Below are 57,671 nucleotides of genomic sequence, written 5' to 3' on the forward strand. Positions count from 1 at the left end.
GACGCTCCGCGTCGCCTCCCTCCTCCGCCTTGCGATCGCACGCACCAGGCCCCGCTCCCTGATCCGGCCTGATCCAAACGACAAGCCCTAGCGGCATCCCTGTGGGGCCGCCCGGAGCGTTTCTGAAGGAGACGACGGCGAACGACGTCAGGAGCGCCACCAGGATGCCGCCACCCACCGCGAGGGACATGGAGACGGCACTGTCGAACGTGGTCTCCATGTCGAGGTGCGACGGCACCTTGCGCCACGCCTGAAGCGTGATGCCGGCGACCTCCAGGACACAGTCCGCGGCGAACACCACGAGCAGGGTGGTGCGCAGCCGGGCACCCACCTTGAGGTACGAGGTCACCCAGGTGACGGCCATGAGTGTCAGGCCGAAGGAGAGCCCGAAGGTGATGGGCTTGCGCCAGGAGACCGGCCCGTTCCAGGGGCCGCCGTCGACTCCGAGGACGACGAGGTGCATGAGACCGGACGCGACCAGGGCCGCGCCGGTCGCGTGGCAAAGGCGCTCGGCGGGGCGGCGGATCGGGGCTCGGTACGTGTGGGTGGCCATGGGGACAAGGCTCGTCACATCGGCCCCTGTGGTCGTCGTCCGGCCGAAGACACCCGCCGTACGACGCGGGGAGTACGCCCGTGTCAGCCCGCGGCCGACGCGACGAGGCGGCGCAGCGAGGCGTGTCCGGGCGGTCCCCAGGAGGGCTTGCCGCCCGGGCGGCCCTGGTCTCCGGCGTGCCCGATGAGGATGCAGGCCAGGGCCTTCAGCACGGCCCAGCCGCGGGCGCGGCGCAGGGTGGCGGCGTCGGCGGCCGGCCGGTAGGCGCGGTGGAAGCGCTCGGTGGCGCCGTCCGGCAGCAGCAGCCACGCGGCGGCGAGGTCGCAGGCCGGATCGCCCGCGCAGAGGTCACCGAAGTCGATCACACCGCAGAACGTGCCGTCCGCGGTGAGGACGTTGGCCGGATGCAGGTCGGCGTGGAGCCACAGCGGCGGGCCCGACCACCGCGGCGCCCTGGCGGCGTCGTCCCAGACCGCGTGGACCGCGTCAGGATCGGGGATCAGGCCGTGCCCTGTGGCCTCCGTGAGCTGCTGGGCGAAGCCCTCGGCGTGCTCGGCCAGTGGGCCCCCGCGGTCGCGTCCGCTCGGTGCCCTCTCGGGGGCGGGCCGGTGGAGAGCGGTCAGGAAGGCGGCCAAGGTGTCGGCCGATTCGGCGGAGGTGACGGGGGCCCGGTCGGCGGGCGTGCCCGGCACCCAGGTGGTGACGATCCAGGGGCGGGGAAACCGCTCGGAGGGCGCACCGAGGCGCTGGGGCACGGGGACGGGCAGGGGGAGCCCTTGGGCGAGAGAAGGCAGCCAGGCGTGCTCCTTGCGCAGCAGGGCGTCCGCCGACTCCGTGGCCCAGGGCAGCCGGACGGCGAGGTCCTCGCCGAGCCGCCACAGCTGGTTGTCCCAGCCACGGGCGCCGAGTCTCACGGGACGGTCGGCCAGGTCGGCGTGCTGTTCGTGGAGCAGCTCCTGGACCAGTTCTGCGGTGATCTCGGTCGTGGTGTGGGTCATGCGGAGGCACGGTAGCCGAGGCGCGCCGACCCGCGTGGCGCGCTTGACACCAAAATCGAACATCCATTCTTATGGAATGTCCAGAGCCACTTTTCCCAGTGTTTTCAAGGGATTCGGGGAGGGTGGCCGGGCGAAGGGCCTCGAGTTATCCACAGGCGAGACAGGCGTCGAGGCCGATTGTCAGTGGCAGGCGTTAGCGTCTTTGGCGTGAAGCGATCGACTCAAGCAAACCGGGTGGAACCCATGGCAGGAACCGACCGCGAGAAGGCGCTCGACGCCGCGCTCGCGCAGATTGAACGGCAATTCGGCAAGGGCGCAGTGATGCGCATGGGCGAGCGGCCGAATGAGCCCATCGAGGTCATCCCCACCGGGTCGACCGCGCTCGACGTCGCGCTCGGCGTCGGCGGCATTCCGCGTGGCCGTGTGGTGGAGGTGTACGGGCCGGAGTCCTCCGGTAAGACGACCCTGACGCTGCACGCCGTGGCCAACGCGCAGAAGGCCGGCGGGCAGGTGGCCTTCGTGGACGCCGAGCACGCGCTCGACCCCGAGTACGCCAAGAAGCTCGGCGTCGACATCGACAACCTGATCCTGTCCCAGCCGGACAACGGCGAGCAGGCTCTCGAGATCGTCGACATGCTGGTCCGTTCCGGCGCCCTCGACCTGATCGTCATCGACTCCGTCGCCGCGCTCGTGCCGCGCGCGGAGATCGAGGGCGAGATGGGTGACTCGCACGTGGGTCTGCAGGCCCGCCTGATGAGCCAGGCGCTCCGGAAGATCACCAGCGCGCTCAACCAGTCCAAGACCACCGCGATCTTCATCAACCAGCTGCGCGAGAAGATCGGCGTCATGTTCGGCTCGCCCGAGACCACGACCGGTGGCCGCGCGCTGAAGTTCTACGCCTCGGTGCGTATCGACATCCGCCGTATCGAGACCCTGAAGGACGGCACGGACGCGGTCGGCAACCGCACCCGCTGCAAGGTCGTCAAGAACAAGGTCGCGCCGCCCTTCAAGCAGGCCGAGTTCGACATCCTCTACGGGCAGGGCATCTCCCGCGAGGGCGGCCTGATCGACATGGGCGTGGATCACGGCTTCGTCCGCAAGGCCGGCGCCTGGTACACGTACGAGGGCGACCAGCTGGGTCAGGGCAAGGAGAACGCGCGCAACTTCCTGAAGGACAACCCCGACCTGGCCAACGAGATCGAGAAGAAGATCAAGGAAAAGCTGGGCGTCGGTGTCCGCCCGGAGGAGCCGGCCGGCGAGCCGGGCGCGGACGCGGCGGCGGAGGCAGCCCCTGCCGAGGACGCGGCCAAGACGGTGCCCGCGCCCAAGGCCGCCAAGTCCAAGGCCGCGGCGGCCAAGAGCTAGTCCGCCGTGACACGACGAACCGACTGGGCCGATGGCGACGTGCGCTTCGCCGTTCCCGAGGGCCGGGGGAGCGAGGGCGGCGGGGCGTACGACGACGCGGCGTACGGCGAGGCCGGGGACGACGTCGAAGCGGGGAGCGGCGCGGCGGACGGGCCGCGCCGTGGTGGGCGCAAGCGGGGCGGGGCCGGACCCCGTGGGCGCCGGCGCCGGGGCGGATTCGGGGATCCGTCCGGCGCCGAAGAGGACGACGGCCCCCCTGACTCGTCGAGGGCCGAGCGGGGGGCGCCGTCAGGAGACCCGGCTGAGCGGGCGCGGAACATCTGTCTGCGTCTGCTCACCGGGACTCCGCGCACTCGCAAGCAGCTGGCCGACGCGCTGCACAAGCGCGAGATCCCCGACGACGTGGCGGACGAGGTGCTCACCCGGTTCGAAGAGGTGGGGCTGATCAACGACAGCGCCTTCGCGGACGCGTGGGTGGAGTCGCGGCACCACGGCCGGGGGCTTGCCCGCCGGGCGCTCGCCCGTGAGTTGCGGACCAAGGGCGTGGACTCAACGGTGATCGACGAGGCGGTCGGCCAGCTCGACTCCGAGCAGGAGGAGGAGACCGCGCGCGAACTCGTCGCGCGCAAGCTCCGTTCCACGCGAGGTCTTGAGCGGGACAAGAGGCTGCGCCGCCTCGCGGGGATGCTCGCCCGCAAGGGCTATCCGGAGGGCATGGCGCTGCGAGTGGTGCGGCAGGCGTTGGAGGAAGAGGGGGAGGAAACCGAGGACTTGGGGTTCGAGTAACGACTCGGCGGGTGCCGGGTGCCGGGTGCCGGGTGCCGGGGCGCCGCGCCCTCGCGCCCCGGACCGTCGCAGCCCGTCCGTTCTACGCCTCCGTGACCGGCAGCCCCGCCGCTCGCCACGCCTGGAAGCCGCCGACCAGGTCGGTCGCGCGGTGCAGGCCCAGTTGGTGCAGGGAGGCGGCCGCGAGGCTCGACGCGTAGCCCTCATTGCAGACGACCACGACGCGCAGATCGTGACCGGTGGCCTCCGGGGCGTGGTGGCTGCCCTGGGGATCGAGGCGCCACTCCAGTTCGTTGCGCTCGATCACCAGCGCGCCGGGGATCAGCCCGTCGCGCTCCCGCAGCGCCGCGTACCGGATGTCGACCAGGAGCGCCTCGCCATGGGACGCCGCGTCGAACGCGTCCCGTGCCCCGACCCGGTCGAGCCCGGACCGCACCCGTTCCAGGTGTTCGTCGATGCCCACAGGGCCCGGATCGCTCACTGCCAGTCCTCCGGCTGCTCGACCGACTCCAGCCGCAGCACCGGTCCGGTGCGGCTGTAGCGCCGGATCCGGGGGAGCGGCGGGTAGTAGGCATGGACCGAGACGGCGTGCTCGGTGAGGGACTCGTTCAGGACCTCGTGCACGTGATGGCGGCCGAAGGCGCGTCCCTCGCCCGCCGTCAACTTCCGTTCCCTGTCGACGTCTTCGGAGAGTTCCAGGGTCTTCCACCCGTCAGTGGGAAGGCGCGCGGCGAGCGAGTTCTCGGTGAGGGCGCCGCCCGCGGTCAGGAAGGCGCCGACGGACTCGGCGTGGTCGTGCCAGCCCGTGCCGGTGCCCGGAGGCCAGCCGATGAGCCAGGCCTCACTGCCGTCGGGGCCTTCGAGCCGCACCCAGGTGCGGCCCTCCGGATCGAGCGGAAGCGAGGCGATCAGGTCGCGGTCCTCGGCGACGCGCCGGACGAAAGCGAGGAGGTCGGCCTGCGTGGGCGCGGCCGACGCTGCCCGGGAAGTGGCCGTAGGGGAAGGCGCAGCGGAGTGCGCGGGAGCGGATTGCGTGAAACTGGACACCAGTACCGTCCTGGGAGTTCGCGAACAGCACGCGCCGCAGAACTGCCGGACGGCGGGCGCGGGGAAGGAAGGGATGCGAATTCAGCAGGAGGGGTGACACACGCAGCCCGCGTAGCGGATGAGGTCCATATGGACCCTCCGCCACAGGCGTACATCGGTGTCGACCGTCACGCTCCGGAGTACACCATGGGGGCAGGAGACGGTCAACTCACCGACGGATACGGCGGGCGGCTCAGCGGCCGGCGCCGCTCTTGACCGGGCCTTTCTCCTCCGCGGGCCTGCCGAGGGCCGTGCGCGCGGCCTCGTAGAGCTCCGCGGGGCGGACGCCGCTCAGTGCCGTGACCAGATGGCCGTCGGGCCGGATCAGCAGCACCGTGTGCGCGGCCGCTTGCGGGTAACGCTCCGCGACGAGCAGCTCGGCCTCGTGGGGGAGCGCCGCGACGGCCGCCGCGAGCCGTGGCATCAGGCCCGCCGACATCCAGTGCTTGCGCTCCCACACCCCGGTCCCCGGGGCGACGAGGACGACGAGCAGCGGCCCGCGGCCGAGCCGGTCCCGCAGCCGTACGAACGAGCCGTCGGGCGCGGTAACTTCGACGTCGGTGATCGGTGCGCCGGGCGCCGTGCCCACCTCCACCTGCGACTCGGAGCGTGCGGGCGCGAGCGGCGAGTCGGCGTACGCCCCCGGCGCGCCGAGCGGACCGTGCCCCAAGTGACCGTCCGTGAGCAGTGCGTCGTGCCCACGCGCGGTACCGGGCACGTACGCCCGCAGCCCGCCGCCACCGCGCAGTATCGGCAGCGCCTGGTCCGCGGCGCGCAGCCGCCCGGCCACCACGGCCCGGCGCTCGGCCTGATAACTGTCGAGCAGCGCGTCGGTGGCGGAGTGCGCCCCGTCGTGCCAGGCCAGAGCGAGCTTCCAGGCGAGGTTGTCGGCGTCGCGCAGCCCCTCGTCCAGGCCCTGGGTGCCGAGCGCGCCCAGCAGGTGCGCCGCGTCCCCGGCGAGGAAGACGCGGCCCACGCGCCAACGGCGGGCGAGCCGGTGGTGGACCGTATGGACTCCGGTATCGAGCAGTTCGTACGGCGGGGTGGAGCCTCCGCACCAGCCCGCGAGGGTCTCCCGGATGCGAGTGACCAGGACATCCGGGGTGACCAGGTCGCTGCGGGGCGGCAGCAGCCAGTCCAGGCGCCAGACGCCGTCGGCGAGGGGGCGGCCGACGACCTCCGAGCCCGAGCGGCCCGAGGCCCGCCACGGAGGGCTCCGATGGAGCAACGCTTCACCGGGCCACGGAAGTTCCGCGCGCAACGCGGCGACCGCGTGCCGTTCGACAGCGGTGCGGCCCGGGAAGCGGATGTCGAGGAGCTTGCGGACCGTGGAGCGCGGGCCGTCGCAGCCCACGAGATAACTGCCGCGCCACCACGTGCCCTTGGGCCCGCGCGTGTGTGCGGTCAGCCCGGTCTTCTCCTCCTCGATCGAGTCGAGGCGGCTGTCGACGGCGACCTTGATGAGCCGCTCGGCGGCGACGGCCCTGCGCAGGGCATCGGTCAGCTCGTGCTGGGCGATGTGCAGCGGAGCGGGCAGCGACTCGCCGGGCGGCACCGGCCCACCGGGTGACCCCGGTCCACCGGATGTTCCCCGCTCACTCTCCGCATTTTGCTCACCGAAGGTGAGCACACCCATCACTTGCTTGCGGCGCATGGAGCGCCAACCCGTCCAGCGGGCGCCGATCCCCTCGAACGACGTACCCGCGAGCCGCTCGACCAGCGCCGCGGTGTCCTCGCGCAGCACCACGGTGCGCGCGGGCCGCTGTTCGTCCTTGCCGGGGCCCTCGTCGAGGAGTACGCAGGGCACACCGTGCCGGGCGAGGGCGAGGGACAGCGCGAGCCCGACCGGACCCGCGCCGACGACGATCACCGGGTCCACGGCGTGGCCCCTCCCGCCCCGAGAGGCCCGCCGGGAAGTGTCCCGTGCCAGGGCACGGGCGGCGTACTGGACGTACAAGGACGGGCAGTTGGAGCGGGGTGCGCGTTCACAGAGCGTATGCAACCCATTGCCGGTGCTTGCGTCAAGTGACGGCGGCAGTGGCGATCACGCCACTGCCGCCGCCCAGCTCAAGCCCCGCGCCCGGGGCCGGGTCAACTCCTTGGCGAACCGGGTCCTTCGGATCGGTCATCGGTCCCCGGCTGCTCGCCGGTCGCCTCGGAGGCGGCGGCGCCGTGGCCGGCCCCGCCCGGCAGGTCCGCGGCGTCCATCAGACCGCCCTCGCCGACGGGTTCGGCGGCCGCGGCCACCTTGATGCCGGTCTTGGCGCGGCGGCCGCGGCGCTCGATCCAGTTGGCGAGCCCGGACAGCGCCAGACACATCAGGACGTAGATCGTGCCGGTCACGATGAGCACGGGAACGTACGGGTATTCGCCTTCGACCAGCGTGTTGTTGGCCAGCTTGCGGGCCGCGTACAGAAGTTCCGCGTACGTGATGATGTAGCCGAGCGAGGTGTCCTTGAGGGTGACCACGAGCTGGCTGATAATCGTCGGCAGCATCGAGCGGATGGCCTGCGGCAGCAGCAGCATGGTCATCACTTGATACTTGCGCAGGCCCAGGGCGTACGCGGCCTCGACCTGGCCGCGCGGCACGGCCTGGAAGCCCGCCCGCAGTACCTCCGCCTGAACCGAGCTGTTGTAGACCGTCAGGCCGATCACCAGCGACCAGAAGGCGTTGTTCTGGCCGACGACACCCAGGTCGCTCTTGTAGGTGAGGAAAAGAACCCACAGGGCGTAAATGGTGATCAGCAGCGGGATGGCGCGGAACAGCTCGATGAAGCCCGTGGCGAACCAGCGGATCGGCCGGTGGTCCGAGTAACGGGCCACAGCCAGGACGACGCCGAACACCAGGGAGAGCGCGCCCGCGGCGGCGAAGACCTTCAGGGTGGTCAGGATGCCGTCACGGATCGCCGCACGCACGTTGGCGTAGTTGAAGATGTCCCACTTGGCGGCGGCGAACTGGTCCTTGGACGCGAGCTGCGCGATCACGAAGACGATGAGGCCGACGACCGCGAGCGTACCGACGACGGTGTAGATCCGGTTGCGCGTGCGGGCCTTGGGACCCGGGGCGTCGTAGAGAACGCTGGCACTCATCGGGCGACCTCCAGGGTCCTCTCGAGCACCCGGAACAAGATGCTGATGGCGAAGGTGATGACCAGGTAGCCGAGCGCCACCCACAGGAAGACCCAGGCGATCGGGTAGCCCTTGTCGCTCAACAGCTTCTGCCAGCCGAACAGTTCGGTGACGCTGAAGGCGCCCGCGATGGCCGAGTTCTTGGTCAGCGCGATGAAGATGGAGCTCAGCGGCGGCAGTACGGTGCGCACCGCCTGCGGCAGGATGATCAGGCCGAGCGTCTGGAAGAACGACATGCCGATCGAGCGCGCCGCCTCGGCCTGCCCGAGCGGCACGGTGCTGATGCCGGAGCGCACCGCCTCACAGACGAACGACGAGGTGTAGCAGCTCAGCACGATCAGGGCCTTGACCCATGGGCTGAACCCGAAGTCGAGGACCTGGGGCACCGCGAACCAGATGACGAGGAACAGCAGCGTCAGCGGGGTGTTGCGGAACAGCGTGACCCAGGCGGTGCCGAAGTACCGCAGGGGCGGTACGGGCGAGACCCGGAAACCGGCGAGGATCGTGCCGAGCAGCATCGCGAGGAGGCCACTGGCCAGGGTCAGGCCGATGGTGCCGAGGAATCCCTCGCGGAATTCCGAAAGGTGGTCGAGCAGTACATTCACGGGGAGTTCCTCGTGGGGCGGCAGCGGTCGGGCAGGGGAGCCGCGCCCTGTACGCCGAGACGGCGTACAGGGACACGGTCAACTCACTGCCTGCGAGAGACAGGCGGCTGGACGCTCAGGAGTGCCGAACGCTCAGCAGCGCTCAGTAGCGCTCCAGGGCCGGCGGCTCGGTGTACTCGGCGCCGGAGAGGCCGAGCGTCGCGTCGTAGGCCTTCTTGTAGTCGCCGTTCTTCTCGTGCGCCTCGATGGCGTCGGAGACCGCGTCGCGCAGGGCCTTGTCGTTCTTGGCCATGCCGACGCCGTACGGCTCCTCGGTGAAGGGCTTGCCGACGACCTTGAGCTTCTTCGGGTTCTGCGCCGCGTAGCCCTTGAGGATTGCGTCGTCCGTGGTGACGGCGTCGACCTCGTTGTTGAGCAGCTGCTGCACGCACTCCGAGTACTTGGCCAGCTCGACGGTCTCGGCGCCGTACTTGGGCTTCTTGATCTCCTGAAGCGGGGTCGAGCCCTTGATGGAGCAGACCTTCTTGCCCTTCAGGGAGGTCGGGCCCGTGATGCCCTTCTCGTCCTGGCGGACCAGGAGGTCGGCGCCGGCCTGCATGTACGGGCCCGCGAAGCCGACCTGCTTCTTGCGCTCGTCGTTGATCGTGTACGTGCCTACGTAGAGGTCGACATCGCCCTTGGAGATGGTGGTCTCACGGACGCCGGAGTCGATCGTCTTGAAGGTGATCTGGTTCGGCTTGAAGCCGAGGTCGGCGGCGACCATCTTGGCGATCTCGATGTCGAAGCCGGAGCGCTTGCCGCTGGAGTCCTGGAAGCCGAGGTACGGCTGGTCGTCCTTGGAGCCAATGACGATCTTGCCGGCCTTCTGGGCCTTCGTCAGGGTCGCGGAGTCGATCTTCACATCGCTCTTCACCGCGTACGTGGGCAGCTTCGGCTGGTTCTTGCCACCCGAGGCCCCGGCGGGCTTGTCACCGGCGTTGCCGGACTCGCCGCCACAGGCGGTGGCGGTCAGCGCGAGCGCGGCGACGGCGGCGGCCGCGGCGGCGGACTTACGGAGCTTCATGGTGAACATCCTTCGTGTCGGCAGATTCGGCAGTAGGAATAAGGCAACACGCGCGCGTGGGCGGCCCATTGGGTGCCCGCGCGGGGCGCGCGTCTAGTGGTGCAGGATCTTCGACAGGAAGTCCTTGGCCCGATCGCTGCGCGGATTGCTGAAGAACTGGTCGGGGACGGCCTCTTCGACGATCCGGCCGTCCGCCATGAAGACGACGCGGTTGGCCGCGGAGCGGGCGAAGCCCATCTCGTGCGTGACCACCACCATCGTCATGCCGTCCCGGGCGAGCTGCTGCATCACTTCCAGGACCTCGTTGATCATCTCCGGGTCGAGCGCCGACGTCGGCTCGTCGAAGAGCATCACCTTCGGGTCCATCGCCAACGCGCGTGCGATGGCGACACGTTGCTGCTGGCCGCCGGAGAGCTGCGCGGGGTACTTGTCGGCCTGCGCGGCGACACCGACGCGGTCGAGAAGCGCACGCGCCTTGTCCTCGGCCGCCTTCTTGTCCGTCTTGCGGACCTTGACCTGCCCCAGCGTCACGTTCTCCAGCACCGTCTTGTGCGCGAAGAGGTTGAACGACTGGAAGACCATTCCCACGTCGGCGCGCAGGCGGGCCAGTTCCTTGCCCTCCTGGGGCAGCGGCTTGCCGTCGATCGTGATGTCGCCGGAATCGACGGTCTCCAGGCGGTTGATCGTGCGGCACAGCGTCGACTTGCCGGAGCCCGACGGGCCGATGACGACGACGACCTCGCCTCGCGCGATGGTCAGGTCGATGTCCTGGAGCACGTGCAACGCGCCGAAGTGCTTGTTGACTCGGCTCAGTGCGACCAGCGCGTCGCCCGCAGGGGGAGTGGCGTCCTTGGTCACCGAAACTTCGGTCATCGGGGTCTTGCTCCGTCCTCCTCGGTTGGGAGGACAGTAGTAACCCCGTACGACCAGCGTCATTACATCTGAGGGGAAATTGAGCATAACGATCCGGCCGCAACCGGACACTATGCGTGAAGGGGGCGCGGGCCGCTCATACCGGCTGCGTAACGGAACACGGCCGTAACCGGAAGGCTCTTGACGTCGTCCTTACTTTTCGGAGTGGATGCCTTGGTGAACCGCGCGGGAGAGGTGAGGGGGCGCAATGAGACTGCTTCTCGTCGAGGACGACGACCACGTGGCCGGTGCCCTTTCGGCGGTCCTGTCCCGGCACGGCTTCGAGGTGCGGCACGCCCGCAGCGGTGAGGAGGCCCTGCAGGCGCTGGTGCCCGAGGCGGACGCCTTCGGCGTCGTACTGCTCGACCTGGGCCTGCCCGACCTGGACGGTTACGAGGTGTGCGGCAGGATCCGCAAGCGCACCACGACGCCGGTGATCATGGTGACCGCGCGTGCGGACGTGCGTTCGCGCATCCATGGGCTCAATCTCGGTGCGGACGACTACGTAGTGAAGCCGTACGACATAGGGGAGCTGCTCGCCCGCATCCACGCGGTGAGCCGCCGCACGGTGCAGGAGGAACCCGCCGCCGTCGTCGACCACGAGGTGCAGTTCGGGGACGTCAGCATCGATCTGCCCACCCGTAAGGTCGCGGTCGCGGGCGAGGCGGTGCAGCTCACCCGCAAGGAGTTCGACCTGCTCGCCCTCCTTGCGCAGCGCCCGGGTGTCGTCTTCCGCAGGGAGCAGATCATCAGCGAGGTGTGGCGGACCAGTTGGCAGGGCACGGGGCGCACCCTGGAGGTGCATGTCGCCTCGCTGCGCTCCAAGTTGCGCATGCCGACCCTCATCGAGACCGTGCGAGGAGTCGGTTACCGGCTCGTCGCCCCGGCCGCGTAACAGAAGCCGTAGAGTCCTGGCGTGCGCGCCCGCCTGCTTCCGCTGCTCATCGTCCTCATGGCGGGTGTGCTGCTCGCGCTCGGCTTTCCGCTCGCCGTGAGCGTGGCCTCCGCCCAGCAGCAGAAGGTGGTCGTCGACCGCATCGACGACACCGCGCGGTTCGCCTCCCTCGCGCAGTTCGTGACCACGCGCCCGGACAAGGCCGGCAGGGGCGAGAAGCTGGTGAGCGACGAGCGGCAGCAGACGCTGCGCACCGAACTCGCCCGCTACCACGACGTGTACGGAATCAAGGCGGGCGTCTTCTACCGCGACCGGGAGCCAATGGGCCGCGCGCCCGACGACTTCCGGGTCCCGTCCGCCACCGTGGGCGGCGCCGTGCGCGCCGCGTTCGACGAGGCGCTGTACTCGCGCGGCAGCCACGATCCGCCGCAGGTGTGGCCGTGGCAGCGGGGCATGCTCGTGGTCGCCTCGCCCGTCATCAGGGACGGTGACGTCGTCGCCGTCGTGGTCACCGAGTCGCCGACCGGCGCGATGCGCAGCAAGACGCTGCGCGGCTGGCTGGTCATCGGCGCCGGTGAGGTGGCCGCGATGCTGCTCGCCGTGGGCGCCGCGCTGCGGCTGACCGGCTGGGTGCTCCGGCCCGTACGGGTCCTGGACGCGACGACCCACGACATCGCCACGGGGCGCCTGAAGTCGCGGGTCGCGGCGGCCGGCGGGCCGCCGGAACTGCGGCGCCTGTCCCAGGCGTTCAACGAGATGGCGGACAACGTCGAGGACGTCCTGGAGCAGCAGCGTGCCTTCGTCGCCGACGCCTCGCACCAGCTGCGCAACCCGCTCGCCGCTCTGCTGCTGCGCATCGACGTACTGGCGCTCGAACTGCCGGAGGGGAACGAGGAGATCGCGTCTGTGAAGGCCGAGGGCAAGCGCCTCGGCCGGGTTCTCGACGACCTGCTCGACCTGGCCCTGGCCGAGCACGCCGCCGCCGACCTCCAGCTCACCGACATCGGTGAGCTGGCCGCCGAGCGGGTGGAGGCCTGGCGCCCGCTGGCGGACGAGAAGGGCGTACGGCTCGTGGCGGACTGCCCGGCCGTGACGGGCTGGGCCGATCCGGTCGCGCTGTCCAGCGCCCTGGACGCCGTGGTCGACAACGCCCTGAAGTTCACGCCCGAGGGCGAGCGGGTGACCGTCACGGCGAGGGCCACCGGAGACGCGACGGTGATCGAGGTCGCCGACGGCGGGCCGGGCCTGGGCGAAGAGGAACTCGCCCGGATCGGCGACCGGTTCTGGCGCAGCGGACAGCACCAGAACATCAAGGGATCCGGGCTCGGCCTGTCCATCTCGCGGGCCCTGCTGGCGGCGGGCGGCGGCTCCCTCGGGTACGCGCGGCGGGAACCGCACGGCCTGGAGGTGACGCTACGGGTGCCCAGGACGGCGCCGGTGCCCGCCCAGGGGGCTGTGGAGCAGGCGCGCGAGGCGAGGAGCGCGGAGAAAGGTTCGGGCCGGGAGACGGCCGCTCAGGGCTTGACCGAGCGGTAGTAGCGGCGCGCGCCCTCGTGGAGGGTGAGCGGGTCCGTGTAGACGGCCGTTCTGAGGTCGACGAGCTGGGCCGCGTGCACCTTCGCCCCGATGTGGTCGCGGCTGTCGATGACCGTACGGGTGACCGCCTCGGTCAGTTCCGGGTCCACGCGGTCGGTCGTCACCAGCAGGTTCGCCACTGCCAACGTGCTGACGGGTTGGCCCTGTTGGGCCGCCGGGTAGGCGTCGGCGGGCATCACGGCGGCCCGGTAGTAGCGCGAGTAGCCGCCCATGGCGTGCAACTTGTCGACCAGTGAGCCGAGTTCGACGAGCCGGATCGGGGCGTCCTCGGACAGCTTCCGTACGTGGTTGGTGGGCAGGCCCCCCGACCAGAAGAACGCGTCGATCTCGCTGGACTCCAGGGCGCGCGGCATGGCGTCTATGCCGATGCCCACCTCGGTGACGTCCTTGCGGACGTCGAGGCCCGCCGCTTTCAGGATCCGCTCGGCGATCAGCCGCACCCCGGAGCTCTGGCCGCCCACCGCCACCTTCATGCCGCGCAGGTCGGCGACCTTCTTCACGGAGGAGGACCGCTTCACGACGAGCTGCATGTAGTCGTCGTAGAGGCGGGCACAGCCACGCAGACGCTCCGCGCCGGGCCGGCGCTCGGACTGGTATTTGGCGACCGCGTCCGCCGCGGCGATGGTGAAGTCGGCCTCGCCGGTGGCCACGCGCACCACGTTCTCCCAGGAGCCCTCGCTGCCCTTGAGCGTGACCCCCAGGTCGGGCAGGTCGCGGTCCACGGCCCGCTCGAGGAGCTTGCCGTACCGCTCGTAGACACCCGTGCGCGCGCCGGTGCTGAAGGTCACCTGGCCGCTGGGCGACTTCTCGCCGAGCGGCAGCAGCCACCACAACAGCAGGCCGAACACCACGAGTCCGGCCGCGGAGCCCATGAGGGCGCTGCGGCGGGTGACGCGGAGGGGCGGCTGCGGCATGGCGTGATCCTGCCAGCTGGGGGCGCGCGGTGACCAGGTTCGGAACGTCCCCTTGCGGTCACGTTCGGTGACGCGCGTGCCACGGCATTCGCGGGACGAGGAAGGCGCCGCAGAAGCACTCCCAGAACCCCATACCCTTGTTGTTATGAGCAGCAGCGACCCGCGTCCGGCCGTGGACGACCGTTCACCGAAGACATACGAAGTACGCACCTACGGGTGTCAGATGAACGTCCACGACTCCGAGCGCTTGTCGGGTCTCCTGGAGGGCGCCGGTTATGTGCGCGCTCCCGAGGGCTCCGACGGCGACGCCGACGTCGTGGTCTTCAACACGTGCGCGGTGCGGGAGAACGCTGACAACAAGCTCTACGGCAACCTCGGACACCTCGCCCCCAAGAAGGCGGAGCGTCCGGGCATGCAGATCGCGGTGGGCGGTTGCCTCGCCCAGAAGGACCGCGACACCATCGTGAAGAAGGCGCCCTGGGTGGACGTCGTCTTCGGCACGCACAACATCGGCAAGCTGCCCGTCCTCCTGGAGCGCGCCCGCGTGCAGGAGGACGCTCAGGTCGAGATCGCCGAGTCCCTGGAGGCCTTCCCCTCCACGCTGCCCACCCGCCGCGAGAGCGCGTACGCGGCCTGGGTGTCGATCTCGGTCGGCTGCAACAACACCTGCACCTTCTGCATCGTCCCGGCGCTGCGCGGCAAGGAGAAGGACCGCAGGACGGGCGACATCCTCGCCGAGATCGAGGCGCTGGTCGGCGAGGGCGTCTCCGAGATCACGCTGCTCGGCCAGAACGTCAACGCCTACGGGAGCGACATCGGCGACCGCGAGGCCTTCAGCAAGCTGCTGCGCGCCTGCGGCTCCATCGAGGGCCTGGAGCGCGTGCGCTTCACGTCCCCGCACCCGCGTGACTTCACGGACGACGTGATCGCCGCGATGGCCGAGACCCCGAACGTGATGCCGCAGCTGCACATGCCACTGCAGTCCGGCTCGGACACGGTCCTGAAGGCGATGCGCCGTTCGTACCGACAGGAACGGTTCCTGAACATCATCGAGAAGGTCCGCGCGGCGATGCCGCACGCGGCCATCACGACCGACATCATCGTGGGCTTTCCCGGCGAGACCGAGGAGGACTTCGAGCAGACGATGCACGTCGTGCGCGAGGCCCGCTTCGCGCAGGCCTTCACCTTCCAGTACTCCAAGCGCCCCGGAACGCCTGCCGCGACCATGGAGGGCCAGATCCCCAAGGAGGTCGTGCAGGCCCGCTACGAGCGCCTCGTCGCCCTCCAGGAGGAGATCTCCTGGGAGGAGAACAAGAAGCAGATCGGCCGCACCGTGGAGCTCATGGTCGCCGAGGGCGAGGGCCGCAAGAACGGCGCCACCCACCGCCTCTCCGGCCGCGCCCCTGACAACCGCCTGGTGCACTTCACCAAGCCCGAGGCCGAGGTGCGACCCGGCGACGTCGTGACCGTCGAGATCACGTACGCGGCCCCGCACCACCTGCTCGCCGAGGGCGAGGTCCTGAACGTGCGCCGCACGCGCGCGGGCGACGCGTGGGAAAAGCGCAACCAGGAGGAGCAGGTCAAGAAGCAGGGCGTGCTGCTCGGCCTGCCGCAGATCGGCGTTCCCGAGCCGCTGCCCGCGGCGACCGGGGGCTGCGCCGTCGACTGACCGGCCTCGTCTCCTGTGGGAAGGCGGCTGCTGCGGAGGCGGCCGCCTTTCTCGTGCGCGGAGGGCGCGCAGTAGGCTGCCGATCATGCTTGTCGCCGCTGCCGCCTGCCCGTGTCCGCCCCTGCTCGTGCCCGAGGTCGCCGCCGGCGCGGCCCCGGAACTGGACGCCGCGCGCGCGGCCTGCGACGAGGCGATCGAGGCGCTGCTCGCTGCCGAGCCGGACCTGGTGTGGATCATCGGCGAGGGCCCGAACACGAGGGTCCACGAGCCGGGGGCCCGCGGCTCCTTCCGCCCCTTCGGCGTCGACCTCGACGTGCGCCTGGGCGCGGCCGGCTCCGAGGCCGTCGAGGAGACGCTGCCGCCCTCCCTCTCCGTAGGCGCGTGGCTGCTCGCGCGCGCGGGGTGGGCCGGTGAGGTGCGCGGCTACGAGGTGGCGGGCGATGGAGCGGCGTTCACCGGCGCCGCCGACGCCGAGCGGGTCGGCTTCCTCGTCATGGGCGACGGCACGGCCTGCCGCACGCTCAAGGCGCCCGGCTACCTGGACGCGCGCGCCGAGGGCGTGGACGCGGCCGTCGCCGCGGCGCTGCGCGATCTCGACGTCGACGGCACGCTCGCGAACCTCGACGCCGATCTCGCCCGGGAGCTGAAGATCTCCGGACGCGCCCCGTGGCAGCTCCTCAGCGCCGCCTGGGGCGGGCGCGACGGCACGGGCCGCCTTCTGTACGAGGACGCGCCCTACGGAGTGGGCTACTTCGTGGCGTCCTGGACGTGACGCGACCCGCGTAAGGCGCAGCAGAACACCGCGACGGCCGCGGAGCCCAGAGCTCCGCGGCCGTCGCGGTGTTGTGGGGGAGGGGCAGGCCTCACGACGCCGGTGGTGGGGGCGGCGACGGCGGATCGCCCCCGTCCCTGTCGTTCCCGTCGCCCCTGTCGCCCTTCGTGTCCGGCGCGGACATCCGGCCGACGGCGTCCTTCGCCTTGTCCGTGCCCGTCCGGATCTTGTCGCTGTACTTGCCCTTGGTCTTCTCGTCGACCAGCTTGCCGGCCTTGTCCAGGCCCTGGTCGATCTTGTCCCCGTGCTGCTGCGCGAGGTCCGAGACCTTGTCCTTGGCGGGGCCGAACTTGGCCTTCAACGAGTCCAGGAAGCCCATGGCTGCACCTTCCGTCGCACCGAACTCTCGGGAGCTACTTCCGGGCGCCCTCGCCTGCCTCGTTGTCCGCGGCCTGCTCCGCGGACTGCTGCTTCGGGATCTCCACGCCCTCCACCGCGGTGGCCTCGGTGCTCTCGCCCTCGGCCGCGGCCTCCGGGGCCTCCTGCTCCCCGGTGGGAGCCGCGGCGGCCTCGGTGGGCTCCTCGGCATCCGCCGCCTCCGGAGCGGCCGTCAGAGTGGCGGCCTGGGTCTCGGCGGTTGACGCCTCGTCCGCAGCGCTGGCCTTCCGGCGAAACCTGGCAAAAACGCCCATTTCAACTCCATACGTTACTCGTGTGGGCGAAATCCCGCCCTGACCCGGTGCGTCCCATTGCGACGGCCGGGGCGCCGGCTCTCGAAACCGGCGGCTGGAACCTCGCAACAGGCAACGAACCCGGACCTGTGGCGTCACGTAGCTCATTCGTGAACAGCTGCCCGGGTTTGCGAGACTGGGGCGGTGAGTAGCGCAGCTCCCGCCCCGCGGGTCATCGCCGTCGTCGGGCCGACCGCGGCAGGAAAGTCAGATCTAGGCGTGTTCCTGGCCAAGGAACTCGGCGGCGAGGTGGTCAACGCCGACTCGATGCAGCTGTACCGAGGGATGGACATCGGTACCGCCAAGCTGACGCCCGAGGAGCGCGACGGGGTGCCGCACCACCTCCTGGACATCTGGGACGTCACCGAGGCCGCCAGTGTCGCGGAGTACCAGCGCCTCGCCCGCGCGGAGATCGACCGGCTGCTCGCGGCGGGCCGCTGGCCCGTCCTCGTCGGCGGATCGGGACTCTACGTAAGGGGTGCCGTCGACAAGATGGAGTTCCCCGGCACCGACCCCGAGGTCCGCGCCCGCCTGGAGGACGAGCTCCGGCTGCGCGGCTCCGGCGCCCTGCACGCGCGCCTCGCCGCCGCCGACCCGGAGGCCGCCACGGCGATCCTGCCGAGCAACGGGCGGCGCATCGTCCGCGCCCTCGAGGTCATCGAGATCACGGGCAAGCCGTTCACCGCCAATCTGCCGGGACACGACTCCGTCTACGACACCGTCCAGATCGGCGTGGACGTGGCTCGGCCCGAACTCGACGAACGCATCGCCACGCGCGTGGACCGCATGTGGGAGGCGGGCCTCGTCGACGAGGTGCGCGCGCTGGAGGCCCAGGGGCTGCGCGAGGGCCGTACGGCATCGCGCGCGCTCGGCTACCAGCAGGTGCTCGCGGCGCTCGCGGGCGAGTGCACGCTGGACGAGGCGCGCGCGGAGACCGTCCGCGCCACCAAGCGCTTCGCGCGCCGTCAGGACTCGTGGTTCCGACGCGACCCGCGGGTGCATTGGCTCAGTGGGGCCGAGACGGAACGCGGGGAACTCCCGGCTCGCGCAATGTCGTTGGTCGAACGACCGGTTACAGCCTGATCACGTGATGGCATCGGGACGCTCCGGCCGTCATCCCGGCCTCTGTGGGCGTGCCATCATCGACCATCGATCGACCAGTGGAGTCCGGAGTGGGAGGGCGCGTGGCGATGGAGGCCGGCCCTCGTGACACCGCACCAGGCGGAGAGCAGCTCAGTACCGACGGTCCTGAGGCGGGCGCCGACGGCGTGATCGCCGACGGCCCCACCCCGGAGGAACTCGCCGCGCAGGACGAGGGCCAAGAGGTCGAGGTCGAGCTGCGCCCGCAGCGCAGGCTTCGCATCTGGCAGCTGGCACCCATCGTGATGCTGGCCGCGATCGGCTCACTGATGTTCGCGTTCCCGCTGTTCTTCGAGTTCGGCGACGGCGGCGCGGTCGTCGCCATGCTCGGCCTCCTGATCAGTTCCTGCGCCGCGGGCTGGGGCATGATGGCCGCCCGCCGGGTCGGCTACACGCTGCCGGGACTGCCGCCGCGGGGCTCGGGCAGCTGGCCGGACTGGCGGGTCGTGGGGGCGTACGTGGTCGTCGTCGCGGCGGTGGCCGTGCTCGCCGTGTGGCGCGTCGCACGCCTGCGCTGACCGCGCTCCGCGCCTCGTGCGGCACTCCGCCGACCAGGTTGTCGGTCCGATCTCGTACGATCGAGAAATGAGCACCTTCCTCAAGGGTCACGGGACCGAGAACGACTTCGTGATCATCCCGGACCCGGAGAACGCCGTCGCGCTCTCGCCGACCGCCGTCGCCGCCCTGTGCGACCGCCGGGCCGGCATCGGGGGCGACGGTGTGCTCCACGTCGTGCGCAGCGCCGCGCACCCTGAGGCGCGGCACATGGCCGACGAGGCGGAGTGGTTCATGGACTACCGCAACGGCGACGGCTCGGTGGCCGAGATGTGCGGCAACGGAGTGCGGGTCTTCGCCCGCTACCTCCAGCACGCCGGGCACGTCGGCGAGGGCGACCTCGCCGTGGCCACCCGGGGCGGCGTCAAGGTGGTCCACATCGACAAGGAAGGCCTGATCACGGTCGGCATGGGCAAGGCGGCGCTCCCCGAGGGCGGCGTCACGGTCAGCGTCGACGAGCGGACCTGGCCCGCGACGAACGTGAACATGGGGAACCCGCACGCGGTCGCCTTCGTGGCCGACCTCGCGCACGCGGGCTCGCTGTACGAGGCACCCCCCTTCGCTCCGGCGAACGCATACCCGGAGGGTGTGAACGTCGAGTTCGTCGTCGACCGCGGCCCGCGGCACGTCGCCATGCGCGTGCACGAGCGGGGCTCCGGCGAGACCCGCTCCTGCGGCACCGGCGCCTGCGCCGTGGCCGTCGCTGCCGCCCGCAGGGACGGCCTGGACCCGGCGGTGACCGGGGCTCCTGTCACATACGAGATCGATCTGCCCGGAGGCAGGCTGACGATCACCGAGCGTGCGGACGGCGAGATCGAGATGACCGGTCCCGCCGTGATCGTCGCGGAGGGTCGGCTCGACACCGACTGGTTCGCGGCGATCGAAACCGTAAACCAGTGAACCTTCGCTCGAATGGGTGATCCGTTTCACGCTCGGCGAGAGCGGGACTGCGCCACGTGATGGGCTCGGTAGCATCAAGCACCGGTCCGGACGGGTGCCGCCGCCAGCCCGCCGCCGGTCGACAAAGCCGGAGGTGCTCATGAGTGCGGAGGCGACCAACCCCGCGAACCCGGGACCGATCACGCCCGGATCGCAGCGCCGGCGCGGCCGCCCTCGGATCGACCTGCGACGTCTCGGCCGCGCCGCACTCCTCGGCCCCACCGCGCGCGGCCGCCTCCCCGACGCGATCGGCCACGTGGCGGAGGCCCACCGGGCCCACTACCCCGAGGCCGCCCTGGAGCCGCTGCACCGCGCCTACGTGCTGGCCGAGTCCTCGCACCGCGGTCAGATGCGCAAGAGCGGCGAGCCGTACATCACACACCCGCTCGCGGTGACGCTGATCCTCGCCGAGCTGGGCGCGGAGACCACGACGCTGACGGCCTCCCTGCTCCACGACACGGTCGAGGACACCGAGGTCACGCTCGACCAGGTGCGCAAGGAGTTCGGCGAGGAGGTCGCCTATCTCGTCGACGGCGTGACCAAGCTGGAGAAGGTCGACTACGGAGCGGCGGCCGAACCCGAGACCTTCCGCAAAATGTTGGTCGCGACCGGCAGCGACGTGCGCGTCATGTCGATCAAACTCGCCGACCGCCTGCACAACATGCGCACGCTCGGCGTCATGCGCCAGGAGAAGCAGGAACGGATCGCCAAAGTCACCCGTGACGTTCTGATCCCGCTCGCGGAGCGCCTGGGCGTGCAGGCGCTGAAGACCGAGCTCGAGGACCTCGTGTTCGCGATCCTGCGCCCCGAGGAGTACGGGCAGACGCGCGAGCTCATGACGTCCTACGCCCAGTGCACCGAGGGCTCCCTCGCGGGCTTCGCGACCGAGCTGCGCTCAGTGCTGCGCGAAGCGGGCCTGAGCGCCGAAGTCCTCATCAGGCCGCGGCACTTCGTCTCCGTCCACCGGGTGCGCCGCAAGCGCGGCGAGCTGCGCGGGGCCGACTTCGGGCGCCTTCTCGTGCTCGTGAACGAGGACGCGGACTGTTACGGCGTCCTCGGCGAACTGCACACGTGTTTCACGCCGGTGGTCTCGGAGTTCAAGGACTTCATCGCGGTACCGAAGTTCAACCTGTACCAGTCGCTGCACACCGCGGTCGCACGCAAGGACGGCGAGGTCGCCGAAGTCCTCATCCGTACGCACCAGATGCACAAGGTGGCGGAGGCGGGCGTCGTGGCGCTCGGCAATCCGTACGCGCCCTCCGGCGAGGAGCATCTGGACACCGTGGGCGAGCGCTCCGACCCCACGCGCCCCGGCTGGCTGAACAGGCTCCTCGACTGGCAGCAGTCCGCGCCGGACACCGACACCTTCTGGTCGACCCTGCGCGAGGACCTCGCCCAGGACCGCGAGATCGCCGTCTTCCGGCCCGACGGCGGCACCATCGGCCTCCCCGCCGGCGCCAGTTGTGTCGACGCCGCGTACGCGCAGTACGGCGAGGACGCCCACGCCGTCATCGGCGCGCGGGTCAACGGCCGCCTGGCGACGCTCAGTACGGTCCTCGGCGACGGCGACACGGTCCAGCTGCTCATGGCGGGAGTGGAGGGTAGCGCCGCCTCCGAGCCGTCGGTCGCCTGGCTCGACCACGCGCGTACGCCCGCCGCGCGCATCGCCATCCGCCGATGGCTTGCCGCCCATCCCGAGGGGCCGAGCGCGCCCCAGTCGCCGCCCAGAGCCCCGTACAGCGGCCCCTCGGCGCGGCCCTCCGCGGCGAACGCCGTGGTCGACCAGCCGGGCGCCACGGTGCGCCTCGCGGGCTGCTGCACGCCCGTGCCGCCCGACGAGGTGACCGGGTTCTCCGTGCGCGGCGGTGTCGTGACCGTGCACCGGGTCGCCTGCTCGGGAGTGGCGCGCATGAAGGACGCGGGGCGCGCGGAGGTCGGGGTGCGCTGGGCGGATGCCGACGCGGAGCCCGCCGAGTACCGGGTGACGCTGATCGCCGAGTCGTTCAGCCGCCCCCACCTGCTCGCCGACCTGACCGAGGCCATAGCGCTGGAGGGCGTCGCCATCATCTCGGCGACCGTCGACCCGCCGGACCAGGGCCGCGTCCGGCACACGTACACGCTCCAACTCCCGGACGCCGGGCACCTCCAGGGCCTCATGCGGGCGATGCGCAACGTTCCGGGGGTGTACGACGTGGGGCGCACGCGGCACGCGGCGGCGGGCGCGCTGTAGGACCACCCGGAACCCTCGTTCGGGTGGTGCGGCGCGTGCTGTACCGTGCACAGGGGCGCGCGCTGATAGCCGTAGGTCATGCTGCTCAGCTCCCGAACGCCCCGCGTCGCCGCTCTCCTCGCCGCCGGCGCCTCACTCGCCCTTGTCGCCGCGGCCGCGCCCGCCGAGCCGCTCGGCATCGGCGACCGGCTCTTCCCGCACCTGGGCAACCCCGGCTACGACGTCACCGACTACGACATCTCGTTCACGTACCACGGTGACAACAACAAGCCGCTGGACGCCGTCACCAGGATCAACGCCCGGGCGACCGCGGCGCTCGAGCGGATCAACCTCGACTTCTCGCACGGCACCGTCCGTTCGGTGACGGTCAACGGGGCGCCGGCGCGGTACGCCACCAAGGGCGAGGACCTGGTCGTCACGCCCGCCACGGCGGTGATGCCGGGCCAACCGCTGAAGATCGACGTACGGCACACCAGCGACCCCAGGCCCGGCAAGAAGGAAATCGGCTGGCTGCGCACCAAGGACGGCCTCGCGATGGCCAACCAGGCCGACGCGGCGCACCGGGTGTTCCCGTCCAACGACCATCCCTCCGACAAGGCGTACTTCACCTTCCGGGTCACCGCCCCCAAGGAGTACACGGCGGTCGCCAACGGTCTCCCCGTCGCGAAGAACGGCCTGCCTGCCGCGAACACGCGACAAGGAGGAGCCACGCAGTGGGTCTACCGCACCGCCCACCCCATGGCCACGGAGCTGGCCCAGGTCTCCATCGGCCGCTCCGCCGTGCTGCACCAGAAGGGCCCGGACGGACTTCCCGTGCGCGATGTCGTGCCGGCCAAGGACGTCAAGGCGCTGAAACCCTGGCTCAAGAAGACGCCGGGCCAGATCGCCTGGATGGAGGGGAAGGTCGGCAACTACCCCTTCGAGAACTACGGGCTGCTGATCGCCCACGCCTCCACCGGCTTCGAACTCGAGACGCAAACGCTCTCTCTCTTCGAGAGAGACCTGTTCACGCGCTCCGCGTACCCGAAGTGGTACGTCGAGTCGATCATGGTCCATGAGCTGGCGCACCAGTGGTTCGGCGACAGCGTCAGCCCCCGCACCTGGTCCGACCTGTGGCTCAACGAGGGCCACGCCACCTGGTACGAGTCCCTGTACGCCCAGGAGAAGGGCGAGCGACCCATGGTGAAGCGGATGCGCGCCGCCTACCGCGCGTCCGACGCCATGCGCGCCGACGGCGGCCCGCCCGCCGCGCCCAAGAAGCCCACGAGCGACGGCAAGATCAGCATCTTCCGGCCGGTCGTCTACGACGGCAGCGCCCTGGTCCTCTACGCCCTGCGCCAGGAGATCGGCGCGGACGCCTTCCAGCGCCTGGAGCGCACCTGGCTGGCCACGCACCGTGACTCCACCGCCACGACCGCGGACTTCGTGAAGCTGGCCTCGCAGCTGGCCGGACGGGACCTGAGCGGCTTCTTCGACGCCTGGCTCTACGGGAAGAAGACGCCTCCCATGCCGGGCCACCCGGACTGGAAGTCCGACCCGGTGTCGAAGCACTGACACGGGGAAACAATCCAGATGACGAGACGGCCCGTACCGTGCGAATATCGACGTCGTCGACGGCGCGGGCCACCGGATCGGCGCTCGCGGGAATCCCCGGAGCAGGTCGGGCGTTGTCACACATGACGGGTGGGACACCCGTCGCGTATCCCGAATCCCACAGACGTAAGGACCCAATGACCTCCTCTTCTTCCCCTTCCCAGGACGCGCAGAACATGGTGCAGAACCACACCGAGAGCCTTCGGGCCGATGCCCTGATGGAAGAGGACGTCGCCTGGAGCCACGAGATCGACGGAGAGCGGGACGGCCACCAGTTCGACCGCTCCGAGCGCGCGGCTCTGCGCCGTGTCGCCGGCCTCTCCACCGAGCTCGAGGACGTCACCGAGGTCGAATACCGACAGCTCCGCCTGGAGCGCGTGGTCCTCGTCGGCGTGTGGACGTCGGGAACGGTTCATGACGCGGAGAACTCCCTCGCGGAGCTCGCCGCCCTCGCCGAGACGGCCGGTGCGCTGGTGCTCGACGGCGTGATCCAGCGCCGCGACAAGCCGGACGCTGCGACGTACATCGGCTCCGGCAAGGCCATGGAACTGCGCGACATCGTGCTCGAGACCGGAGCGGACACCGTCGTGTGCGACGGTGAGCTCAGCCCCGGCCAGCTCATCCACCTGGAAGACGTCGTCAAGGTCAAGGTGGTCGACAGGACCGCCCTGATCCTCGACATCTTCGCCCAGCATGCCAAGTCCCGAGAGGGCAAGGCACAGGTCGCGCTCGCGCAGATGCAGTACATGCTGCCGCGCCTGCGTGGTTGGGGTCAGTCGCTGTCCCGGCAGATGGGTGGCGGCGGCTCCGGCTCCTCGGGCGGCGGCATGGCCACCCGTGGTCCCGGTGAGACCAAGATCGAGACGGACCGGCGCCGGATCCGCGAGAAGATGGCGAAGATGCGCCGTGAGATCGCGGAGATGAAGACCGGCCGCGACATCAAGCGCCAGGAGCGCCGCAGGCACAAGGTGCCCTCGGTGGCCATTGCCGGGTACACCAACGCCGGCAAGTCCTCGCTCCTCAACCGCCTTACGGGCGCGGGCGTCCTGGTGGAGAACTCGCTGTTCGCCACCCTCGACCCGACCGTGCGCCGGGCCGAGACCCCGAGCGGCCGCCTGTACACGCTGGCCGACACGGTCGGTTTCGTACGGCATCTGCCGCACCACCTCGTGGAGGCGTTCCGCTCGACCATGGAAGAGGTCGGAGACTCCGACCTGATCCTGCACGTCGTCGACGGTTCGCACCCGGTGCCGGAGGAGCAGCTCGCCTCCGTGCGCGAGGTCATCCGCGACGTCGGGGCGACGAATGTGCCCGAGATCGTGGTGATCAACAAGGCGGACGCGGCCGACCCGTTGGTGCTGCAGCGGCTGCTGCGCGTCGAGAAGCGCGCGATCGCCGTCTCGGCCCGCTCGGGCCAGGGCATCGAGGAGCTCCTGGAGCTCATCGACGCCGAACTGCCGCGCCCCGCGGTCGAGATCGAGGCCCTCGTGCCGTACACGCACGGCCAGCTGGTCGCGCGGGCGCACGCCGACGGCGAGGTGATCTCCGAGGAGCACACCCCGGAGGGCACGCTCCTGAAGGCGCGCGTCCACGAGGAACTCGCGGCGGAACTCACGCCGTACGCTCCGGCGGCCGTCGCTGGCTGACCGCTCGTACGAGGTACCGACGTACCGAACATGGCTGAGCCCCTCTCCGGTCGACCGGAGAGGGGCTCAGCCATGAGAACGGCCGCTCGCGCGGCGCGTGCCTACTGCCCGGCGAACTTCTTGCTCACCGAGTCGTAGATCCCCTTGGCCTCCTTGCCGAGCCGCGGGCCCGCGAGCCAGCCCGCAGTCACCGGGCCGATCGAGGTGTTGGACACCAGGGCCGGCTTGCCGTCGGCGCCCTGGCCGACCCAGCCGCCACCGGACGAACCGCCCGTCATGGTGCAGCCGATGCGGTACATCGTCGGGTCCGCGTCGTTCAGCGAGAGCCGGCCCGGCCGGTCCGCGCACTGGTACAGCCGCTGCCCGTCGAACGGCGGCGCCGCCGGGTAGCCCTTCGCGGTCAGCTGCGCGACCTTGGGCACTGCCGGCGCGTTGAAGTTCACCGGGAGCGCCGCACCCACCGTCTCCTCGAGGGACCGGGTGGTGCCGCCCTTCTCCGGCGTCACATGGATCACCGCGAAGTCGTACGATGCGCCCGCCCCGCCGCTCGGGCCGCCCTGCGCGATCCACTGGTCGGACGTCAGCGCCGCGTCACCCCACCACACGCCGTACGGCGCGACCTCGTTCTTGGGCGCGTTCTGCAGCTCCTGCGCGGACTTGCCGCTGTCGTTGTACGAGGGCACGAAGGCGATGTTGCGGTACCAGCCGCCGTTCTTGCCCGCGTGCACGCAGTGGCCCGCCGTCCAGAGCATGTTGGACTCGCCGGGGTGCGCGGGGTCGGTGACCACGGTCGCCGAGCAGACCATCGAACCCTTGGGGCCGTCGAAGAACAGCTTGCCCGCGTACGGGGCGTTCGCGTGGTACGGAGTGGACACGCCCGCGGCCGCCACCGGCTTCGGCTCCGGGTCCGTCACACCCTGGTCGCCGGATAGGTCGTTCTCGTCGACCTCGCCGCCGGTGTGCTTGTCGGCGTCCCGCATCCGGTTGGAGTCCCACAGACCGGCGATGATCGGGTTGACGAAGTCCTGCGCCTCACGCAGCCACTTGTCCTTGTCCCAGTTCTTCCACTCGCCGTCCTTCCACTTGTCCGGATCGATCCCGTGCTCCTTGAGCCGGTCCCCGATGTCGTCCGGGATCTTGAACTTGCCATCGCCCGCGGATGCCGAGGCGGTCGGCTTGTCGTTCGCGTTGTTCTCGCTCGGGCCGCAGGCCGTGGCGGTCAGAGCGACCACGGCACCGAGCGCGACCGCCGCCGCCACGGGGGACGTTCTGCTGCGCGCGCCTCGAGCGCGGCGCGCGGCGAACTGCGGGCGTATGGGTCGCATGTCGTGAATCCCCCTGGGCTTCGAAAGCTTGAACTGCCGTACGCGTGCGGTGGGGACGAGGCGAACCTCGCCGTCTCCGAACGGCACACCACCCTATGCCGGTGCCGTCGGGGACGGCCGACGGAACAGCAACGGTTCCGTCACGGAGGGATCTTGGAGCCGGTACGGATCGTTACGGGGCGGCGCGGTTCGGACTCATGGTGCGGGAGCGGCGGTTGCGGTGGCCCGTCGGCGCGGCAGGCCGCGAGCCGCGGCGGCGACGGGCCACTGGCAAAGGTCTGCTCATGAGTCCCGTACGAGCCGTGTTCCTCCGCCCGCCCCGTCGTTGGTACGTACGGGGGAACCGCGGTCGGCGTTCAGCGCACGCCGACCGGCCCCGCCGATCGGTGAGTCGAGGGGCCTTTTCGGCCGTATATCCAGCGGGAGGACCAACAGCCGTGGCGGTGACCGATCCTGTGCCTGTGACCGACCCTGAGATCATTGCGGCGCCCGCCGTGCCCGCCGCATCCGGCGGGGGAACACCGGGGGCCCCTGCCCGCGACACCGTCGCGCACGAGGGCATCCTGCGCCGTCAGTGCGCGCGGGAGTCCGCGGCGCGCACCTATGCGCGCGCCCTGCCGATCGTGCCGGTGCGGGCCCGCGGGCTCACCATCGAGGGCGCCAACGGCCGTCGCTATCTGGACTGCCTGTCCGGGGCGGGGACCCTCGCGCTCGGCCACAACCATCCCGTGGTGCTGGAGGCCATCCGCAAGGTGCTCGACTCGGGCGCGCCGCTGCACGTCCTGGACCTGGCCACGCCGGTGAAGGACGCGTTCACCACCGAGCTGTTCCGCACGCTGCCGCCCGGCCTGGCCGACCGGGCCCGCATCCAGTTCTGCGGACCCGCGGGCACCGACGCCGTCGAGGCCGCCCTGAAACTGGTCCGCACCGCCACCGGCCGCTCGGGCCTGCTCTCCTTCGCCGGCGCCTATCACGGGATGACCGCTGGAGCGCTCGAAGCGTCCGGCGGGGCGCAAGACGTCCGCGTCACGCGCCTGCCGTACCCGCAGGACTACCGCTGCCCCTTCGGTATCGGAGGCCCGCGCGGCGCCGAACTCGCCGCTCGCTGGACCGAGTCGCTCCTCGACGACACCAAGTCCGGGGTGCCGCAGCCCGCGGGCATGATCCTCGAACCGGTGCAGGGGGAGGGCGGCGTCATCCCCGCCCCCGATGCCTGGCTGCGCCGGATGCGAGCCGTCACCGAGCACCGCTCGATCCCGCTCGTCGTCGACGAGGTGCAGACCGGTGTCGGCCGCACCGGCGCCTTCTGGGCCGTGGAGCACAGCGGCGTCGTGCCCGACGTCATGGTCCTGTCCAAGGCCATCGGAGGCAGCCTGCCGCTTGCCGTGTTCGTCTACCGGGACGACCTCGACGTCTGGCCTCCGGGGGCGCACGCGGGCACCTTCCGCGGCAACCAACTCGCGATGGCCGCGGGCGCCGCCACCCTCTCGTACGTCCGCGAGAACGCCCTCGCCGAGCGTGCCGCCGACCTCGGCACCCGGATGCTCGAGCAACTCCGCAAGCTCTCCACCGAGTTCGACTGCGTCGGCGAGGTCCGCGGGCGCGGCCTCATGATCGGCGTCGAACTCGTCGACCCGGACGGCGCCGCCCCCACGCCCGCCGCCGCGGAACTCGCCGACGACCTGCTGTTGGCCGGGGCTGCCCCACTCCCGGCCGCGCCCCGACTCGCCGCCGCCGTCCGCGATGCCTGTCTGCACCGCGGCCTGATCGTCGAACTGGGCGGCCGCCACTCCAGCGTTGTCCGCCTGCTGCCTCCCCTGACCATCACTGACGAGCAGGCCGCGGCCATCGTGGACCGGCTCGCCGACGCCTTGGCGGCCGTCTCCCGCACCCGCCGTCACGAGCAGTAGGAGCGCCCGACGACACACCGCCACCAGCGACGGCAGTGACACGCCGGACCGGCCGGCCCACCGCCTCACGGAGCCCACCACCCCACGCTAGGAAGCCAGTTGAACGCCACCCCCGCATCCGACGGCCGTTCCCGTCCCACCGCCGGCGGATCCTGTGACACGCGAGCCCCGCGCGGCCAGGAGCCCGACTCGATCCCTCGGCAGCAGGGCGGCGACCAGGAGACCGATCGCCCCCGCACCCCCGTCGTCGATCTCCTGGAGCACCCGGACCCCGCGACGGCCGCCCAACTGGCAGCGGTCGAGAACCTGCTGCGCTGCTGGGTGCGTGAGAACAACATCGCTCCTCCTCCCTTCGGCGCGCTCCGCATCCCGCTGCCCGCGAGCGGCACCGTCCTCCTCGTCCCGGTCCATTACTGGTCACCCTCCGGCTGGCACCGCTTCGGCCTGCCGCACCTGGAGAACGCGCCGTCGCACGCCCCCGGCGTGGACGCCGTCGCGCTCGCCGCCCTCTTGAGCAGGGAGTCGGGCCACGGCGAAGCCGACGCCCCCGCCGCCGTCGGCGACTCTGCCCAGGACGCCCCCGCACCCGCCCCGGCCACCCGCGCACCCGACGGCGACAGCGGTGACCTGGTGGATCGCGTCGCCGATTCGCTGCGCCGCACCACCGACTTCATCGCGGACCGCCGCCACCGCCCCGAGGACCAGGCCGACCCCTTCCTCGCCGCGGAGCAGGCGCTGCTCCTCGGACACCCGCTGCACCCGACCCCGAAGAGCCGCGAAGGGCTCTCCGACGCCGAAGCGGGCCGCTACTCACCGGAGTTGCGTGGCTCCTTCCCCCTGCACTGGATCGCCGTCTCCCCGGACGTCCTCGCCCACGACTCGGCCTGGACCGAAGACGGCCGCGCCCGCACCGCCGCCGAGCTCACCGCACACCTGGCAGGCACCGGGCTCCCATTGCCCGCAGGGCACGCCGCGCTGCCCGTGCACCCATGGCAACTGCGGGAACTGCGTGACCGCCCCGCCACCGCCGCCCTCCTGGACGCCGGACTGCTGCGCGACCTGGGCCCGCACGGCGAACCCTGGTTCCCCACCTCCTCCGTCCGCACGCTGTACCGGCCGGGCGCGCCGGCCATGCTCAAGCTCTCCCTCGGCCTGCGCATCACCAACTCCCGCCGGGAGAACCTCCGCAAAGAACTTCACCGGGGCGTCGAGGTCCACCGGCTCCTCGGCACGGGCCTCGCCGAGCAGTGGCAGGCCGCGCACCCCGGCTTCGACGTCCTCCGCGACCCGGCCTGGCTCGCCGTCGACGGCCCGGACGGCGAGCCCGTGCCGGGTCTTGACGTGATGATCCGCACCAACCCCTTCCGCTCCCACGACGACGCGGTGTGCGTCGCCGGCCTCGTCTCGCCCCGGCCGACCGCCCACCCCGCCGCCGACTCGACCGCCGCCCCGGCCGACCGCACCGGCCACCCGGCCATGAGCTCCCGCCTCGCCGACACCGTGACCCGACTCGCGGCCCGCACCGGACGGACCCGCGAAGCCGTGTCCACCGAGTGGTTCGTGCGGTATCTGGAACACGTCGTACGCCCCGTGCTCTGGCTCGACGGCGAAGCCGGCGTCGCCCTGGAGGCCCACCAGCAGAACACCGTGCTGCTCCTGGACGCCGACGGCTGGCCCGTCGGCGGACGCTCCCGGGACAACCAGGGTTACTACTTCCGCGAGTCCCGCCGCGCCGAGCTCGAACAACGGCTGCCGGGCATCGGCGTGCACAGCGACACCTTCGTCGACGACGACGTCACCGATGAGCGATTCGCCTACTACCTCGCCATCAACAACATCCTCGGCCTGATCGGAGCCTTCGGTTCCCAACGCCTCGCCGACGAACAGCTGTTGATCGCCACGTTCCGCCGCTTCCTCGGCGAGGCAGCCCGCGGACCGAACCGGCAGCGCAGCACACTGCCGAGCCTGCTGCTCGACTCGCCCACGCTGCGCTGCAAGGCCAACATGCTCACCCGGCTGCACGGCCTCGACGAACTCGTCGGTCCTGTCGACACCCAGTCCGTCTACGTCACCATCGCCAACCCCTTTCATTCCCGTCGTACCTGAGAGGAGCGTCGCCGTGCCTCCCACCGATGCGAGCACCGACGCCGACACCACTCCCACCACCGACCGCCACGCGCCCGCCCCACCTGCCGCGAACGCGAACGCCGACGACGCCAGCCACGTCGACAACGCCGACAACGCAGGCCATGTCGACAGCGCAGGCGACGCGGACAATGCAGCCGACGCGGCCAACGCGGCGGGTGCGCAGGGCGCTCGGAGCGCGGAGCACACGTGGAGCGCGGACGGTGCGGACGGCGCGGACTGTGCCGACTTCCAGGACACCCTGGACCTGCGGCTCCCCGACGAACTGCTCGCGCTCCTCGCGGAGCAGGCCGGCGGCCGCCGAGACACTCCCGAGCCCACGGCCGTGACCGAGCACGACCTGCTGGACGACGTGGGGGAGTGGGGACCGGTCACCACTCCCTCAGGCGTGTTCCAGCTCGTCCCGGTGCGTGTCGAGCGAGACCTGGCGGTCATCAGCCGCTGGATGAACGATCCCGCCGTGGCCGCCTTTTGGGAACTCGCGGGACCCGCCACCGTCACCGCGGAGCACCTGGCGCCCCAACTCGACGGCGACGGACGCAGCGTGCCCTGCCTCGGCGTCCTCGACGGCGTGCCCATGAGCTACTGGGAGATCTACCGCGCCGACCTCGACCCGCTGGCCCGCCACTACCCCGCCCGCCCGCACGACACCGGAATCCACCTCCTCATCGGTGGCGTCGCCGACCGCGGACGAGGACTCGGCACCACGCTGCTCAAAGCCGTCGCCGACCTCGTACTCGATCATCGCCCGCGCTGTGCGCGCGTCATCGCGGAACCCGACCTTCGCAACACCCCCTCCATCTCCGCCTTCTTGGGCGCGGGATTCCGCTTCTTCGCCGAGGTGGACCTCCCCGACAAACGGGCCGCGCTCATGGTCCGTGACCGCGCCCTGCGCAACGTGCTCCAGGCCAGTCACTCTCAGTAACGAACCTCGACCCGATCCGGTTCCCGTCCGAGGAGTCCCCGTGCCGAATCCGTCCGTCGCCCCGAGTTCCGAAGAGCCGACCGAGCTGTACGACCCGCCCGAGCTCACATCCGGGAACTGGGACAGGGCGGGCGCCCGGCTACTGGCCAAGCTGATCGGCGAATGCGCCTACGAGGACATCCTGCGACCGACGGCCCTGGCTCCGGACGGCCCCGGCGCCCGCCGCTACACCCTGTCCCTCCCCGCGGGCCGGCCCGACGGAGTCGGCGCGGCCGAGGCCGGTACGGTCGAAGGCGAAGAGAAGAAGGCGGGCACGGGGGAGACGGGCGGCACCTTCCACTTCCGCGCTCGCCGCGGCGCGTACGGCAGCTGGCAGGTCGACCCGGCGAGCATGGAGTGGGAACCCGAGCCGCCGCGCAAGGACGGGCCGACCGAACAGGCGGGACCCGAGCCCAACGGAACGCCCGGATCTCCCGGAACCTCCGGAACCGCAGGAACCGCCCAAGCCGACGACGGACCCGAGGGACGCAAGCCCTGCACCGATCCGCTCGCCTTCCTCCTGCGCGCCAAGCACGCCCTCGGCCTCGACGGCAGCACCCTCGGCCATCTCATCCGCGAACTCACCGTCACCCTCGCCGCCGACGCCCGCCTCGACCACACCGCACTCACCGCGGCCCAACTGGCCGAGCTGGGATACGCGGAGCTCGAAGGGCACCAGACCGGCCACCCCTGGCTCGTCCTGAACAAGGGGCGTCTCGGGTTCTCCGCGACCGACACGTCACGCTGGGCGCCGGAATCGCGCCGCCCCACCCGCCTCCCGTGGATCGCCGTGCACACCGGACTCGCCACGTACCGGGGCGTCGCGGCGCTCGAGGACCCCGCTTCCCTCTATGCCCGCGAACTCGACGAACCGACCCGGGCGTCGTTCGCACAGGCGCTCCGCTCGCGCGGCCTGGATCCGGCGGCGTACCTCTACCTCCCGGTGCATCCCTGGCAGTGGGACGACATCGTGCTGCCGCTCTTCGCACCGTCCATCGCCACGAACGCCATCGTCCCGCTGCCCACGGACGGCGATCTGCGGCTGCCTCAGCAGTCCATCCGTACGTTCCTCAATACGGCGCGCCCCGACCGGCACACGGTCAAGCTGCCGCTCTCCATCTTCAACACCCTTGTGTGGCGCGGGCTTCCGACGGAGCGCACCTGGGCCGCGCCCGCCGTCACGACATGGGTGCACGCGCTGCGTGATGCCGACCCCTTCCTGAGCGAGGAATGCGGGGTCGTCCTGCTGGGCGAGGTCGCCTCCGTGACCGTGCAACACCCGCTGTACGACGGGCTCGACGAAGTCCCCTACCAGTACAAGGAATTGCTGGGCGCGATCTGGCGCGAGCCCCTCTCCCGGCACCTCGCCCCCGGGGAGCGCGCCCGAACGCTCGCCTCCTTGTTGCACACCGACACCGAAGGACGCGCCTTCGTCGCGGAGCTCGTCGCCCGCTCGGGCCTCGACCCGAAGACATGGCTCCGTAGGTTGTTCGCCGCTCTACTGCCCCCACTGCTGCGCTTCCTCTACCGCTACGGAACCGTCTTCTCTCCTCACGGAGAGAACGCCATCGTCGTCTTCGACGACCAGGACGTGCCCGTGCGGCTCGCGATGAAGGACTTCGTGGACGACGTCAACATCAGCTCGGAGCCGCTGCCCGAGCACGACTCCATGCCCGACGACGTGCGCGAGGTCCTGCTCACGGAGGACCCCGCGTTCCTGACCCAGTTCATCCATTCGGGACTCTTCGTCGGCGTCTTCCGCTACCTGGCGCCGCTGTACGAGGAGCAACTAGGGCTCCCCGAGGATGAGTTCTGGACCCTGGTGCGTGCCGAGATCCTGCGCCATCACGCGCGCTTCCCGGAGCTCAAGGAGCGGTACGAGATGTTCGACCTGCTCACCCCGGAGATCGAGCGCCTCTGCCTCAATCGCAACCGGCTGCACCTCGACGGCTACCGCGACCGCGCCGACCGCCCGCACGCCGCCGTGCACGGCACCGTGGCCAATCCGCTGCATCAGCCGTGATCGCCGGATTGTCAGTGGGTCCGTTTAGGGTGGTCGAGCTATGACGAAGCCCTCACTCCCCGAGCTCCTGCACGCCGCCGTCACCGCTGTCGGCGGCACGGAGCGCCCTGGCCAGGTCACCATGGCCGAGACCGTCGCCGAGGCGATCGACGACGGTTCCCATCTGCTCGTCCAGGCGGGCACCGGCACAGGCAAGTCGCTGGGCTACCTCGTGCCGGCCCTGGCGCACGGGGAGCGCGTCGTCGTGGCGACCGCCACGCTGGCGCTGCAGCGCCAGCTCGTGGAGCGGGACCTGCCGCGCACGGTCGAGTCGCTGCACCCGCTGCTGCGGCGCAGACCGAATTTCGCGATGCTCAAGGGCCGGTCGAACTATCTTTGCCTGCACCGCCTCCACGAGGGCGTACCGCAGGAGGAGGAAGGGGGCCTCTTCGACCAGTTCGAGGCCGCCGCGCCCACCAGCAAGCTCGGCCAGGACCTGCTGCGCATGCGCGACTGGGCGGACGAGACGGAGACGGGCGACCGGGACGACCTCACCCCCGGCGTCTCGGACAAGGCCTGGGCGCAGGTCTCGGTCTCCTCGCGCGAGTGCCTGGGCGCGTCGAAGTGCGCCTACGGCCAGGAGTGCTTCGCCGAGATGTCGCGGGAGCGCGCCAAGCTCGCCGACGTCATCGTGACCAACCACGCGCTGCTCGCGATCGACGCCATCGAAGGCGCGCCGGTCCTCCCGCAGCACGAGGTACTGATCGTGGACGAGGCGCACGAGCTCGTCTCGCGGGTGACCGGGGTGGCGACGGGGGAGCTGACCCCCGGCCAGGTCAACCGGGCGGTGAAGCGGGCGGCGAAGCTCGTCAACGAGAAGGCGGCGGACCAGCTGCAGACGGCCTCCGAAGGCTTCGAGCGGGTCATGGAGCTGGCCCTGCCCGGCAGACTCGAGGAAGTCCCCGAGGACCTCGGCTACGCGCTCATGGCCCTGCGCGACGCGGCCCGTGCGGTGATCACCGCGATCGGCACCACGCGCGACAGGTCGGTGCAGGACGAGGACGCCGTCCGTAAGCAGGCCCTCGCCGCCGTGGAGAACATCCACGACGTGGCGGAGCGGATCTCGACCGGTTCGGAGTGGGACGTCGTCTGGTACGAGCGGCACGACCGCTTCGGCGCATCCCTGCGCGTCGCCCCCATGTCGGTGTCGGGCCTGCTGAGGGAGAAGCTCTTCACCGACCGCTCCGTCGTCCTGACCTCGGCGACACTGAAGCTCGGCGGCGACTTCAACGGGGTGGGCGCCTCCATGGGGCTCGCCCCCGAGGGCACCGAGGGCGAAGACCTGCCGGTCTGGAAGGGCGTCGACGTCGGATCGCCGTTCGACTACCGCAAGCAGGGCATCCTCTACGTCGCCAAGCACCTTGCGAAGCCGACGCGTGACGGCACGCGCGCGGACATGACGGACGAGCTGACCGAGCTGATTCAGGCGGCCGGCGGCCGTACGCTCGGCCTGTTCTCGTCGATGCGGGCGGCCCAGGCAGCGGCCGAGGAACTGCGCACGCGGATCCCGGAGTTCCCGATCCTGCTGCAGGGCGAGGACACCCTGGGCGAGCTGATCAAGGCCTTCGCGGCGGACCCGGAGACCTGTCTGTTCGGCACGCTGTCGCTGTGGCAGGGCGTGGACGTACCGGGGTCGAACTGTCAGCTGGTCGTCATGGACAAGATCCCGTTCCCGCGGCCGGACGACCCGCTGATGAGCGCGCGCCAGAAGGCGGTGGAGGAAGCGGGCGGCAACGGCTTCATGGCCGTGGCCGCGACGCACTCGGCGCTGCTGATGGCCCAGGGCGCGGGCCGTCTCATCCGCGCCACGGGTGACCGCGGCGTGGTCGCGGTCCTGGACCCCCGCCTGGCGACGGCCCGCTACGGCAGCTATCTCAAGGCATCGATGCCGGAATTCTGGTTCACGACGGACCGGAATCAGGTGCGGCGTTCGCTCTCGTCGATCGATGCGGCGGCGAAGCAGGCGGACGCGGAGTAGTACCCGACCCGCACGCACGGGGCCTGGCGCGGACAGCGCTGGGCCCCGGAACCGGCGCAGTTGGTTCCGGGGCCCGGTCAGGGAGGAGCCTCACACGCGCCGCAGAACGGCCACCACCTTGCCGAGGATCGTCGCCTCGTCACCGGGAATCGGCTGGTACGCGGAGTTGTGCGGCAGCAGCCACACGTGGCCGTCCTCGCGCTTGAAGCGCTTGACCGTGGCCTCGCCCTCGAGCATCGCGGCGACGATGTCGCCGTTCTCCGCGACGGGCTGGCGGCGGACCGTGACCCAGTCACCGTCGCAGATCGCGGCCTCGATCATCGAGTCGCCGACGACCTTCAGGACGAACAGCTCACCGTCACCGACGAGCTGCCGGGGCAGCGGGAAGACGTCCTCGACCGACTCCTCGGCGAGGATTGGCCCACCGGCGGCGATCCGGCCGACGAGCGGCACGTACGAAGCGGCGGGCTTGCCCGCGGTGTCCGTGGGCTGCGCGCTGGGCTGGTCCGAGCCACGTACCTCGTACGCGCGCGGGCGGTGCGGGTCACGGCGCAGGAAGCCCTTGCGCTCGAGCGCCATCAGCTGGTGCGCGACCGACGACGTGCTGGACAGGCCGACCGCCTGGCCGATCTCCCGCATGGACGGCGGGTACCCCCGACGCTGCACCGAGTCACGGATGACCTCGATCACGCGGCGCTGCCGGTCCGTGAGCCCCGAGCTGTCCGCGCGGATTCCTGGGGGCCGGCCGGGCAGGGAGCGCCCCGGCTTGGGGCCCTCCGGGCTCATGGCTGTGTCATTCATGGCATGCACCGGCTCGAGTCGGCCCTGGGCGCGGCCCTGGGCAGTGATGGTGGCACTGTCTGCGGTCGTGGTCACGTCGGTAGGCCCCTCTCGAGAATGTCTCCCTAGCTAGCCAACGGTAGTTCCTTTCGAAAGGTTGCGCCAAACACACGTTCGAGTGAAAAACCGTTGATTGCTTGTCGTGATCATGCACGTGGGTGTATGGCGACCTCGAAGTGGAGTGGCATTTCAGCTCAATCCGGTACGCTTCTCGGCTGGAGTCGAGGTTCGGCCCGTGGATCCCCCAGTCTGCCACTCGCCTCTCCGTCAACCAGGGACCGCTCTCGTTTTTCTTGTGTCGTGCCGGTACGGATTCGAGCGCCTCGCGGCACGCGCCATCCCTGGTGCGTTGCGTTCCGCACGCGCGACACGCGCGACACGCGCTCTGGCCTCAAAATGCGGCCGAACCCCAGATGTAGTGGTTGGATTGGATCCGCAGCCCAGAAGTTGTGGTCCCCGGTCCATCTCGGCCGTGGTCATCGCCTATGCTTGGGGCTGCTCCGGGAGGCGTGAACCAGCCTCCCGGGGCTATCGAGTCGTGCCGTGAAGGAGGGTTGGGAGTTCATGCACTGCCCCTTCTGCAGGCATCCCGACAGTCGTGTCGTCGACAGCCGCACCACCGACGACGGCACGTCGATCCGCCGGCGCCGTCAGTGTCCGGACTGCTCCCGTCGTTTCACGACGGTGGAGACGTGCTCGCTGATGGTCGTGAAGCGGAGCGGGGTGACCGAACCCTTCAGTCGCACCAAGGTCATCAATGGCGTACGCAAGGCGTGCCAGGGGCGTCCCGTCACCGAGGACGCCCTCGCCCAGCTCGGCCAGCGGGTCGAGGAGGCGGTGCGCGCCACCGGAAGCGCCGAACTGACCACTCATGACGTGGGCCTGGCCATACTCGGTCCGCTGCAGCAGCTGGACCTCGTCGCCTACCTGCGGTTCGCGTCCGTGTACCGGGCATTCGATTCGCTGGACGATTTCGAGTCGGCCATCGCGGAACTGAGGGAACAAACGCCCGGCGCCGAAACGGGCGGCGCGGGCGGAGAGCGCACACAGAGCGAGTGCGGGCCCGGAGGGACTGTAGAAGTCCCCGTGCCCGCCCACGCCGCCGACTGACGGCCACGGGCCGGGCGGCGGCGACCCCCAAGACCTGTTGCGGTCGGCAAGAGCGGCGGCCGCGACACAAGACAGACACCGTGCGCGGGAAGATCCGGGCACTTTAGGGCGTTTTAGCCCGATATATGGGAGGCGGCATGACAGAGACGGCGAGCGGCCCGGCACGAGGCTCCCGAGCCAAGGGAGCCAAGGCCAACAAGGGTCTGCGTGTCGAGCGCATCCACACCACCCCCGGCGTGCACCCGTACGACGAGGTGGAATGGACGCATCGTGACGTCGTCATGACCAACTGGCGCGACGGCTCGGTCAATTTCGAGCAGCGTGGCGTCGAGTTCCCCGAGTTCTGGTCGGTGAACGCGGTCAACATCGTCACCAGCAAGTACTTCCGGGGCGCCGTCGGCACCCCGCAGCGCGAGGTGAGCCTCAAGCAGCTCATCGACCGCATCGTGAAGACGTACCGGAAGGCCGGTGAGGACCACAAGTACTTCGCCTCGCCCGCCGACGCCGAGATCTTCGAGCACGAGCTGGCGTACGCCCTCCTGCACCAGATCTTCAGCTTCAACTCGCCGGTGTGGTTCAACGTCGGCACGCCGCAGCCCCAGCAGGTCTCCGCCTGCTTCATCCTGTCCGTCGACGACTCCATGGAGTCGATCCTCGACTGGTACAAGGAAGAGGGCATGATCTTCAAGGGCGGCTCCGGCGCCGGCCTGAACCTCTCCCGCATCCGCTCCTCCAAGGAGCTGCTCTCCTCCGGCGGCAACGCCTCGGGGCCCGTCTCCTTCATGCGCGGTGCCGACGCCTCCGCAGGAACGATCAAGTCGGGTGGCGCCACGCGCCGCGCGGCCAAGATGGTCATCCTCGACGTCGACCACCCCGACATCGAGGGCTTCATCGAGACCAAGGTGAAGGAAGAGGAGAAGATCCGCGCCCTGCGCGACGCGGGCTTCGACATGGACCTGGGCGGCGACGACATCACGTCCGTCCAGTACCAGAACGCCAACAACTCGGTGCGCGTGAACGACGAGTTCATGAAGGCCGTCGAGGCCGGCTCGAAGTTCGGGCTGCGCGGCCGCATGGACGGCGAGGTCATCGAGGAGGTCGAGGCCAAGTCCCTCTTCCGCAAGATGGCCGAGGCCGCCTGGGCCTGTGCCGACCCCGGCATCCAGTACGACGACACCATCAACCACTGGCACACGTGCCCGGAGTCCGGCCGTATCAACGGCTCGAACCCGTGCAGCGAGTACATGCACCTGGACAACACGTCCTGCAACCTCGCCTCGCTGAACCTGATGAAGTTCCTGAAGGACGACGGCAAGGGCAACCAGTCCTTCGACGTCGAGCGCTTCTCGAAGGTCGTCGAGCTGGTCATCACCGCGATGGACATCTCCATCTGCTTCGCGGACTTCCCGACGCAGAAGATCGGCGAGAACACCCGCGCCTTCCGTCAGCTCGGCATCGGCTACGCGAACCTGGGCGCCCTGCTCATGGCGACCGGCCACGCCTACGACTCGGACGGTGGCCGCGCCCTCGCCGGCGCCATCTCGTCGCTGATGACGGGTACGTCCTACAAGCGTTCGGCCGAGCTCGCCGCGGTCGTCGGCCCGTACGACGGCTACGCCAAGAACGCCACGCCGCACCAGCGCGTCATGAAGCAGCACGCCGCCGCCAACACCGCGGCCGTCCGCATGGACGACCTGGACACGCCGATCTGGGCCGCCGCCACGGAGGCCTGGCAGGACGTCGTCCGCCTCGGCGAGAAGAACGGTTTCCGCAACGCCCAGGCGTCGGTCATCGCCCCGACCGGCACCATCGGTCTCGCGATGTCCTGCGACACCACCGGTCTCGAGCCCGACCTCGCCCTGGTCAAGTTCAAGAAGCTGGTCGGCGGCGGCTCGATGCAGATCGTCAACGGCACCGTGCCGCAGGCCCTGCGCCGCCTGGGCTACCAGGAGGAGCAGATCGAGGCGATCGTCGCCCACATCGCCGAGCACGGCAATGTGATCGACGCCCCGAGCCTCAAGCTCGAGCACTACGAGGTCTTCGACTGCGCCATGGGCGAGCGCTCCATCTCCGCGATGGGCCACGTACGCATGATGGCGGCGATCCAGCCGTGGATCTCCGGCGCGCTCTCCAAGACGGTCAACCTGCCGGAGACGGCGACCGTCGAGGACGTCGAAGAGGTCTACTTCGAGGCCTGGAAGCTGGGCGTCAAGGCGCTCGCCATCTACCGCGACAACTGCAAGGTCGGCCAGCCCCTCTCCGCCAAGAAGAAGGAGCAGGAGAAGGCCGAGGTCACCGAGAAGACCGAGGCGACGATCCGCGAGGCCGTCGAGAAGGTCGTCGAGTACCGCCCGGTCCGCAAGCGCCTCCCGAAGGGCCGTCCCGGCATCACCACCTCCTTCACGGTGGGTGGCGCCGAGGGCTACATGACCGCCAACTCCTACCCGGACGACGGTCTCGGCGAGGTCTTCCTGAAGATGTCCAAGCAGGGCTCCACCCTCGCGGGCATGATGGATGCCTTCTCCATCGCCGTTTCGGTCGGCCTCCAGTACGGCGTGCCGCTGGAGACCTACGTCTCGAAGTTCACCAACATGCGCTTCGAGCCGGCCGGCATGACGGACGACCCGGACGTGCGGATGGCGCAGTCGATCGTCGACTACATCTTCCGCCGCCTGGCGCTCGACTTCCTGCCCTTCGAGACGCGCTCCGCGCTCGGCATCCACTCCGCCGAGGAGCGTCAGCGCCACTTGGAGACGGGCTCGTACGAGCCGAACGAGGACGAGGTCGACGTCGAGTCCCTGGCCCAGTCGGCGCCCCGCGCCCAGGAGCTGAAGGCCGTCGAGACGCCGAAGGCCGAGGACGCCACCGTGCAGTCCGTGCCGCAGCAGGCGCACACCAGCGCCGAGCTCGTCGAGATGCAGCTGGGCATCCAGGCCGACGCCCCGCTCTGCTTCTCCTGCGGAACGAAGATGCAGCGGGCCGGCTCCTGCTACATCTGCGAGGGCTGCGGCTCGACCAGCGGCTGCAGCTGATCCGGCTGAGTGCCTGATCCGGCTGAACGCCTGAACTGAGGGGCGGCGGAACCACCACGGTTCCGCCGCCCTTCGGCGTGTGCGCCGGACCCCGCAGGTCGACGAGTGCCCGTCGGGTGCGCCTACAGAGCGCCCATCGCGGCGGCGAACGCGTTCAGATCGCCGTCGTCGAAGCCACGGACCGCCTCGTGGAACACCCACTCCCCGTCCGCGCCCCGGGTGAACTCCGCGATCGTGGTCGCCGAGGCGCTGGAGACCACCGCGAAGTCGTGCTCCGACAGGTCGGTGTAGCCCTCTCTTATACGGACCGCCGTGTTCGCGACGTCCGCGAACACCTTGGCGCGGCCGGTCTCCCGCTCGTCCTGTTGGATCGCCACGCCCACGACCACGCGCGCGTAGGAGGGCGCGAGCCGCTCCAGTTCGAGCGTCATGACCTCGTCGAACCCGAAGCCTTGGCCGGTCCTGCTGTCCCGGTTGAGCGTGATGGTCCCGTCGGGCGAACGGCTGTCGAAGTGAACGACGTACGCGGGGCTGCCGTGCGGATCGTCGCCCGCGTACGTCGCGGCGATCAGGTCCAGGTCATGGGGAGGCGAGCCCATGGGGCTCGGGTCCCACTTCAGGCCGATCTCGATCTTCTCGATCCCCTTGCGGAGGCTGCTCACCGAACTCCCCCTCCTCGGTGCGTTGTTGAGTACGTGTGTGAGTACTACGGACACGCTACGTGGTCCCACTGACAACAACACGACCATCCCCTCATGGCGTCTCGACCGTGGGTTCGGGACCACCGCGGCAAGGGGCCGGCGCGCCGTACGATGGCGCGGTGCTGGTCAAGTGGATTCGTTGCACTGTGGTGGATCGCCGGGGTTTCGAGCGGGGACAGCGGAAATGGGCGGGGCTTCTGGGAGAGCCGGGATTCCGAGGTCAGGGTGGAGGCTGGAGCAGGCAACGGCCCGATGTGGCCCATGTCTTCGGCTTCTGGGAGAGCCGCGCCTTCTACGACTCCTTCATGGCGCGCTCCCACGACCGGCTCGCGGCCGCGCAGTCGGGGACGTACAAGAACATTCAGGTGAAGCTCTTCGACCACCGCTTCGACGTGAAGACCGGGTTCGAGCCCCGGTTCACGGACGCGGACGTGGTGCGGGTGGCGCACTGCACGGTGTACGCCGAGCGGGCCGAGCACTACACGTTGATGCAGCAGAAGGTGTGGAACCCGGCGATGGCCGGATCGCCCGGCATGATCCGGGGGCTGTTCGGCGACGCCCCGGGTGACGAGTTCCTGGTCCTGTCCATGTGGCGCTCGGCGGCCGAGCACGGCAAGTACCAGGTCGACCGGGTGGAGCGGCTCTCGGTGCGCGCCCAGACGGATGTCGACATCGCGGCCATCGCGGGCGACATCGTGGATCTGGAATCGACCTGGACGGTCTGAACGAGCGACCACGCGCGCGTGCACGTCCGTCCGCCGCTGTGATCCACGTGACCTCCGCCGCAGCGCCCGCACGGGTGCTCGAACCGGTCCGGCGATCTAGGGTCGTGTGCATGGCACGACCGCGGCGCATCGTTCTTGTCCGGCACGGCGAATCCGAAGGCAACGCCGACGACACCATCTACGAGCGCGGTGAGTGTGTACGTATCGCCGTACCGGCGCACCCATGAGACCTTCCGCGCCTTCCGACTCGACCCCGACCTCGTACGTATCCGGGAAGAGCCCCGGCTCAGGGAGCAGGACTGGGGAAACTGGCAGGACCGCGAGGACGTCCGGCTGCAGAAGGCCTATCGGGACGCTTATGGGCACTTCTTCTACCGGTTCGCCCAGGGAGAGTCGGGAGCGGACGTGTACGACCGGGTGGGCGCGTTCCTGGAGAGCCTGCACCGCAGCTTCGAGGCCCCGGACCACCCGCCGAACGTCCTGCTGGTGACGCACGGGCTGACCATGCGGCTGTTCTGCATGCGCTGGTTCCACTGGTCCGTCGCGGATTTCGAGTCCCTGTCGAACCCCGGGAACGCGGAGATGCGGTTGCTCGTTCTCGGGGAGAACGGCAAATACACCCTGGACCGCCCGTTCGACCGTTGGCGCGAACCGGAATCGTACGGAGTCACCGGATAGAGTGTCGATGCGATGACCGCTGACTCCTCACCCGACGGGCGCTTGAACCGCGCCCTGTCCAGCCTGCGCGGACTCTCTGTGGGAGACGCGCTGGGATCACAATTCTTCGTTCCCGCGAACTATCCGCTGCTCAAGTCCCGCGCACTGCCGGACGGCACCTGGCAGTGGACCGACGACACCGAGATGGCCGCCTCGGTGGTGGCCGTCCTGGCCGCTCACGAGCGCGTCGACCAGGACGAGCTGGCGCGTTCGTTCGCGGAGCGCCAGGACGTCGACCGAGGGTACGGCCCCGCCGTGAACCGGCTGCTGCAGCAGGTCCGGGAGGGCGACGACTGGCGGACCCTGGCCTCCGCGCTCTTCAACGGGCGCGGGTCGTGGGGGAACGGCGCGGCGATGCGGATGGCGCCGCTCGGCGCCTATTACGCCGACGACCCCGAGCAGGCCACGCATCAGGCCGAGATTTCCGCCTACCCGACGCACCAGCACCGGGAGGCCGTCGTGGGCGCGATGGCCGTGGCCGCCGCTGCCGCCCTGGTGGCCGATCCCGCGGGGCCTCCCGCGCCGAAGGACCTGCTGGACGGCGTGATCTCGCTCGTGCCGCGCAGCGCGGTGGGCGCCGGCCTGCGCCGGGCCAAGGACATGCTCGACTACGGGGACCCGTCCACGGTGGCGGCGGTCCTCGGCTGCGGCCGGAGGACGACCGCGCACGACACCGTGCCGTTCGCCGTCTGGTCGGCGGCGCGGGGCCTCGGCGACTTCGAGGGTGCCTTCTGGAGCACGGCCCAGGTCGGCGGCGACATGGACACGACCTGCGCGATCGTGGGCGGCATCATCGCTTCCGGCGCGGACGGAGCGCCCTCGGCGGAGTGGCTCGGGCGGACCGAGCCACTGCCGGCCTGGGCGCCGACCGCGTAGGGCACAGAAACGGGACCGGGGGAGCGCCCCTCAGGCCGAGGCCCCGGACTTCCCGCTCAGCGCCTCCAGGTCGCTCTTGCGCACCTGGATGACGAACAGGGCGATGAGCGCCGCGGCCACAGCCAGTCCCGCGGCCGCTATGAAAGCTTGGCCGATGCCGTGGGCCAGCACCGAGTCGTTCCACGGAGCGGGCAGCCGGTGGGTCCTGGCGAACTCGGCCTTCTGCTCCGGTGAGCCTTCGGCGAGGAATTTCGGGATCTGCTTCTTGGCCTCGCTCTCGCTGGCGCTACTGAAGATCGTCGTGAGGACCGACAGGCCGAGGGCGCCGCCGACCTGCTGTGTGGTGTTGAGCATGCCGGACGCCGCACCGGACTCGCTGTCGGCTATGCCGGAGACCGCGGTCAGGGTCAGCGTGACGAAGTTCAGGCCCATGCCGAAGCCGAACAGGAGCATCGGGCCGAGAATGCCGCTTGCGTAGGAGCTTCCCGGGTCGATGAGCGTCAGCCAGCCCATTCCCGTGGCGGTCAGTAGGCAGCCCACCGTCATGAAGGGCTTGGGGCCGAGCCGGGGCAGCAGGTTCGTGGCGATCCCCGCGCCGAGCACGATGGCGGCGGTGACTGGGAGGAAGGCAAGGCCGGCCTTGACCGGGCTGTAGTGCAGCACGTTCTGCACGAAGAGCACGATGAAGAAGAACATGCCGAACATCGCCGCGGCGAGGCTCAGCATCATCGCGTACGTGCCGGACCGGTTGCGGTCCGTGAACAGCTTCAGGGGTGTGATCGGCTGGCTGGTACGCCTCTCGATGGCGATGAAGGCGATCAGCAGGACCGCTGCCGCACCGAAGGACGCGATGGACAGCCCGTCGCTCCAGCCTTCGGAGGCGGCACGGATGAACCCGTACACGAGGGCGGCCATGCCGAGGGTCGAGGTGAGGGCGCCCGGCAGATCGAACCGGCCGGGGTGGCGCTGCGACTCCTTGATGTAGCGGGGCGCGAGGAGGGCGATCAGTACACCGATGGGTACGTTGACGAAGAGCACCCAGCGCCAGTCAAGCCAGTCGGTGAGCATGCCTCCCGCCAGCAGCCCGACGGCGCCGCCACCTGCGGAGACGGAGGCGAAGACCCCGAACGCCCGGTTCCGCTCGGGCCCTTCGGGGAAGGTGGTGGCGATGAGCGCCAGGGAAGTGGGCGACGCGATCGCGCCGCCGACGCCCTGAAGCGCGCGGGCCGCGAGCAACTGCCAGGGCTCCTGGGCGAATCCGCCCACGAGTGAGGCGACGCTGAACAGGGCGATTCCGGTGATGAACATGCGGCGGCGGCCGAGAAGGTCGCCGGCCCGGCCACCCAGGAGCAGCAGCCCGCCGAAGGTGAGCGCGTAGGCGTTGATCACCCAGGTCAGATTGTTGGTGGAGAAGCCCAGCGCCGTCTGGATGTGGGGCAGGGCGATGTTCACGATGGTGGCGTCGAGCACGACCATTAACTGGCATGCGGCGATGACCGTCAGCGCGATGCCGGGTCGGGGCGGGCGCGCGGTGGCGCGGGGCTTGCTGGGTGGAGCCGGATGTGCCTGGACCTGATCCTGTGTCACGAGCGATCCCCCATGGGCAAGATTAGGGAACGGTGACGTTCCCTGTGCGGGATCGTAGCGGCATCGTCATAGTGAACACAAGCGTTCTTTACTGGAGTTGGGAATATGCGGGTAGAAGCTTGCCGTCGACCCATCGAATGGAAGGGGCGAAGCCTGAGATGCTCGGTGGTGGCTCCCCATCAGCGCACCTGAGTGTGTGCTGAGCTCGCTGCCGCGCGTCCGAACCGCTCTCGGACGGCTCAACGGAGAGATGAAGATGGTTAGTTCACGTCGGACGGTCGCCCCCGCTCAGGCGGCCTCCGCGCTTCGCAGGCGTGGCCCCGTGCTCGAACGGGCCATCCTGGAGGCCGCGTTGGATCAGCTCAGCACGGTCGGCTGGAACGGCCTCACGATGGAAGGCGTCGCCGCGGGCGCGCAGACCGGCAAGGCCGCGGTGTATCGACGCTGGCCCTCCAAGGAGGACCTCGTCGTCGACGCGCTCCAGGCGGGGCTGCCCGCGCTGGACTCGGCGCCGGAGTGCGGAAGCGTTCGGGAGGACCTGCTGGAACTGTGTCGCCGACTGCGGGCGGCCATGTACTCGCGACCCGGCTACGCGCTGCGCTCTGTGCTTCACGAATGCGACACACTCACCGCCGAGCGCTTCCACAGCGTGATCGCCGAAGGCGTCATCGAGCCCAGTGTCGAGCTGATCAAGGAAGTCGTCCGCCGCGGTGTCGAGCGCGGCGAGGTGCGCCCGGACGTCGACGAGGCGAGCGTGTGCGACGTGATTCCGGCGCTGATGATGTATCGCTCGAAGGTGTGCGGAAGCGAATGGGAAGAGGGGGATCTGGTGGAGATGATCGACCACGTGATGGTCCCGCTGTTGCGTCGGCAGGCGCATTGAGGCGAGCCGGGTGTCGCGACGGTACCCGGGCGGCGTACGCTGTCTGCCGCCATGCCGTACGAAGCACCCACCCACACCGTCGAGCGCTCACTGCGCGCCACCACCGGTGCCAAGATCATTGCTGGTGTCGACGAGGTCGGTCGCGGTGCCTGGGCCGGTCCGGTCACCGTCTGCGCAGCCGTCACAGGGCTGCGCCGGCCGCCGGAGGGTCTCACCGACTCCAAGCTGATCAGCCCCAAGCGACGCGACTCGCTCGCGGAGCAGCTGGAGAGCTGGGTGACCGCGCACGCCCTCGGGCACGCCTCGCCCGAGGAGATCGATGACATGGGGATGACGGCTGCCCTCCGGCTCGCCGCCGTGCGAGCCCTCGAGGGCCTGCCGGTGCGGCCGGACGCGGTCATCCTCGACGGGAAGCACGACTACCTGGGGACCCCCTGGCAGGTTCGTACGGTGATCAAGGGGGACCGTTCCTGCATTGCCGTCGCCGCGGCGTCGGTGATCGCCAAGGTCCGCCGCGACAAAATGATGGCCGAACTGGGCATCGACCATGCAGACTTCGGGTTTGCGGCCAACGCCGGATACCCGTCGCCGGTGCATCGCGCCGCGTTGGAGGAACGGGGGCCCACCCCGTACCACCGGCTTTCGTGGGCGTATCTTGATGCGCTGCCCCAGTGGCGGCACCTCAAGAAGGCCCGCGGTTGGGCGGATGTCGGCGTTCCGGAGATCGAGGGTCAACTCGGCTTCGACTTCTGACCGCCGCGTTCGCACTGACGTGCCACCCATTGACGCGATCCGCACCTGCGTTTGATAGATATCAGCTCATGCCTCTCAGTCCCGAGGAGCCTCAGATTCACGAGAGTGCCCAGGGTCCCCGCGCCACGCCCACCAGCGGCCGTACCGCGCCGACCCCCCGTCCCGTACCCGGCCCGCGTCCCGCGGCGCCACCGCGACCCGGACGTCCGGGTCCCTCCAGGCCCATGCCGCCCGCGCAGCGAACCCCGCGCGAGTCGGTGGGGGCCCAGAAGCCGGGGCCGAACGCCCCTGCCGCCACGCCGACTTCGGCCTCCCAGCCGCAGATCCAGCTCATCCCGGCCTCGGTCGAGGGCGCGCTGGACGCCGCGGAGGAGGCCCTCGACATGCTGCTCGACTCGGGTCGTGCGCCCGGCGACGTCCTGGTGGTCACCACCGGTGACCCGCACCCGTGGGCGGCCCATGAGCTGTCCTTCGGTGAGGACTCCTACTGGGCGCAGCACGACGCGCGCGACGACGTCTTCTACGCCGACGCCTCCGCCCTGGGCCGCGCCGCGTCCCGCCCGGTGGTCGTCGTCGCCGTGAACGGCGGAGCCGACGAGGTGGCAACCGCGGCGCTGCCGATCGCGCTCGGCCGGGCCGGTGCGCTGCTCATCGTGTGCGGTGACCCGGAGCGCATCAACTCAGCTCTGGGCGCCGGGGTCTGACGCGCCGCTTGCCGGCTGCCCGCATCGCGAAGCGGTGTCCGGGGAGTCCGGCAGGCGGGCGTGCGGCGGCCGCCGTGCCGTTCAGCGCGCCGCCGCGCGGCGGAGCACCTCCGTCGTGGCGCCGCCGGTGCGCGGCGCCGACGGCGCCCCGGCCCCCAGGGCCTCGGCCACGGAACCCACGCTCGGGCGCCGACCGGCCCTGCCCTCTCCGAGTACCTGCCAGCCGTCCCGCGTCATCGTGATGTACGCGCCGCAGCGCAGGCCATGCAGCGTGCACGCGTCACGCAGCCCCCACATCCAGGCCCCGTCCTCCTCCGTCCAGCGGGTGTCGCCCTCGCGGCAGTACAGCATCACCGCGGTCCGCACCGGTGTGCGGCGGCGCAGGTCGTGCGGGATCACCCGGCGCAACTGGGACAGCAGGGCGTTGCGGAACGTCCAGCCGTCGGTGGCGCTCTCGCGGCGCACGAACGAGGCACTGGCTCGCAGGCGCTCGTCGGGGTCGAGCACGGCTACGACGACGGTCTGGGGGATCGGCCGGTGGCGGGAGTGCAGCCCACTGACGACCTCGCGGGGGTTGCGCAGCAGCGGGATGCCGGCCGCCGCCCACTCCGCGGGTTCGAGCAGCCTTGTCGGTCGGTTGACGGAATCGGCGGACCTCTCGGTGCGCATCGAGGACGCGGACATCGATACCGCCGAGGACGGAGCGAATCCGAAGGCCACGGTCCTCCCTTCGGCTAGACGCCCACACTGAGGGCGGGGTCGGACTGGGGAGCGCACCGCGATACAGCTCTACCGTCCACCGGATCACGGGGAGCCGCGCGGGGAGCAGCCCCAATTCTTCCCGTCGCAGTGGCAGACGGCAACGAGCAATTGGGACCGCGTTCCTGTTTCTGGCGATGCGTCGCCAATATCCTGCCCAAAGGTCGGGTCGCTACGCGTTCCTCATCCCTGCACCGCCAGGACCAGGGGCAACACCCCCTCGGCGCCGGCCCGGCGCAGCAGCCGAGCCGCCATCGCGAGCGTCCAGCCGGTCTCCGTGAAGTCGTCGACGAGCAGGACCGGGCCATCCGCGCGCGCGAGCGCCTCGGACAGCTCCGCCGGAAGCCTCAACGTGCCGTCGAGAGCGCGCAGCCGCTGTGCGCTGTTGCTGCGCGGGATGTGGGCGGTGTCGCTGCCCGGCGCGTACGAGACGCTGCCCAGCAGCGGCATACGGCCGACCTGCGCGATGCCCGCGCCCAAGGACTGGATGAGCTGCGGACGGGTGTGGGAGGCCATGGTCACCACGCCCACGGGGCGTGGCGAGGCGTCGGCGGAACCGGAGGCCCAGCCGCCCGGCCCCTTGGCCCAGTCGGCGAGCACCTCGACCACGGCCCCCGCCACATCGTCGGACACCGGCCCGTCCTGGGCCTTCGGCGCGAACATGGGACGCAGCCGGTTTCCCCAGCCGATGTCCGACAGGCGGCCCAGCGCCCGCCCGGATCCGGCCTGCTCACCCGCCGGGATACGGCCCTTGAGGTCGATGCCGACGGCCGCGAGCCCCGTGGGCCACATCTTCCTGGGCTCCACTTCGACGCCGGGACGGCCCAGTTCACCGCGCGCCGAGTTCAGTGCTTCGGGGGAGACGGCGTCGGAGAACCTCGGCTTCGCGCAGTTGTCGCAGCGGCCGCACGGGACGGCCTCCTCGTCGTCCAGCTGACGGCGCAGGAACTCCATGCGACAGCCGCTCGTCGTCGCGTAGTCCCGCATCGCCTGCTGCTCGGCCTCGCGCTGCTTGGCCACCCACGCATAGCGCTCGGTGTCGTAGGCCCAGGGCTGCCCCGTGGCGATCCAGCCGCCCTTCACTCGGTGCACCGCGCCGTCCACATCGAGGACCTTGAGCATGGTCTCCAGGCGTGACCGGCGCAGTTCCACCAGTGGTTCGAGCGCGGGCAGGGAGAGCGGCCTGTCTGACTGCGCGAGCACGTCCAGCGTGCGCCGCACCTGCTCCTCCGTAGGGAAGGCGAGCGAGGCGAAGTAACGCCAGATCGCCTCGTCCTCCTTGCCGGGGAGCAGCAGCACCTCGGCGTGGTCGACTCCGCGCCCGGCGCGGCCCACCTGCTGGTAGTAGGCGATCGGTGAGGACGGGGAGCCGAGGTGGATGACGAAGCCGAGGTCCGGCTTGTCGAAGCCCATGCCGAGCGCCGACGTGGCGACCAGCGCCTTCACGCGGTTCGCCAAGAGGTCCTCCTCGGCCTGCTGCCGATCGGAGTTCTCCGTCTTCCCCGTGTACGAGGACACGGTGTGTCCGCACTGCCGCAGATAGGCCGTGACCTCCTCCGCGGCGGCGACGGTGAGGGTGTAGATGATCCCGGAGCCCGGAAGCTCGTCCAGGTGGTCCGCGAGCCAGGCCAGGCGGTGTGCGGCGTCGGGCAGCTGCAGGACGCCGAGGCTGAGACTCTCGCGGTCGAGCGGGCCGCGCAGCACCAGGGCGTCCGAGCCGGATCCGGTGCCGAGCTGATCGGCCACGTCCGCCGTCACGCGCGCGTTGGCCGTCGCTGTCGTCGCCAGGACGGGGACACCCTGCGGAAGCTCGGCCAGCATCGTGCGCAGGCGGCGGTAGTCGGGGCGGAAGTCGTGCCCCCAGTCCGAGATGCAGTGCGCCTCGTCGACGACAAGCAGGCCGGTGGCCGCGGCGAGTTGGGGCAGTACGTTGTCCCGGAAGTCGGGGTTGTTGAGCCGCTCCGGGCTGACCAGGAGGACATCGACCTCGCCGGCCGCGACGTCGGCCCGCACGGTGTCCCACTCCTCGGTGTTCGACGAGTTGATGGTGCGGGCGCGGATGCCCGCGCGCTCCGCGGCCTCCACCTGGTTGCGCATGAGCGCGAGCAGCGGGGAGACGATCACGGTCGGCCCGCCGCCGCTCTGGCGGATCAACGCGGTCGCGACGAAATACACCGCGGACTTGCCCCAGCCGGTGCGCTGCACGACGAGGGCCCGACGATGGTCGGCGACCAGGGCCTCGATGGCACGCCACTGGTCCTCGCGCAGTCTGGCCTTGCCGCTCGGATCGCCGACGAGACGGGCGAGAACGGTATCGGCGGCTGTCCGCAGCTCTTCGTCGCTCATGTCCCCATGCAACCCGATCGCACTGACATCACGCGAACGAGCCCCGCCAGCTGTGGACAACTCCTGTCGTGTCCCTGACCGGGGTTATCCACAGGGCGAACCGGAGTCATGTGTTCCGCGGCATGGTCGGCGCATGACGAATCACAGCGAGCCCGCCGGGCTGACCGGCGAAGCAAAGATCACCCTCCGCACGGCAGGCGAACTCGCGGAAGCGCTCCCGTACTTGCTCGGGTTCCGGCCCGACGACAGCATCGTCCTGGTCGCCCTGCACAAGGGGCGTTTCGGGGGTCGTGTGCGCCTCGGTATTCCCGAGCGCACCGAGGACTGGCAGGCCGTGGCGCGACAGATGGCCCAGTGCCTGATCGGCGAGTGCGAGCGCAGGGACGGCCACCCCGACAGCGTCGTCGCGTTCCTCTGCCAGGACGCCCCGGCCCCCGGCCCCGACGCGGGGCGGCGGGTCATGCAGCGGCTCAGGCCGCTCGCCCAGCTCCTGCGTACCGAGTGCGGCGGCCTCGACGTGCCGGTCACGGAGGCGTTGTGCCTCTCGGAAGGCAGGTACTGGTCCTATTGCTGCGCACGCGCCGAGTGCTGCCCGGCCGATGGCAACGTCATCGCGACCGACGGCACCTCGGTGATGGCGGCCACCGCAGCCTTCGCGGGCATTCGGGTACGGGAGTCCCTGGGGCGGATGAGGGCACGCCTGGCCCCCTTGGAGGCAGCGCTCGTCACGGATCAGAGGAGTGCCCTCGATGCGGCGGCGATGGATCTCGTGCCGAGGATCCTGACTGGTACGTCCCGCGAGGAGGTGGAGGCGGCGACGCTGGACCTGGCCCGCCTGGTCATGCGGCGCCTCGCGGATGCGCCGGGAGCGGACGACGCGCTCACGGCCGACCTCAGGGACGACGAGTTGCTCGCGCACGACGAGGCCGCGTCGCTGATTCTCGGTCTCCAGGACCGGGTGACCAGGGACCGGGCGGCGGAATGGATGGAGGGCGAGGAGGCCGTTCATGCCCTGCGCCTGTGGCGGGCACTGGCGCGCCGGTGCGTCAGCCCTTACGGGGAGTACGCCGCGGCGCCATTGGCCCTCGTGGGATGGGTGTCCTGGTCACTCGGCGACACCGTCGAGGCGGACCAGGCGCTGGAGATGGCCCTCGGTGCTGACCCGCGCTATGTGTTCGCGCGCTTGCTCAACGAAGCACGGGCCGAGGGGCTCGACCCCGAGCCCGTGCGGCGCTCGCTGCGGGCGAGGCGGACGGACCCGGACGGTGATCTGGACTCGGACCTGGGGCAGGACCAGGGCTCGGAGACGCCGGCCGGGGAGATCGATGACGCATCCACGAGTGCCGGGGGAGGGGACGGAGCCCGGCCTTCGGCGGTGGCCGTCCCTGGAGGCGCCGCCGACCCAGGTGTGTCCCGTGCCGCCCGTGGCTTGGAGGCCGCCCTGCGCCGACGGGGCGAGCGGCGTCCTGGGGCCGGGACGCGTCCCGCGCGGGCGGGCGCGCGTGCACCTCGGCGACCGATGGAGCCCCGCCGCCCCAGGCGACAGCGGAGCAGGGGCGACGGATGAGGGCGGGGTGCACCGCGAATGCGCGTTCTCGTTTCGCGGCCCTGTGGCGTTACTTGGAGTGGGCACGCCCCGTTCATCTCGGTGAGCGGTGGCGGCGGCCGGGCCGCGCAGCCGAGGTGTGGGGCAGGCCACCGGAGCGCCGTGCCAGCCAGGGAAGGGGAGCGACGATGACCTCCAACGCTTCGCCACAGTACGCACCTGCGGTGCGTGACGATGATCTGCTCCGTGACTCCCCGGCGGTTCGCGAGGCGGCCGGCGCGTCGGCCTCGCAACGAGTCCCTGATGCCGTGCCGCCCGAGCCTGCGCAAGGGCGGCCACGCACACCTCCGGGCCTACCGGGTCTCCAGGCGCCTTCGACGGGGCCGGCTCGTGCGCTGCGGCGGGCCCAGGAACTCGCGCCGGTTCACCAGGCGTTGATCGGTGTAGCTCTGCCCGGCCTCGCGATCTCGTCGAGCTCGGGACAGCTGACGGGCCAAGGACTGGAAGGCTTCTACCACCGAGGCAGACGCCTGCTTTCGCGTTGTCAGATCCGAGTGGCGGGGCGTGAACCCACCGCCGTGCAGGCGCGCATGATCTCCGCGGACCGGGCTTGTTTCACGGCGACCTTGCGGGCGGCCTCGGACGCCGGGCCCGATCCGGACGTCGTCGTCGAGCGGATTCGGCACGCGGAGGGCATGGAGGACATCACGTTGCGCAGCTCCGCGCAGCGCACCCTGCGGCTGCCGTTCGAAGTGGCTCTGGGCACGGATCTCGCCGACCTCGGCGCGGTGGCGGCCGGGAGCGGCGGGCACGAGCTGTCCGCCATGGTCCATGACGGCGGACTGCGCTGGTCGTCGTCGCCGACGGACGGCGGGCCGACCGTCCTGGTCACAGTGACGCCTCCGCCGATGGACGCTCTGGCATCCGCCGGCCTGCTGCGCTGGGAATTCGAACTTCCGCCGGGCGGCACGCGAACGGTGCGACTGCGGGTACGGGCCCTCGGCGAGGGAACCGGCAGAGCGGCGGGGCGCAGCGCGATCCGGCCGTTCGCCCCGGCCGTGGCACAGGGGGACGACCCGCGCGTGGGCCCGCTGCTGCGCGCGGGCATCGCCGACCTGCAGGCGCTCCTGGTGGGTGACCCCGCGCATCCGTCGGACGTCTGCGCGGCCGCGGGCGCCCCGTGGCGCTGCGGCCCGGCTCCAGCCGAGGCACTCGTGGCCGCCCGGATGGCCTTGCCGCTGGGGACCGCGCTCGCCGTCGGCACGCTGCGAGCCCTCGCCCGTACACAACTGCGCGAGCCCGGAGCGGTGTTCGGGAAACTACCGGGCCCGCGGCGGCAGTCGGGCGTGCACCTGCCGTCCAGTTGCACGGGGGTCGAGGCAACTCTCCTGTTCCCGGTCCTGCTCGCCGAGGCCAGACGCTGGGGCCTGGGCGAGCCCGAGGTGGCGGAGCTGCTGCCGGCCGCCGAGCGCTGTCTGCAGTGGCTGCGGACCACCGCCCGTGAAGGCACCTACATCCCGGACCCCGGCCCGGGCGGCCCTCAGCGGTGCGAGACCCAGGCGCACGCGCACCGGGCCGCCCTGCTCGGTGCCGACTTGTTGGAGGCCTACGACAGACCCGGCGGCGACGAACTGCGTCAGTGGGCCGCGGAGCTGCGGCGGCGCTTCCAGGAGGACTTCTGGGTCGAGGACCGCGGCGGAGGGCGACCGGCGGCCGCGCGCTCGGCGGACGGCCGCAGGTCGGCGTTCCTGGGCAGCGGAGCCGCCCACCTTCTGGACACCGGGCTGCTCGGCGCGGGCGCGTGTGCGCCGGGCCTGCTGGACAAGGTGCGGACCGAGCAACTCGCGAGGCTCTTCGGCGCGCCGGGGCTCGATTCCGGATGGGGGCTCAGAAGCCTGGGGGTGAAGGAGGCGGCGTACAACCCGTTCGGCCACCGATCGGGGGCGGTGCGGGTGCACGAAACCGCTGTCGCCGTCGCGGGCCTGTCCGCCGCCGGGTACGAGAAGGAGGCGGCGTCACTGATCAGAGGTGTCCTCGACGCGGCCGAAGCCTTCGACTACAGGCTGCCCGAGATGTACGCGGGGCTGCAGCGGGTCGAGGGTGGCATTCCGATGCCGCACCCCGCCGCGTGCAGACCCGCCGCCGTGGCGGCCGCTGCCGGAGTGCACCTCCTGGCCGGCCTCGTGGGTGTCCGCCCCGACGTGCCGGCGGGGACGGTGACGTTGTCGCCGATGCGCAGCGCCCCGCTGGGAGAGATCGGGCTGACCGGGCTGCGGGTCGCCGGGCAAGGGTTTTCCGTACGCGTCAGCAGGCTTGGCCTCGCCATGGTGGAGGAGGCCTCGGGCGAACTCCAATTGGGAGTGTGACGCGCCCGGGTCCTGGCAGGCGACGACCATTGCGCACCGCCCGACGCAGGGCGGAGCAAGAGAGCGAAGGGAGTGTTTATCGTCAGGCAGACGACTATGATCGTTCCATGTCGCCCTACGACCCGTCGGCCTTTCCGCCCTTCGCAGTCACCGTCGATCTGGTCGTGCTGACCGTGCGCCGTCACGCACTGTGCGCGCTGGCGGTGCGCCGTGGTGAACCGCCGTTTCAAGGGCGTTGGGCCTTGCCCGGTGGGTTCGTGCGGGACGACGAGGACCTGACCGCGGCGGCCGCGCGCGAGCTGATCGAGGAGACGGGGCTGTGCGCCCACGACCCGATGGCGCCGGCGCAGGACAACGGCGCACACCTGGAGCAGTTGGCCACCTACGGCGACCCGAAGCGGGATCCCCGGATGCGCGTGGTCAGCGTCGCGCATCTCGCGCTCGCCCCCGATCTGCCCGCGCCGCGCCCCGGCGGCGACGCGCACAGCGCGCGGTGGGCTCCGGTGGAGGCGTTGCTCAAGCACGGCGGCTACGGGCGGGAGGACGAGCAGGCGGCACCGTTGGCCTTCGACCACGCGCAGATCCTGGCGGACGGTGTGGAGCGGGCGCGCTCGAAGATCGAGTACTCCTCGCTAGCGACGGCGTTCTGCCCGCCCGAGTTCACCGTCGGCGAGCTGCGCCGCGTGTACGAAGCCGTGTGGGGCGTCGCCCTCGACCCGCGCAATTTCCACCGCAAGGTGACGGGCACGCCGGGCTTCCTGGTGCCGACCGGCGGCACCACCACCCGCCAGGGCGGCCGGCCGGCCCAGCTCTTCCGAGCCGGCGGGGCGACGCTCCTCAACCCTCCGATGCTGCGACCGGAAGCCTGAGCGATTCGCCGGTGCGGCCGGAGGCGTGACTCCGGCGCGGTACGGGTGGCGTCGGCGTCCGGTGGGGCACGGCGGCACCGGCAGGAGGTCCGGATTCGAGGGCACTCACGTAAGCACGATGCCCGAAAAGTGCTAAATATCGCGTTATCTTGCTGAAGTACCTCAGGGGTTTGCCCGTCGCCCTGTCGGCGAGCGGGCCCCGGCCGCCGAGCGGTCGCCCATCCTGCGAGAGAAGCGATGATTCAGGCCACCGGACTGACGAGTAACGCACGCAAGGGGAGCCCGCCCGCGGTCGACGACGTGTCCTTCGACGCGCGCGCCGGCCGTGTCACCGCCCTGCTCGGCGCACGACGGTCGGGCAAGACCACGGCTGTACGTCTGATGCTCGAACTCCAACAAGGCCGTGGCGTCACCTACTTCAGAGGCCGCCCGCTGCACCGCATCGCCCATCCCGCGCGCGAAGTCGGAGTCCTGCTCGGAGACGTGCCCGGTCACCCGGCCAGAACCGTCCGAGGGCACCTGCGCATGCTCTGCTCCGCGGCCGGCGTATCCGTGCGCCGTGCGGACGAAGTGCTCGAGGTGGTGGGCCTGGTGAGCCTGAAGGAGGAACGCCTGGGCACCCTGTCGCGCGGCATGGACCGACGGCTCGGCCTGGCCTGCGCGCTGCTCGCCGATCCGCACACGCTGGTCCTCGACGACCCCGCGGCGGGCCTCTCCGCCCGGGAGAGCAGGTGGCTGCACGGCCTACTGAGGGCGCACGCCGCGCTCGGCGGCACCGTTCTCCTCACCACCGAGGACGCCAAGGAGGCGGCCCGGGTCGCCGACCGCGTCGTCACGCTCGACGCGGGCACGGTGGTGGCGGACCAGGATGTCGCCGAATTCGCCCGCACCAGGCTGCGGCCCCGGGTCGCGGTCCGCAGTCCGCACGCCGCGCGGTTCGGTGTCCTCCTGGCGAAGGAGGCACGCACGTCCAAGCGCACCGTCGAGGTGGTCGCGGAGGACGGCAGCCGGCTGTCGGTGTACGGCAGTACCTGCGCGGACGTGGGGGACATCGCGTTCCGGCACGGCATCCTCGTGCACCAACTCGCCGACGAGATCGGTGACGCGGGTCCATCGGCGGCGACGCCACGCGACACCGACGGCCGACCGGACAGCGGCGACGAGATCGGCGACGCAGGCACCGAGCCCCAGACCGGCATCGGGGCCGGCGGCCCGGCCGACACTCCCGCGGCTACTGCTCCCCTCAACACCCTTACCCCCGCCAGCACCTTCGTCCCGCTCGCCGGTGCGGCATCGCCCTCGGCGGCACAGCGCCGAGCCACCTCGAACGACCGTGCACCCGTGGTCGAATCCGCGCGCGAGACCGCTGTCGCGCTGCCGACGCTGCCGCCGCCGATCACCGTGCGCACCGCCCGCGGTCCACTGCGTCCGGTGCGCTACGAACTGCGTCGTGCGACCGGCATCGCCACCGGGTATGTCACCGTCGCACTCGTTCTCGTCGTCTCCGCGCTCCTCTCAGTGCTGCTCGCACGCGCCGGACACACCCCGCAGCCACTGCTGATCGCCGCCTGGCCGCAAGTCCTTCCCCTGCCGCCCGCCGCCCTGGGCGCAGGACTGCTCGGAGCCTTCGCATTCGGTGAGGAATTCCGCCACCCCGCACTCGCCGCCGATCGCGGAACCGTCCCCCGCCGTCTGGGACTTCTCGCCGCGAAGCTGCTCGTCGGTGCGGCGGCCGCCCTTCTCCTGGGCGTTCTCACCGTCCTCGGTGATGCCGCGCTGCTCCACCTCGTATACGGACCGGAACTCACACAAGTTCCCGCCGAGTGGCCGTCCCTGAGCGTGAGTTGGCTCGCACTGGTCGTCGGTTGCGCCTGGGCGGGCGTCCTCGCGTCCGGTCTGTTCCGGTCCACGGCCGCCGGACTCGCCGCGGTGGTGGCCGTACCGATCATCATCGTGCCGCTCGTACAGAAAGCCCTGGAGGGACCATCTGTGCGAACGGCGGCGGGACTTCCCGGACGTCTGCGTGATCTTGCGCTGGTGGACTGGCCGTTCGGGATCGAGCGTTTCGCGGCCGCCGGAATGCGGATGATCACTCAACCCGTGGGCGGTGCACTGATGTTGTCGTTGAGTGCTCTGCTCTGCGCATATCTGCTCACAGCGCTGCGTACTCGGGTGCGGTGACGACCGCCCGACGCCTTCCGATGTCCCGTTGAGCGCAACTCCCCGTGGAACGCCCACTTCTTTCCGATAAGGCGTCAAGTACGGCGAGGAGGGAGATCACCCTTTCGTGTGCTTT

Annotated in this window: 46 protein-coding genes and 2 pseudogenes; 29 read left to right on the forward strand and 19 right to left on the reverse strand. The window is 70.7% G+C overall.

Annotated features, from left to right (window positions below):
* Both ACIA8D_RS09115 and ACIA8D_RS09120 read right to left on the reverse strand, forming a co-directional pair.
* Window positions 1–553: pseudogene (locus ACIA8D_RS09115) on the reverse strand (hypothetical protein); the annotation flags it as partial.
* An 83-nt stretch (window positions 554–636) separates the two neighbouring features.
* Window positions 637–1,551, reverse strand: a complete 915-nt coding sequence (locus ACIA8D_RS09120) for an aminoglycoside phosphotransferase family protein (RefSeq protein WP_399230193.1) — start codon at window positions 1,549–1,551, stop codon at window positions 637–639.
* Window positions 1,552–1,794: 243 nt separating this feature from the next.
* On the opposite strand from ACIA8D_RS09120, the gene recA reads away from it, so the two are divergent.
* Both recA and recX read left to right on the forward strand, forming a co-directional pair.
* A complete protein-coding gene (gene recA, locus ACIA8D_RS09125) occupies window positions 1,795–2,916 on the forward strand; it encodes a recombinase RecA (RefSeq protein WP_399230195.1) in 1,122 nt (373 codons plus the stop codon).
* A 6-nt stretch (window positions 2,917–2,922) separates the two neighbouring features.
* Window positions 2,923–3,702 carry a recombination regulator RecX gene (gene recX / locus ACIA8D_RS09130; protein ID WP_399230197.1) on the forward strand — a complete coding sequence of 260 codons (780 nt, stop codon included), beginning with the start codon at window positions 2,923–2,925 and terminating at the stop codon, window positions 3,700–3,702.
* Window positions 3,703–3,784: 82 nt separating this feature from the next.
* Here recX and ACIA8D_RS09135 read toward each other — a convergent pair whose 3' ends face one another.
* The 8 genes from ACIA8D_RS09135 to ACIA8D_RS09170 all read right to left on the reverse strand — a co-directional run bounded on the left by ACIA8D_RS09135 (window position 3,785) and on the right by ACIA8D_RS09170 (window position 10,458).
* Window positions 3,785–4,183, reverse strand: coding sequence for a rhodanese-like domain-containing protein (locus tag ACIA8D_RS09135; protein ID WP_399230200.1), 399 nt, complete (start codon window positions 4,181–4,183; stop codon window positions 3,785–3,787).
* On the reverse strand, window positions 4,180–4,749 hold the full coding sequence (locus ACIA8D_RS09140) for a cysteine dioxygenase (protein ID WP_399230202.1): 570 nt from the start codon (window positions 4,747–4,749) through the stop codon (window positions 4,180–4,182). The genes ACIA8D_RS09135 and ACIA8D_RS09140 overlap by 4 nt, the downstream gene beginning before the upstream one ends.
* 81 nt (window positions 4,750–4,830) lie before the next feature.
* Window positions 4,831–4,920, reverse strand: a complete 90-nt coding sequence (locus ACIA8D_RS09145; protein WP_323187227.1) for a putative leader peptide — start codon at window positions 4,918–4,920, stop codon at window positions 4,831–4,833.
* A gap of 61 nt (window positions 4,921–4,981) precedes the next feature.
* Window positions 4,982–6,667 carry an FAD-dependent monooxygenase gene (locus tag ACIA8D_RS09150; RefSeq protein WP_399230204.1) on the reverse strand — a complete coding sequence of 562 codons (1,686 nt, stop codon included), beginning with the start codon at window positions 6,665–6,667 and terminating at the stop codon, window positions 4,982–4,984.
* A gap of 212 nt (window positions 6,668–6,879) precedes the next feature.
* The gene (locus tag ACIA8D_RS09155; RefSeq protein WP_399230206.1) at window positions 6,880–7,878 is read right to left on the reverse strand and encodes an amino acid ABC transporter permease; all 999 of its coding nucleotides are present in this window, start codon (window positions 7,876–7,878) and stop codon (window positions 6,880–6,882) included.
* Window positions 7,875–8,522: an amino acid ABC transporter permease gene (locus ACIA8D_RS09160; RefSeq protein ID WP_399230208.1), complete on the reverse strand. Its 648-nt coding sequence runs from the start codon at window positions 8,520–8,522 to the stop codon at window positions 7,875–7,877. Before ACIA8D_RS09160 ends, ACIA8D_RS09155 begins: the two co-directional genes overlap by 4 nt.
* A gap of 142 nt (window positions 8,523–8,664) precedes the next feature.
* Complete coding sequence (locus tag ACIA8D_RS09165) at window positions 8,665–9,585, reverse strand: glutamate ABC transporter substrate-binding protein (RefSeq protein WP_399230209.1); 921 nt, start codon at window positions 9,583–9,585, stop codon at window positions 8,665–8,667.
* Between the two features lie 93 nt (window positions 9,586–9,678).
* Window positions 9,679–10,458 (reverse strand): amino acid ABC transporter ATP-binding protein, encoded by a 780-nt coding sequence (locus ACIA8D_RS09170; RefSeq protein WP_399230211.1) that lies wholly within the window; start codon window positions 10,456–10,458, stop codon window positions 9,679–9,681.
* 247 nt (window positions 10,459–10,705) lie between these two features.
* Here ACIA8D_RS09170 and ACIA8D_RS09175 point away from each other — a divergent pair, with 247 nt between their 5' ends.
* Complete coding sequence (locus ACIA8D_RS09175) at window positions 10,706–11,392, forward strand: response regulator transcription factor (RefSeq protein ID WP_399230213.1); 687 nt, start codon at window positions 10,706–10,708, stop codon at window positions 11,390–11,392.
* A 21-nt stretch (window positions 11,393–11,413) separates the two neighbouring features.
* On the forward strand, window positions 11,414–12,928 hold the full coding sequence (locus ACIA8D_RS09180) for an ATP-binding protein (RefSeq protein WP_399230215.1): 1,515 nt from the start codon (window positions 11,414–11,416) through the stop codon (window positions 12,926–12,928).
* Here ACIA8D_RS09180 and ACIA8D_RS09185 read toward each other — a convergent pair.
* Window positions 12,907–13,902: a TAXI family TRAP transporter solute-binding subunit gene (locus tag ACIA8D_RS09185; RefSeq protein ID WP_399230217.1), complete on the reverse strand. Its 996-nt coding sequence runs from the start codon at window positions 13,900–13,902 to the stop codon at window positions 12,907–12,909. The two genes, ACIA8D_RS09180 and ACIA8D_RS09185, sit on opposite strands and share 22 nt — an antisense overlap.
* A gap of 145 nt (window positions 13,903–14,047) precedes the next feature.
* On the opposite strand from ACIA8D_RS09185, the gene miaB reads away from it, so the two are divergent.
* Entirely contained in the window at window positions 14,048–15,571 is a 1,524-nt protein-coding gene (gene miaB, locus ACIA8D_RS09190; protein ID WP_399230219.1) for a tRNA (N6-isopentenyl adenosine(37)-C2)-methylthiotransferase MiaB, read from the forward strand.
* Window positions 15,572–15,656: 85 nt separating this feature from the next.
* A complete protein-coding gene (locus ACIA8D_RS09195) occupies window positions 15,657–16,343 on the forward strand; it encodes a class III extradiol dioxygenase subunit B-like domain-containing protein (protein ID WP_399230222.1) in 687 nt (228 codons plus the stop codon).
* 91 nt (window positions 16,344–16,434) lie between these two features.
* On the opposite strand, the gene ACIA8D_RS09200 is transcribed toward ACIA8D_RS09195, so the two are convergent.
* On the reverse strand, window positions 16,435–16,722 hold the full coding sequence (locus ACIA8D_RS09200; protein ID WP_399230224.1) for an antitoxin: 288 nt from the start codon (window positions 16,720–16,722) through the stop codon (window positions 16,435–16,437).
* 34 nt (window positions 16,723–16,756) lie between these two features.
* Window positions 16,757–17,035, reverse strand: a complete 279-nt coding sequence (locus ACIA8D_RS09205; protein ID WP_399230225.1) for a hypothetical protein — start codon at window positions 17,033–17,035, stop codon at window positions 16,757–16,759.
* A 183-nt stretch (window positions 17,036–17,218) separates the two neighbouring features.
* On the opposite strand from ACIA8D_RS09205, the gene miaA reads away from it, so the two are divergent.
* The 6 genes from miaA (at window position 17,219) to hflX (ending at window position 25,177) form a co-directional block, all read left to right on the forward strand.
* The gene (gene miaA / locus ACIA8D_RS09210) at window positions 17,219–18,157 is read left to right on the forward strand and encodes a tRNA (adenosine(37)-N6)-dimethylallyltransferase MiaA (protein WP_399230227.1); all 939 of its coding nucleotides are present in this window, start codon (window positions 17,219–17,221) and stop codon (window positions 18,155–18,157) included.
* Window positions 18,158–18,264: 107 nt separating this feature from the next.
* On the forward strand, window positions 18,265–18,732 hold the full coding sequence (locus ACIA8D_RS09215) for a hypothetical protein (protein ID WP_385765961.1): 468 nt from the start codon (window positions 18,265–18,267) through the stop codon (window positions 18,730–18,732).
* Between the two features lie 67 nt (window positions 18,733–18,799).
* Complete coding sequence (dapF, locus tag ACIA8D_RS09220; RefSeq protein ID WP_399230229.1) at window positions 18,800–19,669, forward strand: diaminopimelate epimerase; 870 nt, start codon at window positions 18,800–18,802, stop codon at window positions 19,667–19,669.
* Window positions 19,670–19,808: 139 nt separating this feature from the next.
* Entirely contained in the window at window positions 19,809–21,938 is a 2,130-nt protein-coding gene (locus ACIA8D_RS09225) for a RelA/SpoT family protein (RefSeq protein WP_399230231.1), read from the forward strand.
* A 78-nt stretch (window positions 21,939–22,016) separates the two neighbouring features.
* The gene (locus tag ACIA8D_RS09230; RefSeq protein ID WP_399230233.1) at window positions 22,017–23,492 is read left to right on the forward strand and encodes a M1 family metallopeptidase; all 1,476 of its coding nucleotides are present in this window, start codon (window positions 22,017–22,019) and stop codon (window positions 23,490–23,492) included.
* Between the two features lie 176 nt (window positions 23,493–23,668).
* Window positions 23,669–25,177: a GTPase HflX gene (gene hflX, locus ACIA8D_RS09235; protein ID WP_399230235.1), complete on the forward strand. Its 1,509-nt coding sequence runs from the start codon at window positions 23,669–23,671 to the stop codon at window positions 25,175–25,177.
* Window positions 25,178–25,278: 101 nt separating this feature from the next.
* Here the strand turns inward: hflX and ACIA8D_RS09240 are convergent, their stop codons facing one another.
* Window positions 25,279–26,502 carry a trypsin-like serine peptidase gene (locus ACIA8D_RS09240; protein WP_399230236.1) on the reverse strand — a complete coding sequence of 408 codons (1,224 nt, stop codon included), beginning with the start codon at window positions 26,500–26,502 and terminating at the stop codon, window positions 25,279–25,281.
* A gap of 494 nt (window positions 26,503–26,996) precedes the next feature.
* Here ACIA8D_RS09240 and ACIA8D_RS09245 point away from each other — a divergent pair, with 494 nt between their 5' ends.
* The 5 genes from ACIA8D_RS09245 (at window position 26,997) to ACIA8D_RS09265 (ending at window position 35,561) form a co-directional block, all read left to right on the forward strand.
* A complete protein-coding gene (locus tag ACIA8D_RS09245; protein WP_399230668.1) occupies window positions 26,997–28,412 on the forward strand; it encodes a diaminobutyrate--2-oxoglutarate transaminase family protein in 1,416 nt (471 codons plus the stop codon).
* 99 nt (window positions 28,413–28,511) lie between these two features.
* The gene (locus ACIA8D_RS09250; RefSeq protein ID WP_399230237.1) at window positions 28,512–30,518 is read left to right on the forward strand and encodes an IucA/IucC family protein; all 2,007 of its coding nucleotides are present in this window, start codon (window positions 28,512–28,514) and stop codon (window positions 30,516–30,518) included.
* A gap of 13 nt (window positions 30,519–30,531) precedes the next feature.
* Window positions 30,532–31,482, forward strand: a complete 951-nt coding sequence (locus ACIA8D_RS09255; protein ID WP_399230239.1) for a GNAT family N-acetyltransferase — start codon at window positions 30,532–30,534, stop codon at window positions 31,480–31,482.
* A 40-nt stretch (window positions 31,483–31,522) separates the two neighbouring features.
* Window positions 31,523–33,544 (forward strand): IucA/IucC family protein, encoded by a 2,022-nt coding sequence (locus ACIA8D_RS09260; RefSeq protein WP_399230242.1) that lies wholly within the window; start codon window positions 31,523–31,525, stop codon window positions 33,542–33,544.
* Window positions 33,545–33,584: 40 nt separating this feature from the next.
* The gene (locus tag ACIA8D_RS09265; protein WP_399230244.1) at window positions 33,585–35,561 is read left to right on the forward strand and encodes an ATP-dependent DNA helicase; all 1,977 of its coding nucleotides are present in this window, start codon (window positions 33,585–33,587) and stop codon (window positions 35,559–35,561) included.
* Window positions 35,562–35,651: 90 nt separating this feature from the next.
* Here ACIA8D_RS09265 and lexA read toward each other — a convergent pair whose 3' ends face one another.
* On the reverse strand, window positions 35,652–36,437 hold the full coding sequence (gene lexA, locus ACIA8D_RS09270) for a transcriptional repressor LexA (protein WP_399230245.1): 786 nt from the start codon (window positions 36,435–36,437) through the stop codon (window positions 35,652–35,654).
* A 528-nt stretch (window positions 36,438–36,965) separates the two neighbouring features.
* Between lexA and nrdR the strand changes: the two genes are divergently transcribed.
* Window positions 36,966–37,511 (forward strand): transcriptional regulator NrdR, encoded by a 546-nt coding sequence (nrdR, locus tag ACIA8D_RS09275; protein ID WP_399230247.1) that lies wholly within the window; start codon window positions 36,966–36,968, stop codon window positions 37,509–37,511.
* 137 nt (window positions 37,512–37,648) lie between these two features.
* Complete coding sequence (locus ACIA8D_RS09280; protein WP_399230248.1) at window positions 37,649–40,543, forward strand: vitamin B12-dependent ribonucleotide reductase; 2,895 nt, start codon at window positions 37,649–37,651, stop codon at window positions 40,541–40,543.
* 122 nt (window positions 40,544–40,665) lie between these two features.
* Here ACIA8D_RS09280 and ACIA8D_RS09285 read toward each other — a convergent pair whose 3' ends face one another.
* Complete coding sequence (locus ACIA8D_RS09285; protein WP_399230249.1) at window positions 40,666–41,205, reverse strand: TerD family protein; 540 nt, start codon at window positions 41,203–41,205, stop codon at window positions 40,666–40,668.
* Between the two features lie 158 nt (window positions 41,206–41,363).
* On the opposite strand from ACIA8D_RS09285, the gene ACIA8D_RS09290 reads away from it, so the two are divergent.
* From ACIA8D_RS09290 to ACIA8D_RS09300, 3 genes and pseudogenes are all read left to right on the forward strand, one after another.
* Window positions 41,364–41,969, forward strand: a complete 606-nt coding sequence (locus ACIA8D_RS09290) for a YdbC family protein (protein ID WP_399230251.1) — start codon at window positions 41,364–41,366, stop codon at window positions 41,967–41,969.
* A 110-nt stretch (window positions 41,970–42,079) separates the two neighbouring features.
* A pseudogene (locus tag ACIA8D_RS09295) lies at window positions 42,080–42,647 on the forward strand (histidine phosphatase family protein).
* A gap of 12 nt (window positions 42,648–42,659) precedes the next feature.
* Window positions 42,660–43,562 (forward strand): ADP-ribosylglycohydrolase family protein, encoded by a 903-nt coding sequence (locus ACIA8D_RS09300; protein WP_399230252.1) that lies wholly within the window; start codon window positions 42,660–42,662, stop codon window positions 43,560–43,562.
* A gap of 30 nt (window positions 43,563–43,592) precedes the next feature.
* Here ACIA8D_RS09300 and ACIA8D_RS09305 read toward each other — a convergent pair whose 3' ends face one another.
* Complete coding sequence (locus ACIA8D_RS09305) at window positions 43,593–45,149, reverse strand: MFS transporter (protein ID WP_399230254.1); 1,557 nt, start codon at window positions 45,147–45,149, stop codon at window positions 43,593–43,595.
* Between the two features lie 256 nt (window positions 45,150–45,405).
* Between ACIA8D_RS09305 and ACIA8D_RS09310 the strand changes: the two genes are divergently transcribed.
* The 3 genes from ACIA8D_RS09310 to ACIA8D_RS09320 all read left to right on the forward strand — a co-directional run bounded on the left by ACIA8D_RS09310 (window position 45,406) and on the right by ACIA8D_RS09320 (window position 47,489).
* Entirely contained in the window at window positions 45,406–46,032 is a 627-nt protein-coding gene (locus tag ACIA8D_RS09310) for a TetR/AcrR family transcriptional regulator (RefSeq protein WP_399230255.1), read from the forward strand.
* Between the two features lie 51 nt (window positions 46,033–46,083).
* Window positions 46,084–46,785 carry a ribonuclease HII gene (locus ACIA8D_RS09315; protein ID WP_399230257.1) on the forward strand — a complete coding sequence of 234 codons (702 nt, stop codon included), beginning with the start codon at window positions 46,084–46,086 and terminating at the stop codon, window positions 46,783–46,785.
* Window positions 46,786–46,853: 68 nt separating this feature from the next.
* Window positions 46,854–47,489 carry a hypothetical protein gene (locus tag ACIA8D_RS09320; protein ID WP_399230259.1) on the forward strand — a complete coding sequence of 212 codons (636 nt, stop codon included), beginning with the start codon at window positions 46,854–46,856 and terminating at the stop codon, window positions 47,487–47,489.
* A gap of 81 nt (window positions 47,490–47,570) precedes the next feature.
* On the opposite strand, the gene ACIA8D_RS09325 is transcribed toward ACIA8D_RS09320, so the two are convergent.
* Window positions 47,571–48,209, reverse strand: coding sequence for a hypothetical protein (locus ACIA8D_RS09325; protein ID WP_399230261.1), 639 nt, complete (start codon window positions 48,207–48,209; stop codon window positions 47,571–47,573).
* Between the two features lie 222 nt (window positions 48,210–48,431).
* Complete coding sequence (locus ACIA8D_RS09330) at window positions 48,432–50,594, reverse strand: RecQ family ATP-dependent DNA helicase (protein WP_399230262.1); 2,163 nt, start codon at window positions 50,592–50,594, stop codon at window positions 48,432–48,434.
* Between the two features lie 133 nt (window positions 50,595–50,727).
* Here ACIA8D_RS09330 and ACIA8D_RS09335 point away from each other — a divergent pair, with 133 nt between their 5' ends.
* The 4 genes from ACIA8D_RS09335 to ACIA8D_RS09350 all read left to right on the forward strand — a co-directional run bounded on the left by ACIA8D_RS09335 (window position 50,728) and on the right by ACIA8D_RS09350 (window position 57,556).
* Entirely contained in the window at window positions 50,728–52,161 is a 1,434-nt protein-coding gene (locus ACIA8D_RS09335) for a DUF4192 domain-containing protein (protein WP_399230264.1), read from the forward strand.
* A 413-nt stretch (window positions 52,162–52,574) separates the two neighbouring features.
* Entirely contained in the window at window positions 52,575–54,506 is a 1,932-nt protein-coding gene (locus ACIA8D_RS09340; RefSeq protein WP_399230266.1) for a glycogen debranching N-terminal domain-containing protein, read from the forward strand.
* Window positions 54,507–54,613: 107 nt separating this feature from the next.
* The gene (locus tag ACIA8D_RS09345; RefSeq protein ID WP_266714958.1) at window positions 54,614–55,375 is read left to right on the forward strand and encodes an NUDIX domain-containing protein; all 762 of its coding nucleotides are present in this window, start codon (window positions 54,614–54,616) and stop codon (window positions 55,373–55,375) included.
* A 237-nt stretch (window positions 55,376–55,612) separates the two neighbouring features.
* Complete coding sequence (locus ACIA8D_RS09350; protein ID WP_399230269.1) at window positions 55,613–57,556, forward strand: ATP-binding cassette domain-containing protein; 1,944 nt, start codon at window positions 55,613–55,615, stop codon at window positions 57,554–57,556.
* Window positions 57,557–57,671 lie beyond the last annotated feature (115 nt).

Origin of the sequence: Streptomyces sp. NPDC051684, assembly GCF_044453445.1 — a bacterium.
Taxonomy (GTDB): Bacteria; Actinomycetota; Actinomycetes; order Streptomycetales; family Streptomycetaceae; genus Streptomyces.

Bases quoted from the DNA above. Each gene is read 5' to 3' on its own strand.
- ACIA8D_RS09120 (WP_399230193.1), bottom strand. From the start codon at position 1,551: ATGACCCACACCACGACCGAGATCACCGCAGAACTGGTCCAGGAGCTG.
- recA (WP_399230195.1), top strand. From the start codon at position 1,795: ATGGCAGGAACCGACCGCGAGAAGGCGCTCGACGCCGCGCTCGCGCAG.
- ACIA8D_RS09155 (WP_399230206.1), bottom strand. From the start codon at position 7,878: ATGAGTGCCAGCGTTCTCTACGACGCCCCGGGTCCCAAGGCCCGCACG.
- ACIA8D_RS09165 (WP_399230209.1), bottom strand. From the start codon at position 9,585: ATGAAGCTCCGTAAGTCCGCCGCCGCGGCCGCCGCCGTCGCCGCGCTC.
- ACIA8D_RS09170 (WP_399230211.1), bottom strand. From the start codon at position 10,458: ATGACCGAAGTTTCGGTGACCAAGGACGCCACTCCCCCTGCGGGCGAC.
- ACIA8D_RS09175 (WP_399230213.1), top strand. From the start codon at position 10,706: ATGAGACTGCTTCTCGTCGAGGACGACGACCACGTGGCCGGTGCCCTT.
- ACIA8D_RS09185 (WP_399230217.1), bottom strand. From the start codon at position 13,902: ATGCCGCAGCCGCCCCTCCGCGTCACCCGCCGCAGCGCCCTCATGGGC.
- miaB (WP_399230219.1), top strand. From the start codon at position 14,048: ATGAGCAGCAGCGACCCGCGTCCGGCCGTGGACGACCGTTCACCGAAG.
- ACIA8D_RS09195 (WP_399230222.1), top strand. From the start codon at position 15,657: ATGCTTGTCGCCGCTGCCGCCTGCCCGTGTCCGCCCCTGCTCGTGCCC.
- ACIA8D_RS09200 (WP_399230224.1), bottom strand. From the start codon at position 16,722: ATGGGCTTCCTGGACTCGTTGAAGGCCAAGTTCGGCCCCGCCAAGGAC.
- ACIA8D_RS09205 (WP_399230225.1), bottom strand. From the start codon at position 17,035: ATGGGCGTTTTTGCCAGGTTTCGCCGGAAGGCCAGCGCTGCGGACGAG.
- ACIA8D_RS09215 (WP_385765961.1), top strand. From the start codon at position 18,265: ATGGAGGCCGGCCCTCGTGACACCGCACCAGGCGGAGAGCAGCTCAGT.
- dapF (WP_399230229.1), top strand. From the start codon at position 18,800: ATGAGCACCTTCCTCAAGGGTCACGGGACCGAGAACGACTTCGTGATC.
- ACIA8D_RS09225 (WP_399230231.1), top strand. From the start codon at position 19,809: ATGAGTGCGGAGGCGACCAACCCCGCGAACCCGGGACCGATCACGCCC.
- ACIA8D_RS09230 (WP_399230233.1), top strand. From the start codon at position 22,017: ATGCTGCTCAGCTCCCGAACGCCCCGCGTCGCCGCTCTCCTCGCCGCC.
- hflX (WP_399230235.1), top strand. From the start codon at position 23,669: ATGACCTCCTCTTCTTCCCCTTCCCAGGACGCGCAGAACATGGTGCAG.
- ACIA8D_RS09240 (WP_399230236.1), bottom strand. From the start codon at position 26,502: ATGCGACCCATACGCCCGCAGTTCGCCGCGCGCCGCGCTCGAGGCGCG.
- ACIA8D_RS09265 (WP_399230244.1), top strand. From the start codon at position 33,585: ATGACGAAGCCCTCACTCCCCGAGCTCCTGCACGCCGCCGTCACCGCT.
- nrdR (WP_399230247.1), top strand. From the start codon at position 36,966: ATGCACTGCCCCTTCTGCAGGCATCCCGACAGTCGTGTCGTCGACAGC.
- ACIA8D_RS09280 (WP_399230248.1), top strand. From the start codon at position 37,649: ATGACAGAGACGGCGAGCGGCCCGGCACGAGGCTCCCGAGCCAAGGGA.
- ACIA8D_RS09300 (WP_399230252.1), top strand. From the start codon at position 42,660: ATGACCGCTGACTCCTCACCCGACGGGCGCTTGAACCGCGCCCTGTCC.
- ACIA8D_RS09310 (WP_399230255.1), top strand. From the start codon at position 45,406: ATGGTTAGTTCACGTCGGACGGTCGCCCCCGCTCAGGCGGCCTCCGCG.
- ACIA8D_RS09315 (WP_399230257.1), top strand. From the start codon at position 46,084: ATGCCGTACGAAGCACCCACCCACACCGTCGAGCGCTCACTGCGCGCC.
- ACIA8D_RS09320 (WP_399230259.1), top strand. From the start codon at position 46,854: ATGCCTCTCAGTCCCGAGGAGCCTCAGATTCACGAGAGTGCCCAGGGT.
- ACIA8D_RS09330 (WP_399230262.1), bottom strand. From the start codon at position 50,594: ATGAGCGACGAAGAGCTGCGGACAGCCGCCGATACCGTTCTCGCCCGT.
- ACIA8D_RS09335 (WP_399230264.1), top strand. From the start codon at position 50,728: ATGACGAATCACAGCGAGCCCGCCGGGCTGACCGGCGAAGCAAAGATC.
- ACIA8D_RS09345 (WP_266714958.1), top strand. From the start codon at position 54,614: ATGTCGCCCTACGACCCGTCGGCCTTTCCGCCCTTCGCAGTCACCGTC.
- ACIA8D_RS09350 (WP_399230269.1), top strand. From the start codon at position 55,613: ATGATTCAGGCCACCGGACTGACGAGTAACGCACGCAAGGGGAGCCCG.